At 30.7% G+C, this 57,671-nt stretch carries 55 protein-coding genes (1 of these 55 running past the window's edge); 39 read left to right on the top strand and 16 right to left on the bottom strand.

What is annotated here, in order from left to right:
- From AXE85_RS07995 to pta, 4 genes are all read left to right on the top strand, one after another.
- A protein-coding gene (locus AXE85_RS07995) for a PolC-type DNA polymerase III (RefSeq protein ID WP_062174570.1) crosses the window boundary here: on the top strand, nt 1–1,790 show its final stretch. Its footprint begins 2,554 nt before the window's first position; the window shows 1,790 of its 4,344 coding nt (coding positions 2,555–4,344); the start codon falls outside the window, past its left edge; the stop codon is at nt 1,788–1,790.
- Nucleotides 1,791–1,969: 179 nt separating this feature from the next.
- Nucleotides 1,970–3,238, top strand: coding sequence for a UDP-N-acetylglucosamine 1-carboxyvinyltransferase (gene murA, locus AXE85_RS07990; RefSeq protein WP_062174568.1), 1,269 nt, complete (start codon nt 1,970–1,972; stop codon nt 3,236–3,238).
- Nucleotides 3,239–3,247: 9 nt separating this feature from the next.
- Nucleotides 3,248–3,415, top strand: coding sequence for a DNA-directed RNA polymerase subunit beta (locus AXE85_RS08340; protein ID WP_021752888.1), 168 nt, complete (start codon nt 3,248–3,250; stop codon nt 3,413–3,415).
- 13 nt (nt 3,416–3,428) lie between these two features.
- Entirely contained in the window at nt 3,429–4,409 is a 981-nt protein-coding gene (pta, locus tag AXE85_RS07985; RefSeq protein WP_062174566.1) for a phosphate acetyltransferase, read from the top strand.
- Between the two features lie 35 nt (nt 4,410–4,444).
- On the opposite strand, the gene AXE85_RS07980 is transcribed toward pta, so the two are convergent.
- The 3 genes from AXE85_RS07980 to AXE85_RS07970 are packed head-to-tail and all read right to left on the bottom strand — an operon-like array spanning nt 4,445 to nt 6,896.
- Entirely contained in the window at nt 4,445–5,080 is a 636-nt protein-coding gene (locus AXE85_RS07980) for a TetR/AcrR family transcriptional regulator (RefSeq protein WP_062174564.1), read from the bottom strand.
- Between the two features lie 18 nt (nt 5,081–5,098).
- Nucleotides 5,099–6,175: an ABC transporter permease gene (locus AXE85_RS07975; RefSeq protein ID WP_062174562.1), complete on the bottom strand. Its 1,077-nt coding sequence runs from the start codon at nt 6,173–6,175 to the stop codon at nt 5,099–5,101.
- A complete protein-coding gene (locus tag AXE85_RS07970) occupies nt 6,153–6,896 on the bottom strand; it encodes an ABC transporter ATP-binding protein (protein WP_062174560.1) in 744 nt (247 codons plus the stop codon). Before AXE85_RS07970 ends, AXE85_RS07975 begins: the two co-directional genes overlap by 23 nt.
- Nucleotides 6,897–7,129: 233 nt before the next feature.
- On the opposite strand from AXE85_RS07970, the gene AXE85_RS07965 reads away from it, so the two are divergent.
- From AXE85_RS07965 to AXE85_RS07930, 8 genes are all read left to right on the top strand, one after another.
- Nucleotides 7,130–7,789 (top strand): O-methyltransferase, encoded by a 660-nt coding sequence (locus tag AXE85_RS07965; RefSeq protein ID WP_062174558.1) that lies wholly within the window; start codon nt 7,130–7,132, stop codon nt 7,787–7,789.
- A gap of 20 nt (nt 7,790–7,809) precedes the next feature.
- Nucleotides 7,810–8,736, top strand: a complete 927-nt coding sequence (locus tag AXE85_RS07960) for a peptidase U32 family protein (protein WP_062174556.1) — start codon at nt 7,810–7,812, stop codon at nt 8,734–8,736.
- A gap of 225 nt (nt 8,737–8,961) precedes the next feature.
- Entirely contained in the window at nt 8,962–10,233 is a 1,272-nt protein-coding gene (locus tag AXE85_RS07955) for a peptidase U32 family protein (RefSeq protein WP_062174554.1), read from the top strand.
- Nucleotides 10,233–10,859, top strand: a complete 627-nt coding sequence (gene udk / locus AXE85_RS07950; protein ID WP_062174552.1) for a uridine kinase — start codon at nt 10,233–10,235, stop codon at nt 10,857–10,859. Before AXE85_RS07955 ends, udk begins: the two co-directional genes overlap by 1 nt.
- Before the next feature lie 49 nt (nt 10,860–10,908).
- On the top strand, nt 10,909–11,397 hold the full coding sequence (gene greA / locus AXE85_RS07945; RefSeq protein ID WP_021752879.1) for a transcription elongation factor GreA: 489 nt from the start codon (nt 10,909–10,911) through the stop codon (nt 11,395–11,397).
- A gap of 8 nt (nt 11,398–11,405) precedes the next feature.
- A complete protein-coding gene (gene mtnN, locus AXE85_RS07940; protein WP_062174550.1) occupies nt 11,406–12,089 on the top strand; it encodes a 5'-methylthioadenosine/S-adenosylhomocysteine nucleosidase in 684 nt (227 codons plus the stop codon).
- A 194-nt stretch (nt 12,090–12,283) separates the two neighbouring features.
- The gene (locus AXE85_RS07935) at nt 12,284–13,252 is read left to right on the top strand and encodes a lysylphosphatidylglycerol synthase domain-containing protein (RefSeq protein ID WP_021752877.1); all 969 of its coding nucleotides are present in this window, start codon (nt 12,284–12,286) and stop codon (nt 13,250–13,252) included.
- A complete protein-coding gene (locus AXE85_RS07930) occupies nt 13,249–13,845 on the top strand; it encodes a glycerol-3-phosphate acyltransferase (protein ID WP_062174548.1) in 597 nt (198 codons plus the stop codon). The genes AXE85_RS07935 and AXE85_RS07930 overlap by 4 nt, the downstream gene beginning before the upstream one ends.
- 80 nt (nt 13,846–13,925) lie before the next feature.
- On the opposite strand, the gene AXE85_RS07925 is transcribed toward AXE85_RS07930, so the two are convergent.
- Nucleotides 13,926–17,000 carry a YhgE/Pip domain-containing protein gene (locus AXE85_RS07925; RefSeq protein ID WP_062174546.1) on the bottom strand — a complete coding sequence of 1,025 codons (3,075 nt, stop codon included), beginning with the start codon at nt 16,998–17,000 and terminating at the stop codon, nt 13,926–13,928.
- Nucleotides 17,001–17,453: 453 nt separating this feature from the next.
- On the opposite strand from AXE85_RS07925, the gene AXE85_RS07920 reads away from it, so the two are divergent.
- From AXE85_RS07920 to AXE85_RS07905, 4 genes are all read left to right on the top strand, one after another.
- Entirely contained in the window at nt 17,454–18,110 is a 657-nt protein-coding gene (locus AXE85_RS07920) for an HAD family hydrolase (protein ID WP_062174544.1), read from the top strand.
- 113 nt (nt 18,111–18,223) lie between these two features.
- On the top strand, nt 18,224–19,219 hold the full coding sequence (locus AXE85_RS07915; RefSeq protein ID WP_062174542.1) for a D-2-hydroxyacid dehydrogenase: 996 nt from the start codon (nt 18,224–18,226) through the stop codon (nt 19,217–19,219).
- 243 nt (nt 19,220–19,462) lie between these two features.
- Entirely contained in the window at nt 19,463–19,897 is a 435-nt protein-coding gene (locus AXE85_RS07910; RefSeq protein ID WP_062174540.1) for a LytTR family DNA-binding domain-containing protein, read from the top strand.
- An 11-nt stretch (nt 19,898–19,908) separates the two neighbouring features.
- Entirely contained in the window at nt 19,909–20,352 is a 444-nt protein-coding gene (locus AXE85_RS07905) for a DUF3021 domain-containing protein (RefSeq protein ID WP_062174539.1), read from the top strand.
- A gap of 409 nt (nt 20,353–20,761) precedes the next feature.
- Here AXE85_RS07905 and mscL read toward each other — a convergent pair whose 3' ends face one another.
- The 4 genes from mscL to pepF form a co-directional block, all read right to left on the bottom strand.
- On the bottom strand, nt 20,762–21,139 hold the full coding sequence (gene mscL, locus AXE85_RS07900; protein ID WP_062174537.1) for a large conductance mechanosensitive channel protein MscL: 378 nt from the start codon (nt 21,137–21,139) through the stop codon (nt 20,762–20,764).
- 181 nt (nt 21,140–21,320) lie between these two features.
- On the bottom strand, nt 21,321–21,836 hold the full coding sequence (locus tag AXE85_RS07895; protein ID WP_062174534.1) for a DUF948 domain-containing protein: 516 nt from the start codon (nt 21,834–21,836) through the stop codon (nt 21,321–21,323).
- Between the two features lie 82 nt (nt 21,837–21,918).
- Nucleotides 21,919–23,217 (bottom strand): UDP-N-acetylmuramate--L-alanine ligase, encoded by a 1,299-nt coding sequence (gene murC / locus AXE85_RS07890; protein WP_062174532.1) that lies wholly within the window; start codon nt 23,215–23,217, stop codon nt 21,919–21,921.
- Nucleotides 23,218–23,503: 286 nt separating this feature from the next.
- Nucleotides 23,504–25,312: an oligoendopeptidase F gene (gene pepF, locus AXE85_RS07885; RefSeq protein WP_062174529.1), complete on the bottom strand. Its 1,809-nt coding sequence runs from the start codon at nt 25,310–25,312 to the stop codon at nt 23,504–23,506.
- 257 nt (nt 25,313–25,569) lie between these two features.
- On the opposite strand from pepF, the gene AXE85_RS08725 reads away from it, so the two are divergent.
- On the top strand, nt 25,570–26,394 hold the full coding sequence (locus tag AXE85_RS08725) for an ISL3 family transposase (RefSeq protein ID WP_062172723.1): 825 nt from the start codon (nt 25,570–25,572) through the stop codon (nt 26,392–26,394).
- On the top strand, nt 26,363–26,971 hold the full coding sequence (locus AXE85_RS08720) for a transposase (RefSeq protein WP_231723783.1): 609 nt from the start codon (nt 26,363–26,365) through the stop codon (nt 26,969–26,971). Before AXE85_RS08725 ends, AXE85_RS08720 begins: the two co-directional genes overlap by 32 nt.
- Before the next feature lie 10 nt (nt 26,972–26,981).
- Here AXE85_RS08720 and AXE85_RS07870 read toward each other — a convergent pair whose 3' ends face one another.
- A complete protein-coding gene (locus AXE85_RS07870; RefSeq protein WP_231723782.1) occupies nt 26,982–27,308 on the bottom strand; it encodes a YutD family protein in 327 nt (108 codons plus the stop codon).
- A gap of 3 nt (nt 27,309–27,311) precedes the next feature.
- Entirely contained in the window at nt 27,312–28,511 is a 1,200-nt protein-coding gene (locus tag AXE85_RS07865; protein ID WP_062174527.1) for a serine hydrolase family protein, read from the bottom strand.
- A gap of 539 nt (nt 28,512–29,050) precedes the next feature.
- On the opposite strand from AXE85_RS07865, the gene rpsF reads away from it, so the two are divergent.
- From rpsF to AXE85_RS07800, 13 genes are all read left to right on the top strand, one after another.
- Nucleotides 29,051–29,338 carry a 30S ribosomal protein S6 gene (gene rpsF / locus AXE85_RS07860; RefSeq protein ID WP_062174525.1) on the top strand — a complete coding sequence of 96 codons (288 nt, stop codon included), beginning with the start codon at nt 29,051–29,053 and terminating at the stop codon, nt 29,336–29,338.
- A 13-nt stretch (nt 29,339–29,351) separates the two neighbouring features.
- Nucleotides 29,352–29,903 (top strand): single-stranded DNA-binding protein, encoded by a 552-nt coding sequence (locus AXE85_RS07855; RefSeq protein WP_062174523.1) that lies wholly within the window; start codon nt 29,352–29,354, stop codon nt 29,901–29,903.
- A gap of 24 nt (nt 29,904–29,927) precedes the next feature.
- Nucleotides 29,928–30,176 (top strand): 30S ribosomal protein S18, encoded by a 249-nt coding sequence (gene rpsR / locus AXE85_RS07850; protein WP_021752292.1) that lies wholly within the window; start codon nt 29,928–29,930, stop codon nt 30,174–30,176.
- 99 nt (nt 30,177–30,275) lie between these two features.
- A complete protein-coding gene (locus AXE85_RS07845; protein WP_062174521.1) occupies nt 30,276–31,496 on the top strand; it encodes an HD domain-containing protein in 1,221 nt (406 codons plus the stop codon).
- Nucleotides 31,497–31,729: 233 nt separating this feature from the next.
- The gene (locus tag AXE85_RS07840) at nt 31,730–33,271 is read left to right on the top strand and encodes a DEAD/DEAH box helicase (protein ID WP_062174519.1); all 1,542 of its coding nucleotides are present in this window, start codon (nt 31,730–31,732) and stop codon (nt 33,269–33,271) included.
- A gap of 11 nt (nt 33,272–33,282) precedes the next feature.
- Nucleotides 33,283–33,885 carry a ComF family protein gene (locus AXE85_RS07835; protein WP_062174517.1) on the top strand — a complete coding sequence of 201 codons (603 nt, stop codon included), beginning with the start codon at nt 33,283–33,285 and terminating at the stop codon, nt 33,883–33,885.
- Between the two features lie 151 nt (nt 33,886–34,036).
- Nucleotides 34,037–34,582, top strand: a complete 546-nt coding sequence (hpf, locus tag AXE85_RS07830; protein ID WP_062174515.1) for a ribosome hibernation-promoting factor, HPF/YfiA family — start codon at nt 34,037–34,039, stop codon at nt 34,580–34,582.
- Between the two features lie 175 nt (nt 34,583–34,757).
- Nucleotides 34,758–35,333, top strand: a complete 576-nt coding sequence (locus AXE85_RS07825; protein WP_062174512.1) for a DJ-1 family glyoxalase III — start codon at nt 34,758–34,760, stop codon at nt 35,331–35,333.
- A gap of 409 nt (nt 35,334–35,742) precedes the next feature.
- On the top strand, nt 35,743–39,048 hold the full coding sequence (locus AXE85_RS07820; RefSeq protein ID WP_062174511.1) for a Cna B-type domain-containing protein: 3,306 nt from the start codon (nt 35,743–35,745) through the stop codon (nt 39,046–39,048).
- A gap of 310 nt (nt 39,049–39,358) precedes the next feature.
- On the top strand, nt 39,359–40,912 hold the full coding sequence (locus AXE85_RS07815) for an SSURE domain-containing protein (RefSeq protein ID WP_197415952.1): 1,554 nt from the start codon (nt 39,359–39,361) through the stop codon (nt 40,910–40,912).
- Between the two features lie 105 nt (nt 40,913–41,017).
- The gene (locus AXE85_RS07810) at nt 41,018–41,710 is read left to right on the top strand and encodes a response regulator transcription factor (protein WP_062174509.1); all 693 of its coding nucleotides are present in this window, start codon (nt 41,018–41,020) and stop codon (nt 41,708–41,710) included.
- A gap of 47 nt (nt 41,711–41,757) precedes the next feature.
- Entirely contained in the window at nt 41,758–42,807 is a 1,050-nt protein-coding gene (locus AXE85_RS07805) for a sensor histidine kinase (protein WP_062174508.1), read from the top strand.
- Between the two features lie 135 nt (nt 42,808–42,942).
- Entirely contained in the window at nt 42,943–44,217 is a 1,275-nt protein-coding gene (locus AXE85_RS07800; RefSeq protein WP_062174506.1) for an MFS transporter, read from the top strand.
- A 55-nt stretch (nt 44,218–44,272) separates the two neighbouring features.
- Here AXE85_RS07800 and AXE85_RS07795 read toward each other — a convergent pair whose 3' ends face one another.
- Nucleotides 44,273–45,343 (bottom strand): SH3 domain-containing protein, encoded by a 1,071-nt coding sequence (locus AXE85_RS07795; protein ID WP_062174504.1) that lies wholly within the window; start codon nt 45,341–45,343, stop codon nt 44,273–44,275.
- A 12-nt stretch (nt 45,344–45,355) separates the two neighbouring features.
- Nucleotides 45,356–46,135: a M15 family metallopeptidase gene (locus AXE85_RS07790; protein WP_062174502.1), complete on the bottom strand. Its 780-nt coding sequence runs from the start codon at nt 46,133–46,135 to the stop codon at nt 45,356–45,358.
- Nucleotides 46,136–46,437: 302 nt separating this feature from the next.
- Here AXE85_RS07790 and AXE85_RS07785 point away from each other — a divergent pair, with 302 nt between their 5' ends.
- The 8 genes from AXE85_RS07785 to AXE85_RS07750 all read left to right on the top strand — a co-directional run bounded on the left by AXE85_RS07785 (nt 46,438) and on the right by AXE85_RS07750 (nt 54,391).
- Entirely contained in the window at nt 46,438–47,430 is a 993-nt protein-coding gene (locus AXE85_RS07785; RefSeq protein ID WP_062174500.1) for a DUF2232 domain-containing protein, read from the top strand.
- A 4-nt stretch (nt 47,431–47,434) separates the two neighbouring features.
- Nucleotides 47,435–49,384 (top strand): DHH family phosphoesterase, encoded by a 1,950-nt coding sequence (locus AXE85_RS07780; RefSeq protein ID WP_062174498.1) that lies wholly within the window; start codon nt 47,435–47,437, stop codon nt 49,382–49,384.
- Nucleotides 49,385–49,400: 16 nt separating this feature from the next.
- Nucleotides 49,401–49,847: a 50S ribosomal protein L9 gene (rplI, locus tag AXE85_RS07775; protein ID WP_062174496.1), complete on the top strand. Its 447-nt coding sequence runs from the start codon at nt 49,401–49,403 to the stop codon at nt 49,845–49,847.
- Between the two features lie 15 nt (nt 49,848–49,862).
- Nucleotides 49,863–51,224, top strand: coding sequence for a replicative DNA helicase (gene dnaB / locus AXE85_RS07770; RefSeq protein ID WP_062174494.1), 1,362 nt, complete (start codon nt 49,863–49,865; stop codon nt 51,222–51,224).
- 71 nt (nt 51,225–51,295) lie between these two features.
- Complete coding sequence (sppA, locus tag AXE85_RS07765; RefSeq protein WP_062174492.1) at nt 51,296–52,270, top strand: signal peptide peptidase SppA; 975 nt, start codon at nt 51,296–51,298, stop codon at nt 52,268–52,270.
- 8 nt (nt 52,271–52,278) lie between these two features.
- On the top strand, nt 52,279–52,908 hold the full coding sequence (locus AXE85_RS07760; protein WP_062174490.1) for an RDD family protein: 630 nt from the start codon (nt 52,279–52,281) through the stop codon (nt 52,906–52,908).
- A 189-nt stretch (nt 52,909–53,097) separates the two neighbouring features.
- Nucleotides 53,098–53,664, top strand: a complete 567-nt coding sequence (locus tag AXE85_RS07755) for a 5-formyltetrahydrofolate cyclo-ligase (protein ID WP_062174488.1) — start codon at nt 53,098–53,100, stop codon at nt 53,662–53,664.
- Nucleotides 53,642–54,391, top strand: a complete 750-nt coding sequence (locus AXE85_RS07750; protein WP_062174486.1) for a class I SAM-dependent methyltransferase — start codon at nt 53,642–53,644, stop codon at nt 54,389–54,391. Before AXE85_RS07755 ends, AXE85_RS07750 begins: the two co-directional genes overlap by 23 nt.
- 115 nt (nt 54,392–54,506) lie before the next feature.
- On the opposite strand, the gene AXE85_RS07745 is transcribed toward AXE85_RS07750, so the two are convergent.
- The 4 genes from AXE85_RS07745 to AXE85_RS07735 all read right to left on the bottom strand — a co-directional run bounded on the left by AXE85_RS07745 (nt 54,507) and on the right by AXE85_RS07735 (nt 57,564).
- Nucleotides 54,507–54,779, bottom strand: a complete 273-nt coding sequence (locus AXE85_RS07745; RefSeq protein ID WP_062174484.1) for a UPF0223 family protein — start codon at nt 54,777–54,779, stop codon at nt 54,507–54,509.
- A gap of 11 nt (nt 54,780–54,790) precedes the next feature.
- The gene (locus AXE85_RS07740) at nt 54,791–55,465 is read right to left on the bottom strand and encodes a response regulator transcription factor (RefSeq protein WP_062174483.1); all 675 of its coding nucleotides are present in this window, start codon (nt 55,463–55,465) and stop codon (nt 54,791–54,793) included.
- Nucleotides 55,466–55,552: 87 nt separating this feature from the next.
- Nucleotides 55,553–55,900, bottom strand: a complete 348-nt coding sequence (locus AXE85_RS08330) for a VanZ family protein (protein WP_231723824.1) — start codon at nt 55,898–55,900, stop codon at nt 55,553–55,555.
- 680 nt (nt 55,901–56,580) lie between these two features.
- Nucleotides 56,581–57,564, bottom strand: coding sequence for a DDE-type integrase/transposase/recombinase (locus AXE85_RS07735; RefSeq protein WP_062174635.1), 984 nt, complete (start codon nt 57,562–57,564; stop codon nt 56,581–56,583).
- Between the last annotated feature and the right edge of the window lie 107 nt (nt 57,565–57,671).

Raw genomic sequence — 57,671 nt, 5'->3', positions numbered from 1 at the left:
TAGAAAAACGCCTTGAAAAAGAACTTGCATCAATTATTGGGAATGGTTTTTCGGTAGTTTATTTGATTTCGCATAAACTGGTAAAAAAATCACTTGATGATGGCTATTTGGTAGGTTCAAGGGGCTCTGTAGGGTCATCACTTGTTGCTACGATGATGGAAATTACCGAGGTAAATCCACTATCACCGCATTATGTTTGTCCTAAATGTAAACATAGTGAGTTTTTCGTTAATGCTGAATATGCTTCTGGTTTTGATATGCCGAATAAAAATTGTCCGCATTGTAATGAGAAAATGAAAAAAGACGGTCAGGATATTCCGTTTGAAACTTTTTTAGGTTTTAATGGCGATAAAGTTCCCGATATTGATTTAAACTTTTCAGGAGAGTATCAAGCGACAGCACATAATTTCACAAAAGAAATTTTTGGAGAAGATTATGTTTATCGTGCGGGAACTATTTCAACCGTAGCTGAAAAAACGGCATATTCATTTACACGTGATTATTACGAAAAGCATGAGATTGATAAACGCAGTATTGATATAGAACGTATTGCCGCAGGGTGCGAAGGGGCAAAAAGAACAACCGGACAACATCCGGGAGGAATTTTGGTTGTGCCTAATGATATGGATATTTTTGATTTTACACCATATCAATATCCGGCAGATGATGAAACAAGTACGTGGAGAACGACACACTTCGATTTCCACTCAATTCACGATAATATTTTAAAATTTGATATACTGGGGCATGATGATCCGACTATGATAAGAAAACTTCAAGATTTATCAGGAATAGATCCAAAAACTATTGATGTATCAGATCCGGAAGTTATGGGGATTTTCTCAACAGTTGAAGCACTTGGTGTAACACGTGAACAGGTTGATTCTGCGAGTGGAACATTTGGAATACCGGAATTTGGAACAAACTTTGTTATTCAAATGCTTGATGATACAAAACCGACTACATATTCAGAACTTGTCCAAATTTCCGGATTGTCGCATGGGACGGATGTTTGGCTTGGTAATGCTCAAGAATTAATACGGAACGGTACATGTAAACTGAAAGATGTTATCGGATGTCGTGATGATATTATGGTTTATTTAATTCATGCGGGTCTTGAAGAAGGATTATCATTTAAAATAATGGAAAGCGTTCGTAAAGGTAAAGGTCTTACAGAAGAGTTTGAACAAGCTATGAGAGAAAACGATGTACCGAATTGGTATATAGATTCATGTAAAAAAATAAAGTATATGTTTCCTAAAGCGCATGCTTGTGCGTATGTACTTATGGCACTTCGTATAGCTTGGTTTAAAGTTCATCAACCGTTGATTTACTACTGTGCGTACTACTCGGTAAGAGCAAGCGATTTTGATATTATTACGGTTGTCAGAGGGGAACAGTCACTTAAAGAAAAAATAAAAGAAATTAAAGAAAAGGATAAGAATGAAGTAACGACAAAAGATAAAGACGCACTGGTGAGTTACGAAATAGCAAATGAAATGTTACAACGTGGTTTTACGTTCTCAAAAGTTGATTTGGAAAAATCATTAAGCCATGATTACATTATTGAGGATAATAAGCTGATACCGCCTTTTTCTATTGTGCCGGGATTAGGAGATAATGTGGCAAATAAAATAGTTCAAGCACGTGAAGAAAAACCGTTTTTGTCGATAGAAGATTTATCAAAACGTGGAAGTGTATCAACTACAATAATAGAATATTTAAGAGAAATGGGAACGCTAAAAGGTTTACCGGAAAGAGCGCAATTATCATTTTTTGATGAATTGTAGAAAATGTTTAATCACAAAAGATAAAAAATAACAAATTTAATTTTAGAACATCTTATTTATAACAATGTTTAAAATAGAAGATTTTCATCATTAGAAAAAAAATTCAAACTTTATTTATTTTAAGATTTGTGGTAGTATAGTAACTGTATAAATGTGAATACAGATTTGGAGGAATACACTTGAAAAAAATAGTTGTTAAAGGTGGGGCGCCTTTAATAGGAGAAGTACAGATTTCAGGTGCAAAGAATGCGGCACTTCCGATACTTGCGGCAGGACTGCTTGCAACTGAAGGTACGAGTAAATTTTACAATGTTCCTAAATTATCAGATATAAAGACAATAAGCAAACTATTTGAATCATTAGGAGTAAAAGTAGATTATAAACCGGAAGAAAATACATTAGAAATAGATGCGAAAAGACCATTGTTAACAGAAGCATCGTTTGAATTTGTAAGTAAAATGCGTGCATCATTTCTTGTACTGGGACCGATGTTGGCACGTGAGAAAAAAGCGAAGGTAGCAATGCCCGGAGGGTGTTCGATCGGTAGTAGACCTATAGATCAACATTTAAAAGGATTTGAGATATTGGGTGCAAAAATTATTCAAGACGCAGGTTTTGTTGAGGCAAGAGCGGAAAAAGAATTAGAAGGTGCAACGATATTTTTCGATTTTCCCAGCGTTGGGGCGACCCAAAATGTCATTATGGCAAGCTGTTTAGCAAAAGGTAAAACCACGATTGTTAATGCGGCACAAGAGCCTGAAATAGAAGATATGATTAACTTTTTAACAAAAATGGGTGCTAAAATTTCAGGTAAAGGCACTTCTGTCCTTGAAATTGAAGGTGTTGATAAATTGACAGGTGCTGAGCATACTATTATGTCAGATCGTGTGGAAGCGGCAACGTACATGATTGCGGCAGCTGTGACTAAAGGCGATGTTTTTGTAAAAGGTGCATTATATAAAGATAACATAGCACTTGTTAGTAAAATGCGTGAAATGGGCATATCAATCGAAGTATTGCAAGACGGAATGCGTGTGAGTAACCATCTTGATATATTAAAACCGATAGATGTAAAAACACTACCACATCCGGGATTTTTAACGGATATGCAGTCAATAGTAAGTGTATTGACATTATTGGGTGAGGGTGTCAGTACCATTACGGAAACGGTATTTGAAAATCGTTTTATGCATGTCGAAGAATTACGAAGAATGAATGCAAAAATTAGAATTGAAGGACGTAGTGCTTTAATAGAAGGACCGGCACGCTTAGAAGGAACAACAGTTAGAGCGACGGATCTTCGTGCAGGAGCAGCACTTATTATTGCAGGACTGATTGCCAAGGGGACAACGAAAATTATTGATATTTACCATATAGATAGAGGGTATGTTGATATTGAGAAAAAAATGCGTAAACTTGGTGCTCATGTTGAAAGAATTGAAGAGTAGGAACTGCCTATGAAAATAGACAATACTATTCTACGTTACTTACGCAATATAGCCTTGATATTGCTTGTGTTCTATATCGGAACAATTATAGGTTATGTTGTTTTTGGAAAAGGCAGCTTAATGGATGCCGTTAGTTTAAAGTCAATAAAACATATTAAAGATATTATATACAATTAGGAGGAGTAAGAAGATGACAAGTAATTTATTTGTGGAGCTTCAAGAAAAATTAGAAGGGAAAAAAGTTAGAATCGTATTGCCGGAAGCATATGATGAACGTATTTTAGAAGCGGCTGTTAAGCTGAGTTCAACAAGTTATGTACAACCGGTACTAATCGGTAAGCGTGAAGAAGTGGAGAAATTAGCACAGCCGTTATTCTTAAACGTATCAGGTATTGAGTTTATTGACCATGAAAACTACGAAAAATATGACGAAATGTTAGCTAAATTCGTAGAACGTCGTGCCGGCAAAGTAACAGAAGAAAAAGCACGTGAATTGTTAAAAGATGTGAACTATTTCGGTACAATGTTGGTTTATATGGGGGAAGTGGCAGGACTGGTATCGGGAGCAATCCATTCAACCGGAGATACCGTACGTCCGGCATTACAAATTATAAAAACTAAACCGGGTGTAAGCAGAACAAGCGGAGCATTTATCATGTCACGAAATGCGTCACGTTTTATCTTTGCCGATTGTGCGATTAATACAAGTTTAGATGCACAAGCATTAGCAGAAATTGCAGTAGAAAGTGCAAAAACAGCTAAAAGTTTTAATATCAATCCTAAAGTAGCGATGTTGAGTTTTTCAACTATGGGATCAGCTGTTACAGATGAAACCAAAAAAGTGGCGGAGGCTACTAAATTGGTAAGAGAAAAAGCACCAACATTACCGGTTGGAGGGGAACTGCAATTTGATGCTGCCTTTGTCCCACCTGTTGCAAAATTGAAAGCACCAAATTCGGAAATTCAGGGAGATGCAACAGTATTTATCTTCCCAAGTTTAGAAGCGGGTAATATCGGGTACAAAATTGCTCAACGTCTAGGAGGTTTTGAAGCGGTAGGACCGATTTTACAAGGCCTTAATGCACCGGTAAATGATCTGTCACGCGGTTGCTCAAGCGATGATGTATTAAAATTATCACTAATTACAGCGATTCAAGCAATCTCAGAATAATAAATTAAACAACTAAGAAATTGCTAACCAATTTCTTAGTTGTTTTCTATTAACGACTGATATATTTGTTTTTCTATTAATAATAAATCTTCTTCTTCATTTTCACTTTCAATATAAAAAATAAAACATTGTGAAAAATAAGCGAAAAGCGGGCCTACAATTATACGTAATACTTGAGTAATATTTAAATTGTTATTAAAACGTTTATCACTCTTTAAAAGTATGAGGTGCAACGTTTTTAATTTAGAATTAATAGGATCGTTTTTAATCATGTTTTTTAGATTACTGTTAAACTCTTTATTAATAATAAATTCTTGGAAAAAGATACGTACTAATTTTTGATTTTTTTTCATAAATTCAAAACGATTAAATACTAGGAGATGAATCATATCTTTAAGATTTTTTTCCTGATTTATGCCGGCGACAAAAGAAGCGAGGATAGGTGGAAATCCGATAGATATAATACTATTTAATAAATCATCTTTTGTTTTAAAATATTTGAATAAAGTAGCTTGACTCATACCTGCTGTTTCGGCTATCTTAGCGGTAGAAGTACCGTGAAATCCTTTTTTCGAAAAAAGATCGATTGCAGCAAGGATGATTTTCTTTTTTCCGGCAGGCATATTTGCTTCTGATAAGTATTCTGTATAAGACATTAAAATATTTGACATTAGAGCTCCTAACTGATTTTAAACTTTTCTATAACGACGTAAGCCTATTATATTTAAAATTGTTAATACTATTAGAAAAATAATAAGTATTACAATATTTTGGCCTATTTTTCCAAGGCTATAACCGTGTAAAATGATATTACTTAGTGCCTCACCTGCATAAGTAAGTGGTAGAAATTTTCCTAAGTTAACCGCCCAAACACCCATGTTTTTTAGTGGAATGATACCGGATAAAAAGAGTTGCGGTATTATTACCAAAGGAATAAACTGCATCATTTGAAATTCAGATTTAGCAAGAGCTGAAAGTAATAAGCCAAATGATAAGGCAATTAAGGCTAAGACTACATTAACTATTATAACATAAAACAGCTTTCCTACAAGTTCGATTTTTAATAAATTTACTGCAGAAACGACAATGACTGTTGTTTGAATAATAGCTAAAATTCCGTATGAGAGCATATAGCCGAAAACTATTTCAAAATGACGAACCGGAGTTGCTAATAATCTTTCTAAAGTACCGCTTGTTCTTTCTTTTAGTAATCCCATTCCGGAAATTAGAAAAACAAAGAAAAAGACGATAAAACCAACTATAATCGGTATCATTTTAGTAAAAAAATTAGTATCCTTATTTCCATATTTGAAGTTTTCATTAATAGTTGATTTATATTGAAGGATATTTATTTGTGGTGGAAGTTTTTTTATAATTTCTGTTGTATTAACTTTTACCAGTGAACTGATTAATACTTGTCTGGTGAAAGATGTTTTGATTGCATCGGTATTTTCATAAGTTACGGTATAACCGGTATTATTGTTATAAGTAATAGTAGCATCAACAGTGTTATTATTTAATAAATCATTACCTTCTTCATTGGAATGGACATTAGTAATAGTTACATTATCAACAGTTTTTAATGTTTCCGTAACAGAGGTAGGAACATTGAAAGTAGCCAGATTAACGGATACTTTATCACTGCTGGAAAACATCAGATTCATCAACCAGAGAACAAAGATAGGAGCTACAAACATCATAGCCAATGTTCTTTTATCACGAAATAATTCTTTTAAAATACGGTTAGTTATTGCTAGAATACGCATAATTATCCCCCTTTTCAATATTTAAAAATACTTCTTCAATATTAGTAGAGTTAAATTGTTTTTTAAGTTTCTCCGGAGTATCGCAAGCTGCTATTTTACCGTCATGTATGAGTGCAACCTTGTCGCATAGCTCAGCTTCATCCATAACATGTGTTGTTACAAGAATACCGGTACCATTATTTTTACGTTCAATAAGTTCATTCCAAATAGATTTTTTTAACAATGGATCAATACCCACGGTCGGTTCATCTAAAACTAAAAGTTTCGGAGAACCGAGAAGTGCGATAGCTAATGATAGACGTCGCTTCATACCGCCGGAATATGTTGAGACATTTTTCTTTAAGTGTGCCGTTAAATCAACGACAGCGGATACTTTTTTAATCTCTTTAGAAAGTTCCTTTTTGGTCAGCCCTTTTAAATTACCGAAAAACTTTAAGTTTTCATAACCGGTTAATAATTCATATAAGGCATTTGATTGTGCCATATAGCCAATACATCCTAAAATTAACCTATTCGGCATTTTACTGTTAAGTATTAAAGCAGTTCCGGCGTCTGCTTTTTCCATGCCTAACATTGTTTTAATAAGAGTAGATTTTCCGGAACCCGACGGGCCCAATAAACTTATAATCTCATTATTAAACAAGGTAAATCGTACATTATTTAAAACAACCGTATTATCAAACTTCTTTTGTAAATCTTTTATGTGAATTAATTTTTCCATAATAGCTTCCTCCTTAATCAAGTGAGTATTCACTCACTCTTACAATTCCATTATAGTGAGTAAACGCTCACTTGTCAAGGGAAAATCTAAATAAATATTTTATAAAAAGTTGTTCTATATATTTGGGAGAATATATGGTGCTTACAATTATGGGCTGTTCAATAATCAAACAAATTGCATTTATTAATATATTTATGGTATTATAATATGATGTATAAATTATGGAGGAAGATATGGTTGCTATAGAATCAAAAGATGATTTATATATCATTAATTTATTAGAAGATTTTGATGAATTTTATCAAATGTTAGAACAATATGCAAAAGAAAATCATGTGCCGATTATTGATAAAATAGGCATTCGCTTTCTATTACAACTATTAAAAATTAAACAAGCGAAAAATGTTTTAGAGATAGGAACAGCGATAGGATATACAGCTCTAAAATTAGCGGAAACTATCGGTTGCAAGGTAACAACATTGGAACGTGATGACAAAATGTATGAAATTGCTACAAATAATGTCATGGAACGTGGGCTTAGCGAAAAAATAACTTTAATACATGGTGATGCACTGAAGTTACATAGTAAGGTAATAGCTAATGCACCATACGACATTGTATTTATTGACGGAGCTAAAAGCCAAAACCGTAAATTTTTTGAATTGTACGAGCCATATTTTACGGATGATGTTGTAGTAATAACGGATAATGTTCTATTCAAAGGTATGGTAGCAAATTCCGATATTATTGAACATAGTAAAAATTTAAAACAACTATTAAAAAAAATTAATAATTATAATGAATGGTTATTAAAACATGAACAATACGATAGTGTAATACTACCTATTGGGGACGGTATTACAATAACTACGAAAAAGAATAAAAAACTATAATTTTTAGAAAGGGCAGTACGATGACGGTAGAGTTAGTAGTGACACCTAAGAGTATCGAACATATTTATGAACTAATTAACGTTGGAGCAGACGGTTTTATCATAGGTGAGGAAAAATATGGTTTGCGTTTGGCAGGAGAGTTTAAGCGAGCCGAATTAAAAAAAGCGATTGAGATTATTCATCAAGCCGGGAAAAAAGCATATGTTAGCGTTAACGCTATCTTTCACAATAAACACTTAGATGATTTGGTAGATTATCTACGTTATTTAGCAACACTGGATATAGATGCTTTGATTTTTGGTGAACCGACGATAATAACAATATTACGAGATGAAAATCTTAATTTCAAGCTGCAATGGGATCCGCATACTTTAGCTACAAATTCATTTTCATGTAATTATTGGGGTAAACGTGGAGCATATCGTACCTGCTTATCTAAAGAATTAACTATTGATGAAATTTTGGAAATAACAAAAGATAGTGAGTACGAAATTGAAGTTCAAGTACAGGGAATGTTGTGTATGTTTCAATCTGTTAGAAAATTAGTTGATAATTATTTTATGTATAGTGAAAAAGAACAGTACATTGAAGAATATAGTAATTCTAAAAAGTTATTTTTATATAGTCAAGATAGAAATGAGCGTTATCCAATTTTTGAAGATTCAAACGGAACGCATATTATGAGTGCTAAGGACATTTGTGCTATTGAAGAGTTGGATAGATTGATTGAAGCGGGAGTTAGTGCTTTTAAAATTGAAGGCGTCTTAAAAGAAGAAGATTATATTACAGAAGTTACAACAATTTATCGAGATGCAATTGATTTATATTATGAAGATAAAGAAGCATATGAAGATGAAAAACAAGATTTTTATAACGACATTGAACGAATAAAACCAAAATATAGAGAAGTTGATTTAGGATTTTTCTATAAAAAAACAATGTATTAGGAGCATATTTAAAAATATTTTATAACGGTAAAGTACATTAAAAGCTCAAATTTTCAATAAAGTTTACGATGTTGAATATTTTAGCGGGAGAAATTTTAAATTCCAGCTGAAAAATTAATTTAATATAGTCATATTATAATGGTCGTATCGAAGTAAAATATTGTTATAAAGTGTTAGAGAAGATATAAAAGGAGGAAGGATCATACTTGAATGTGATCTAACTATATGGCAATAGGAAATATATCAGAAATACAAAATGGGAAACGGGTGATTGTGAAGAAGCCTGAATTACTTCTTCCAGCCGGAAATTTAGAAAAATTAAAAATAGCTATTCACTATGGTGCAGATGCCGTGTTTTTAGGCGGTCAGGAGTTTGGACTGCGTAGCAATGCGGATAATTTTACGATAGATGAAATCCGTGAGGGGTGTGAGTTTGCAGCAAAATATGGAGCAGATATCTATGTAACGGCAAATATTATTATGCACAATGAGAACTTTGCAGGTTTAGATGAATACTTGATTGCCTTGCAAAATGCCGGTGTGCGTGGTATTATTGTAGCAGATCCGTATATTATAGAAAGATGTAAAACGGTAGCACCGGAAGTTGAAATACATATTAGTACCCAACAATCAATCTCAAATTATAAAGAAGTACAATATTGGGAAAGCGAGGGTGTGCATCGTGTAGTATTGGCACGTGAAACAGGATATGAAGAAATTAAAGAAATTCGTGAAAAAACAAATGTAGAAATCGAAATGTTTGTCCATGGTGCGATGTGCATTGCATACTCGGGGCGTTGTACATTAAGTAATTATATGACGGCTAGGGACAGCAATCGTGGTGGTTGTTGTCAATCGTGTCGTTGGAATTATGATTTATATGAAGAAAGCGACACAGATGATATAAAATTATTTGATACCGGAGCAAATCCTTACGCTATGAGTCCCAAGGATTTAACATTAATTGAGGTAGTGCCTAAAATTATTGAGCTCGGTATTGATTCGCTAAAAGTAGAAGGTAGAATGAAATCTATTCATTACGTCGCAACGGTAGCAAGTGTTTACAGAAAATTAATCGATGATTATTGTTCAGATCCGGATAATTTTGTAATGAGTTCAGAATATAAAAAAGAACTGTACAAATGTGCCAATCGTGATACTGCTATGTCGTTTTTCTATGAAATACCGCAATATACAGAACAAATGTTTGGAAATGAGGGCAGCAAAAAAACTAACTATGATTTTGTAGGACAAGTATTACATTATGATGATGCTACGGGTATAGCAACTATTCAACAACGTAACTTTTTTAAAACAGGGCAAGAAGTTGAATTTTTCGGCCCTGAGATTAATACCTTTAGACAAGTAATCGGAGAAATTTACGATGAGGACGGAGAGTTGCTTGATGCAGCACGTCATCCTTTGCAAATTATCAGAACTAAATTGGATAGTAGAGTATTTAAAAGTAACATGATGAGAAAGGAAATGGGACGCTAATGAGTACAAAACGACCTAAAATTATCGGTATTGTCGGTGGAAGCGGGAGCGGTAAAACTACCGTAACAAAAAGAATAATAGAAGAATTAACGATAGATAAAGTGGCGTTAATCGAGCAAGATTATTACTATAAAGATCAAAGTCATATGACAATGGATGAACGTGTTAAAACAAATTATGATCATCCGAATGCTTTTGATAATGAACTGTTATACAACCAGTTGTTAGAATTAATCAACGGTGAAGCTGTAGAACTGCCGGTGTACGATTATGTTAACCATACACGTAGTACAGATAAAAAATATCAAGAGCCGAGAGATGTTATTATTATTGAAGGGATGTTCGGTTTATATTCAGAAAAATTACGAGAATTAATGGATATAAAAATTTTTGTTGATACACCGAGTGATTTACGTATTTTACGACGTCTTTTGCGCGATATTAACGAGCGTGGGAGAACCGTTGAATCAGTAATTAATCAATATTTATTATCAGTACGTCCTATGCACGAAAAATATATTAAACCTACCAAACAATATGCAGATATTATTATTCCGGATGGAGGATATAACGATATTGCGATTGATATTTTAATTACAAAAATTAAATCACTACTAGCAAAATAATAAAAAAAAAGATATAATAAGTAAGAAGACTTAACAAAGGAGCATAAGTATGGCATTAGAAGAAAAATTAGAATATCAAATGACCCAAGAGGGGTATGATAGACTTGTTGAAGAATTAGAACATTATAAAAAAGTAAAACGTCCGGAAGTAATCGAAAAAATTAAAGTGGCTCGTAGTTTCGGTGACCTTTCTGAAAACTCGGAATATGATGCTGCAAAAGATGAACAAGGGTTTATTGAACAAAAAATTCTTGAAATGGAGCAAATGATTCGTTATGCAGTCATTGTCGAATTAGATGAGAAAACGAGTGCTATTCGTTTAGGAAATACGGTAACATATCAAGAACTGCCGAACGGGTTAACGGAAACATATAAAATTGTCGGTAGTGCCGAAGCGAATCCTTTTGAATTTAAAATTTCAAACGAAAGTCCGGTTGCACAAGCATTATTAGGTAAAGAAGTAGGCGACATAGCTAAAGTTTCATTACCTACTGGGCCGGAAGATTCAATGGATATAAAAATCCTTGCCGTTGAATAGGTAGACGTATGATAGCTTTAATCGGAGCGATGCCGGAAGAAGTGGCAATTATTAGAAAAAAAATTAAAAATCTTAAAGAAAATAAGATAGCTCATGTCAATTTTTATGAAGGACAATATGAAAATAAGGATATTGTACTTATGCTAAGTTTACCCGGAAAAGTTAATGCAGCAATAGCAACAACGCTTTTACTTGATAATTATGATATTGATTATGTTATTAATATCGGAACGTGCGGTGCATTGCAAGGTGATATGGAAATAGGCGACATGATAGTAGCGACAGAGGTAAGGCATTTTGATGTTGATGCAACGGAATTCGGTTATGAAATAGGTCAAGTACCGCAAATGCCGGCAAAATACGAAAGTGATAAATATTTACAACAGTTAGCCGGTGAGATTGTGTTGCCAAATCATAAAGTTCATTTCGGTTTGGTGGGGACATCAGACTCATTTATTTCTAATAAAAAAATAAAGAAAAATATTTTAAAAAATTTTCCTACTATGCAGGTAGTAGAAATGGAAGCTGCGGCAATAGCACAAACTTGCTATCAATTTAACACTAAATTTATAGTTTGCCGTAGTGTGAGTGATAAGGCGGAAGAAGGCAATAGAGTAACTTTTGACGAATTCTTAAAAATTGCGGCACTTAATTCGTCAATATTAACAACAGAACTTATAAAGAAGTTGTAGCAATTAATTAAGTAATAAAATATTTATTATCATTCCGATAATGAATATTTTTATTTTATCTTATTTTTATAATTAATAAAGAAATTAAGTTTATTATTTGATTTTTCTTTAATCTTTTAATAATTTGAATTGAAAAAAAGGCGATAAAATGGTATATTATAAATTAGGAAAAATATTTATTTAAGGAAAATAATATGCACAATATAAAAAGTAAGAAATCCTTTAATTATTTAAAAGGTATTATTCAGATAATTTTGGGATTAGCAATATTTTATTTAATTTTTTCCTACTTTAAAAAAGAAATCACAAGTTTAAATTTTCGACAAATAAGGGAGTTAACTTTACAATTAGGTTATGGAAAGTTCTTTTTTATTTTGTTGTGTGGTTTGTTTGGGATAACTATTTTATGTCTTTATGATTATTTTGTTTTAAAAGCGATAAATATAACAAAACATATGTCATCATTTCGAATCTTTAAAATAAGTTTTATGACAAATACACTAAATATGGTATTAGGTTTTGGCGGATTTATCGGTGCAGGATTAAGGTATTATATGTATAAACCTTATACAAAAAGTGGGAAGACTTTAGTGACAGCAATAGGAATGATTTTAATTTCGATGTTATCAGGAATTAGTTTATTATCTATTTTTGTTATTTGTGATGTTTTTCCGGGAGAGGCACTTTATAAAGAAAAAACGATATTTTACTATTGTTTGATATTAATGTCCTTTTTCTTACCGTTGTACCTATTTTTCAGTTTAAAAAAACCGAAAATAAAAGGTGATAGATATTTAAGTGTAAAACTTACTATTATTTCTTTTTTTGAGTGGGTTTTTGCGGCGATTATTATATTAATTATCCTCTATTTCTATACAGGAAAGTCAGTATATAATAAGGAGCTTCAAATAGTCGGAGTCATTATTATAGCATCTATAATAGGACTTTTAACGATGATACCGGGGGGGTTAGGTACTTTTGATACATTAGTTTTAATCGGTTTAAAAAACCTCGGCATTAATCCTGAAGTAATCGGTGCAACGATAATAATATATAGACTTTCTTATTATGTAGTTCCGTTTTCAATAGGTTGTTTGATGCTTGCGTCAGAAGGATTAAGAACGATAAAAGAAAAGTTCAGAAAGAGAGGAGAAAAATTATGATTATAAATATTGTTTATTTTGTTCTAGCTTATTTTTTAGGGAATATAATGGGCGGAAAATTATTAGAAATTATTTATAGAGAAGAGTTTACCAATAAAGGTTCCGGGAATGTCGGAGCAAGGAATGCCGGAAGAGTTTTAGGACCTAAATCATTTGTCTTTGTGCTCGCCGTTGATTTTTTCAAAGGTTTTTTAGTAGTTATTTTATTAAAAATATTTAATATAAATGCCACTATTATTTATATCTGTATTATCTTAGTGATTCTCGGACATATTAAACCTGTTGTTTTTAAATTTAAGGGAGGTAAAGGTGTTGCAACGTTTTTTGGGTGTATAGCTGCATTATCACCGCATATGTTTTTAGTGGTAATACTTTGCGCTTTAGTCATAGCAATTATTGTAAAGAGTTTAACTTTAGGGTTTTATGCCAGTCTTACATTAGGAACTTGCATAAATTATTTAGAAAATCCATCATTTATAATTTTAGGATTATATATATTATTAGTAATTATTCTTTGTATTACGGCGTTAGATGATATAGAAGAAGCATTTGAAAAATATTTTAGTGCTAAGAAGAATAAATCGGTTCGTTAGTGAGCCGATTTATTTTTTCTCATGCCCCGTATTTGGCACAGAGCCAAAACCCGAAAGAATTTTCTTTCGGGTTTTTATTATTAGTCAGCAGTCTGCATAGTACGATTTTTCTTAGTATAGAAAATATAATTTAGAACTAGGAACACTATTCCTAAAATCGTCAATACTAACATTGAATTATTATAAATGTTATTAGTTAATCCGCCAAGAACGGCATGTTTAACTGACATATCCGCATAGTAAATCGGAGTGAACGGAATTAAACCGTTATACAATGCCGGTAACATTTGGCGAGGAAATAGCGGGGTAGTTAGGACAAACTGCAACGCTACTAGTGAAATATTGATTATATTACCTATTTTACCAAATGTAAATGTAAAGAAATGAGCTATAATCATAAATATGATTGCTGATAATAATAATCCTGAGAAATACATTCCAAAATATTCAACCTTAAAATCAAAGAATAATTTCATAGAAATTACTTCTATTACAACTTCTAATAGGGAGAATATAACCATAACCGACAGTTTACTGATAAACCAAGTTAATGTGGGAATACCGTTTTCTTTCTGGTATATCGGATATAATATATTGAATATTACAGCACCTATAAGTAATCCGAATACTAAGAAAAATGGTGCTAGGGCGTTACCGTAGCTGGTTTCGTTGGCTATATCGCTGGTGTTGGTTTTAATTGGATTTGCCAACATGTCTGAATTTTTATCTCCGGTATGAGCTGTGTTTAACTGAGTAGCTCCATTTACTAAACCGGTGGCTAATTTATCCGAGCCTTCTTTAGCTTTTTGCATTCCATTAATAAGTTCAGGAGTTTTGGCTTTCATATCACCAATACCTTTGTATAATTTTTGTCCGCCGTTATTAAGTTTTTGAATACCGTTCAAAAGTTCAGGAGTTTTGGCTTTCATACCATCAATACCTTTGTATAATTTTTGTCCGCCGTCATCAAGTTTTTGAATACCGTTCAACAGTTCAGGAGTTCTGGCTTTCATATCACTAATACCTTTGTATAATTTTTGTCCGCCGTCATCAAGTTTTTGGATACCGATAGAAAGTTCAGGAATTTTAGATTTTAATTTTCTAAGCCCTCTATTCAAATCGGTAGAACCTTTTTGTAGGGCGAAGGTATTATCTGCTAATCTTTTTATCCCTTGAGCCATTTCACCGGTTGTTAAGCTGGTAGCTGTTTCGTCAACTCCATTTTTATATCTTTCGAAACCGCTCGTAAGTTGTGGGCTTTTAGAAATAAGTTCTTTAATTCCATTTGCCAACTTACCACTTGTCAGGCTGGTAACTGTTTCATCAACTCCGGTTTTATATTTGCTAAAACCGTTAGTTAATCTAGGAGTTTTTTGATTCATAACAGAAAGACCCTCTTTTACTTTAGAACTTCCTACAGCTAATGGATTAACACCTGCTTTAATATTGGAATAACCGTCAACCAAAGATAGCAACTGAGTTTTTATATTACCGACATCAACTTTATCTATTTCCTTACCAAGTTTTCCTAGTCTTTCTAGTGATTTATGAAGATCTTGGTAACTTTTCATAATTTGAGCAAGTTCAACTTTAATATCATTGTTATTATTTATCACTGTATTATTCACTGTTGAAATTTGCGAATTACTTACATCACTTTTAGCGGCATTTAAAATAGCTGTTTTTTGTTCTTCGGTTAAAGAAGTCGAATTTAACTGCTGTTTTAAAGATGAAAATGATACATCGGTAGATTTAACAGTTGTAGTTGTTGTATTATTTTTTAAATTTGTTTTATCAATAAGTTTTTCAAGTTTAGTAATTTCATTTCCAAGTTTTTCAAATTTTGATGATATAGAGCTGTTTAGTTGTCTTGAACTTATTTTTAAATATTGTAACTTCTCGGTTAGAGAAGAAAGTTTAGCTTTATTATCAGCAATCTCCTTATCCGATGGAAGTTTTCTGTTAAGTAAATCAAGACCGTTAGCAATTTGGTAAGCCCCATTGGATAATTTAGGAACACCGTCAGCTAATGTATTAATTCCGTTTGCCAGTTCAATTCCGCCGGTAAGAAGTTTTGTTAAATCTTCCTGCTTAGCATCTAGTCCACCGCCGATTTGTCTAACACCTTCGGTATAACGAGAAATACCATAAGCCAGAGAATTTCCGCCATTAATTAAGGAATTTAGGTTGTCTTTTTTAGAAAATAATTTTTCATTTAAAGTAAGAATACCGTTAGTATATTGAAGCAAACCGGAATGAAGTTTATTATCTCCGTTAAATAATAAATCAATTCCGTTAGCAAGCTCATCTTTTTTACCGTTAAGGATACTAAGTCCGCCTGCAAGTTGCCTTGACCCGTTATGAAGTTGGTCAATCCCGTTACCTAAACGTTTACTACCATCATTAAGTTTTGATAAGCCGCCTGTAAGTTGTCCTGACCCGTTATGAAGTTGGTCAATCCCGTTACCTAAACGTTTGCCGCCGTCATTAAGTTTCGATAGTCCGCCCGCAAGTTGTCCTGACCCGTTATGAAGTTGGTCAACCCCGTTACCTAAACGTTTACCGCCATCATTAAGTTTTGATAAACCGTCAGCAAGTTGTCCTGAACCGTTTGCTGCTTTACTAAGTGAAATTCCAATGTCGGAAAGTTTGTTATAAAGTGTAGAACTATACGTTTTTACAACTTGGTCTTTTACTGTATTGGTAAGGTTACTTGCAACAGTTTCCATGATTTTTTCTCCATTTTTACTTTTTGTAAAATTGGTTTTAAAATCAATATTCATCTTTTCCGGATTTTCATTTGATAAGGTAGTCGCATTTTTAGAGAAGTTTACCGGTATCGTAACTATCATATAGTAGTCACCTTCTCGAAGTTCTTTTTCAGCAGTATCCTTATCAACGAACTGCCAGTTTATTTTCTTATTTTCTTTTAGTTTGTCTACCATAGATTGTCCAATTTCAAGTCGTTTACCATTAAAATCAATGGGTTTGTCCGTATTGACAACGGCAACTTTTAGATTGCTCGTATTATCATAAGGAGTCCATACAGATTTTAAAAATGTTCCTGCATATAAAATTGGAACTAGTGCCACTAACGATAGAGAAACAAGAAGTTTTTTACTTTTAAGTAAATGTTTAAATTCTTTTTCTATCATAGAACCTCCTAAGAGCATATTAATTTTAATTGAGAAAACTAATTGAAATAAAAATTCTTAAATTATATTAGTTAATCTCGTAATGAATATTTTAAACCTATTTACACTAAAAGTCAAAATATTTTTTAGTTATAGTGAAAAAATTAATTTTAATATAATATATAAAAAAACATAATAAAGATAGAAAGAGTAACTAATATTATTGTTATTATTTCCGAAAAAACTGTTATATCAATAAAAGTTATATAAAAAAGGATTTAATTATAATTCAATAAACATAAATATCTTAATTAAAAAAATTATATTATTTAGGATGATTTTCAGTCTATATTAATGAAAAATCTAGTTTATCATTAGCATTTGATATTATATTTTAATATTTATTAAATAATTTGAAAGAGCATCTTGTTTGACGTATAATTTAAGTAAAATAAAGTAAAGTAGGAAAAAAGTATGATAGAAGCAGTGTTATTTGATATGGCCGGGTTAATGGTGGATACGGAAAAACTTTCAACAGAGGCGTTGATCCGTTGTGCTAAAGAACAGAATTATGAAATGAGTGTTGATGAAACACTTCAGGTTTTAGGGTTTACAGAAGCTAGTATCTATGAATTTTGGACAAATTATTTTAAAGATACAAAAGTTGATGGAAAAAAGTTGACAGAAGATCATTACAAATATATAGAGAATATTTTATTTACAACAGGCCCGGATAAAAAACTGTTTGTGGAAGAATTATTAATTTATTTAAAAGAAAATAATTATAAGGTAGGTGTCGCTTCGTCTTCGGGACTACATTATATTAAAAATAATCTGAAAAAAACAGATTTAGAAAAATATATAGATGTAATAGCAAGCGGTGCGGAAGTGGAAAATGGGAAACCGGCACCGGATGTATTTTTATTGGCTGCAAAACGCTTAGGAGTAAAACCGGAAAATTGTCTAGTGTTAGAAGATTCAAAAGCCGGAATAAAAGCTGCAAAAAGTGCCGGAGCAACGGTTTATATGGTACCTGATATGTTTATACCCGATAAGGAAGTAATTGAAATAACGGATAACATAGTAGAAAATCTCGGAGAAGTAATAGAAATTTTTAAAAAAATAAATTAAACGTAAATTTATTTCGGGGAATAAAAAATATTATAGAAAACAATTTAAACAAATTGAAAAATTGTAATCGTTTGTGATACAATAAAATTAACGAAAACAGGAGGAGAATAATTATGAAATTAGTTCTATTTAATGTAAGGGAAGATGAGAAGAGTGCTGTGGATAGCTGGATAAAAGCACATCCTGAAGTAGAAGTTGCGACTTATCAAGAGGAATTAAATGCTGCTAATAAACATCTTTTAGATGGGGCAGATGGAGCTGTTTTTGCGGCAAATAAACCTTTTGATAAAGAAATTTATCCCTATGCCAAAGCGCAAGGTGTAAAAGTTTTTTCAACACGTTCAGCAGGGTTTGATGTTTTTGATAGACCTTTGTTAAAAGAATTGGGAATTAAGTTGACGAATGTTCCATCATATTCACCGAATGCAATAGCAGAACATGTTTTAACAACAGCATTAAGAATTAGTAGAAATACAATTAAGATTCAACGTAATGTAGAAAAACATAACTTTACATGGAATCCGGGTATCTTATCTCGTGAGCTAAGAACACTTACTGTTGGAGTAATCGGTACAGGACGAATCGGAACTCAAGCTGCACGTTTATTTAAAGCGGTAGGTTCAGAAGTAATCGGTTATGATGTTTATCCGAATGATGTAGCTCGCGGAATATTAACGTATGTTGATAATGTTGATGAGTTAATCGAAAAATCAGATATTATTACTATTCATATGCCGGCGGTGGAACAATACAAACATATGGTAAGTGATGAATTTTTAGCTAAGATGAAAGACGGCGCAATCTTATTAAATGCGGCACGCGGAATGTTGGTAGATACAAAAGCATTATTAAAAGCATTAGATAGTGGAAAACTTTTAGGCGCAGGATTAGATGTCTATGAGAACGAAAGTAAATACGTTCCGAAAAATTTTGAAGATAAAGATTTTGATGATGAACTTCTACAAACATTGATAGATAGAGATGACGTTATTTATACACCGCATACAGCATTTTATACAGAAACGGCTATTCAAAATTTAGTAGACGGTGGATTAAATTCGGCTATTGATGTTATTAAAACGGGTACATCAGTAAATATTATTGAATAATAGTGGAGAGATATAAAATACACTGCAATTTATTGATAAAAAATTAAAAAATACTAAGTAGTTAAAAAGGGCGATGTAGTAAATGTGTTAATTTCCAATTTAATTTTGGAGATTATAGTTTAAAACATTGTCCTTTTTTCTATTTAATTTACACCATATAGACAAAAGAAATTACCGTATATACAAAGATGGTAGATAAACGTTATCTGTTTTGATATAGTATAAATGAAAGGAGTAATTGGTATGAAACTGGAATTAAATATAAATAAAGATATAAAAGAAACTTTAGTGCATATATATACTCGTACGGTTGATGAGGAAGTACAAAATTTAATAAATTATATAGAACATAATACAACGTATCTTGTAGGGTATAATGAAACGGAAACACGAATATTGAAGTTTGATGAAATAGTGCGTATTTTTATAGAAAATAGAAAATTATATGTAAAAACTATTGATAATATATTTACCATAAAAATGAAATTATATGAAGTGGAGAAAATTTTAGGAAAAGATTTTGTTAAAATTTCTCAGAGTGAAATAGCCAATATACATTATATAAAAAATTTAGATTTAGGAATTAAAGGAACGATAGCAATTAAATACACGAACAAAGATGTAAGTTATGTATCAAGAAGAATGATAAAAACATTTAAAATAAGGTTAGGAATATAGGAGGAAAAAAGATGAAATTAATTAAAACAATATTCATATATGCATTACTGGGTGTCGGGATAGGAAATATTATAACACTGGGGTTCAGCATAGCGTATGGTAGTTATTTACCGGGAGTACCGAAATTTATAGATAGTTTTGGTAGCGTTAATAGTGCGGTTGTAGTGCAAACCGTTATCTATATGATATTGGGTATATTACAAGGCATCGCCGGTATTATTTTTAAAAATGCAGAATATACGGGGTTAGCAAAGATATTTATTGTGCATTATATACTTATAATCGCACCGCTTGTATTAGCCGGATATTATTTATGTTGGTTTAACAGTATAAAAACATTGCTAGGTATGTTGGTATTTTCCAGTATTATATATATTATAATCGCTGTTGTTTCATATTTTACTATAAAATCTGATATAAAAAAAATTAATGCAAAACTTGGGAAATATAATTAAAATAAAATCAAGTAGATATAACGGAATTTTTTAGGTAGATTCATTATTTCTGCTTGATTTTTTAATATACATTATTTTAAAAATATATTTCAGCAATGGTTAGCAGTGGTATGGACGCCTACAACTAACTTAGGTTAATTCGTAGAAATAAGGTATGCAAGGCTACTCTAATCTTTACGAACAAAGTGAGTAAAAGATTAGCTAGTAGCTACTGCCATGGGTCAGCAGTTGACACTAACGTATCATCTACGCCTATGGCTTTGATGATACTAGTGTCTTTGAATACGTCACTTCTAAGATTTATTCGTGCTAAAGGCACTCATAAACCTAAGAATTAAAGAGAGTTCTTAAGGTTGCCACACCACTATAAAATCAGCAACAAAAAATATTTTGTATATAAATATATAGATTATTTTTCTGATTTTAATAAATCTCGAATTTCTTTAAGAAGCTCTTCTTTAGCATCAACTTCAGGTGCTGCTTCTTCAGCTTCTTCCTGTTTAACCATTTTATCTTTGGCAGTGTTAATTGCTTTAACAAATATAAAAATAGCAATCGCTGTAATTAAGAAATCAATAACGATTTGGATAAAGTTACCATAGTGAATACCGTTCCATATCAGATTAGTGAAATCCGGTTTTGATGGGAAAATAAGTAAAATTAGCGGCATCATAATATCCGCAACTAATGAACTGACAATTTTACCGAAAGCTGCCCCCATAATTACCCCGATAGCAAGGTCCAATACATTGCCTTTAAAAGCAAATTTTTTAAATTCATTTAACATAAAAACTGTTCCTCCTTTTAAAAATTTAATACTAAAGTATAATAAATGAAAAATTGAAAAAAATCAAGTATAAACCTAAAAAAATCGAAAATATAAAGGGAATATTAACAAAAATAAACTAAGATTTTAGCTTTAAAATCCTAGTTTATAGCGGTTTATATAAGTATATACAAATTAAAATTTATTCAGTTTCTTTTTTTTGTTCTTTTTTTAAAAATTTATCTAATAGCTTAGATGCTTTGGCTCGGTTTGAATCTACTTTTTCGGATAAATCTTCAAACTTTTCGTCTGTACTTTTCTTAAAGCCGGTAACATTATTTTTCATATTACCGACAGAGTTATTCAAACCATTTATTGAACTTGCAAGTCCTTCTGCCGAATTAAATAGCGGATCCAATTTTTCAGATTTAACCTGTAAATCTTCAGCTAAAATATTAGTGTTTTGTAAAAGAATATTTGCTTCAACCATAATAGGTTCTAAGTTGCCTTCTACTTTTTTAACGGTTTCATTTAAGTCTTTAGCAAGAGTTAATGCATCTTCTGCAATATCGGTGACATCTTCTGCACACGCCGTAGCTATATTAAGTGATTTTCTAACTGTTCCCAGTGTTATTGCCGCACTAATACAAATAATAAGTACACCCACGCCGGCCAAAAAGATTCCGGCATAAGCTAAAATAAGCCAATTAATAGTCATATTAATATTTCCTCCTTGGTTACATACATAACTATATTTTAAAGTATTGTAGTTTTAATTACAACCTATTTAGTTATATTCTCTAAATTTTTTCAAGAAATTTATGACAAAGTTTGTTAATATTTCCGGCGCCCATAAATAAAAGTACAGCATTATCAAAGTTTAATTTCGGGAAATCTTCCTCGCCATTAATAATGTCAGAACCGGTTGTTACTTTTTGTAAATCTTCTATTCCGACGATTTTAGCTTTTTCTCTAACTGAAGCAAAAATCGGGCATAGAAATGCTTTATCAGCAGTAAGTAAACTTTCAGCAAATTCATTTAAAAATTTAGCGGTTCTTGTATAAGTATGAGGTTGAAAAATCGCAATTATTTTTTTATCAGGATATTTTCGTCTTGCACTATTGATAGTCGCTTTTATTTCGCTTGGGTGATGAGCGTAGTCATCAACAACAACTAAACTTCCTACTTTATGCTCGCTGAAACGACGCTCTGCAGCTTTGTAGTGATTTAATGCCTCTTGAATTTCCTCCGGTGCAATACCGATGATATCAGCCAGTGAAATCGCAGCAGCTGCATTGGAAATATCATGAAGTCCGAAAACTGCCATTTTAAATGTAGCAAGTTTTTCACCATATTTATAAATATCAAAAGTGCTAAATTCAGAAGTTGTAGTTAAATTTTTAATTTGATAATCATTACCATCATTAAAACCGTAAGAAATTAATTTTGCTTTTGAACTTGTCAGCTTGGAAGCAAGTTTATCATCTCCGCAGAAAATAACAGCTTTTTTAACTTGATTAACAAAACTTTGGAAAGCAGAAAAGACATCATCTTCATCTTTAAAGTAGTCGGGATGATCAAAGTCGATATTCGTTACAATAGCATAATCAGGATAATAAGCTAAAAAGTGGCGATAGTATTCACATGCTTCAGCTACCAAAAAGTCGGAATTTTTTTGCCCCGAACCTGTTCCGTCACCGATAAGGTAAGATGTGATGAAATTGTGTTTGAAGATATTACTGACCATAGTAGTAGTTGTAGTTTTACCATGTGCTCCGGTAATAGCTATTGAAGGAGTTTCACCTAATAATTTTCCTAGAAATTCTGAGTAAGTGTATGTTTTAAGCCCTAACTCTTTAGCACGAACATACTCTTCATGATCATCATTAAAGGCATTTCCCAATATAACCTCATAACCTTCTTTAATATTTTCCGGACTATACTCAAACATTGGAATATTTCTTTTTTCTAATTTTTCTTGGGTGAAGAAATAGGTAGCAAGATCAGACCCCTGAACAGTATGCCCCATATCATAAACGATTTGAGCAAGAGAACTCATACCCGATCCCTTAATACCTATAAAGTGATATTTACTCATTGCGATTCTCCTATATATGTTGTTAATTAAATTTCAAAATTTTTTATCAGTATTACAATTTTATCTTAAAATAAAAAATTTTTCAACCGTTAGCACTCTTAAATTAAACAAGGTAAAAAATTTTAATTTTTGATTGAAATGTAAAGTAGAAGCCGATTTTAACAGTTATCTTAATTTAGATTATAGGTGTCGACTTCTACTGACTATGTTTATAAATATTTGAGTTTTTATTAGATATTTTCTATATTATCAGGAATAAAAGAAAATATTATGTACGACTTATCGTTTAATTTTTTAATTCTTCTGTTAAATTATACAGTTCATCTATTAGGTAACCGATATAGTCAATAGCTTCTTTTAACGGTGCTTCTGTACTAACATCACAACCTGCCAGTCTGGCAAGCTCAAGTGCTGACATACTTCCCCCTTTAGAAAGAGTATTTAACCACACTTTTGCATGATTATTATCTTTTTCAATTTTATTAGCAATAGCTGTTCCTATGGTAAGGCCGGCAGAATAAGTATATGAATATAGACCCATGTAATAATGAGGTTGACGCATCCAAGTTAATTCCGCACCTTCATTTATCTCAAGGCTATCTCCAAAAAATTCTTCCATAACTTCACGTTTTACATCGGATAACACATCGGCATTTAACATTTCGTTATTATCTACTTTTTTGTAAATTCTGTCTTGATATACAGCCTCAAGATAATGTGTTACCATATTGTGAAAATAAGTTCGGCTAATCATATTGCTGATAACCCAACGTTTAAAGTGAGCGTCTGTGCTGTTTTTAAGTAAATAATTCGAAACAATAACTTCGTTACATGTTGAAGGTGCCTCAACAAAATATAACGAACAATCGAAGTTTAACATTGTTTGATGTTTTCCGGCATTCATAAAGTGATAGGCATGCCCTAATTCATGAGCAAGAACAAATACTTCGTTCATTTTTCCTGTCCAAGATAATAAGATAAATCCGGCAACATTAGGAACGGTAGCACAGAATCCACCGGTACTTTTCCCGATATTCTGAGGGAAATCTGTCCAACGTTTATCATAACTTTCATCAATCATCTTAACATAGTCATCGCCTAAAACACCAAGTGCTTTTTTTAGATAAGAACGAGATTCGTCAATGGTCATGTCTACTTCGAAATCAGGGTCTAAATTAATTTTGCAATCAGAAAATTTCATATCTTTGATGTTATGTTCACGTGCTAATAATTTAATATAGCGACGAATATGTGGGGCAAGATCTGTCATTAGAACACGAATTTGTCGATCGTATAATTCTCTATTAACGTCTTGATTAGCTAATAAATAATCGATAACACTATCATAACCGCGCATGGTAGCGATCATTTTTTCTTTTTTTATTTGTGAAATATATTCATTGGCAGAAGTATTTTTATATTTTCGCAATGTAGAATAAAAACTTTCCGCACCTTTTCTGCGAATATCTTTATTATTATCCATTTCATATAGGTTTTCATATAAGACGAAGCTGTTTTCAAAAGTTTTGCCGTCTACTTCAAAACTGTCAAACTTCATATCTTCATGTTTTGTTACTTCATACAAATGGTAAAAATTAGGTAGATTTTCAAAATTTGAAATTACTTGTTCGGCATCTTTTGAAAGTGTATATTTTTTACTACGAATAATTTTTTCAAAAAAGTATCTTAAATCGGGGCGGTACTTATTAACAAAAGTATTAATAAATTCTTTATCTAAATCTACAAGAGTGGTTTGGAAAAAACTCATATTACTTGCCCAGTAACTTGAAACTTCTTGGAAAAGTGTTGCATTATTAATGACGTTATCATTAAAGCGATCCACGGTCATAGGAAGTTCAGCGTAGTGTGAAAGTTTGTATAATTCTTCTTGAAGCTTTTCGAATTCTTTAAGAGCTTTGTCAAGAAGTTCAAAAGAAAGCTCTTTATTCTCATAATTATTTTTAAATGTATTAATATCTTGTTTTACAATCTTTAAAGTTTTTTTAAAATCTTCTTCTGTTTTATATAGTAAACTTATATCCCAAGTGTAGCGTTCATCAACTTCACTACGGGGAATTAATTTCAATTCTGTCATAGCTAGTCTCCTTAAAAATTTTAATTAATATAATTATATCTCAAGTTGAATGAAAGATAAATAGTAAAGAATGTGAAAAACTCCTAAGAGTTTTGAAGAATACTTCAAACTTCTTAGGAGCTTTTAAGAATTTCGGTTGTATAATAAATACGGGGCATGGGGAAAATCCATACCTCGTATTGTTTTTTAATATACAAAAAGACAAATATCCAATATAATTAAAGTGCAAAAAAATAAACTATGAAAGGATATCTGTCATGAATAATTTTAACACAAAAACAAAAGAAATAAAAGAGGGAGAATTCATTAAAAACCTACTACAAATAAAAGATAAAAATATAACTATTGAGAAAACACATAACGAAACTATAAAAAATAATCAAAAGTACTTTGTATTCAAAGGTACCTTAACATATAAACCCAAGAAGTGTGAATGCTGTGGTTGTCTTAATAAAGGTTATACTGTAGTTAAAAACGGCTTTAATGAACTTACTAGAATTAATCTATTAAAAATATCAGGTATCCCTGCTTATTTGGAACTAAGAAAGCAACGTTTCAAGTGTAAAACTTGTAATAAAAAATTTGTAGCTACTACTTCTTTTGTAGATAAATACTGTAGTATTTCTAAAAATGTTAAGTTTTCTATAATGAGTGATTTAGCTGATACTTTATCTTTTAAACAAATAGCCAAAATGAATAATGTATCGGTTAATACTGTTATAAGAACTCTTTATAAATGTAAATCCCATGTAGACATTCTTAACTATAATACCTTACCTGAGTATTTATGCTTTGATGAGTTAAAGTTTACTAAAGATAGTAAAAATGGTATGAGTTTTATTTTTTTAGATGCTTTAACTCATGAGATTATTGATATAGTTGATGGTAGAACTGAGTATATTTTAAATAATTATTTTTCCAGATTTTCTAAAGAGGCTAGAAGTAATGTTAAGGCTATTTGTATTGATATTTATACTCCTTATATGAAGTTGATTAGAAATAAGTTTCCTAATGCTGAAATTGTTATAGATAGGTTTCATATTATTCAAAATGTTAATAGAGAACTTTATTCAAAATGTTAATAGAGAACTTAATAGAACTAGAGTTAAGCTAATGAATATTTACAAAAAACAAAAAGGTATTAATTATACTCTTTTAAAAAATAATTGGAAGTTAATATTAGAAGATGAAAGTAATGTTACTCATGGTAGGTTTTTCTTTAATAGGAGTTTTAGGAGTTTAGTTACTAGACGTGATATTTTAGATTATTTATTAGGATTAGATTGTATATTTAAGGCTAGCTATGAGAGAGTTCAGGATATTAGATATGCAATAAGGTATAGAAATGAGTTGGAGTTTAAAGAATTAATTGAAAAATCTACTATCGATTTATCTGATGGTGTTAGTAAGGCTATTAATACTATGAGAAAACATAAAGGGTATATGCTTAATAGTGTTAGGTATTCTATTTCTAATGGTTCTTTGGAGGGTATTAATAATAAGATAAAGGTTTTAAAGAGAGTTTCTTATGGTTATAATAGCTTTTATAACTTTAGATTACGCATTTTAGTTGTTTCTAGGTTATTTGTTTCTGAGTATAAAAATAATATTTCTTTTAAGGGCGTTTTGAAAAATGCCAAGCAACACTGCATTGCTTAGCATTTTATCCTTATTTTTTCTCATGCCCCGTATTTGACACAGAGCCAGAATTTCTTTTTTTAACAACGAAAAATGGAGAACCAAAATTACAATATTCTAAAATAAAGTCTTCCAAATTATTGATATTTTTGGAGTTTGTACTATCTTTCGTTAAAACAAAACCTGTTAGGCGTAACTTTTCGTGAGAAATATCTCCGACGATAAAAGGTTTATTTTTAAGAACGTCTACTAAACGTTCTTCGAAACTTTCCTTTTGAAAGGCATCTTTGAAATTATAAATTAATTCGTAAATAATTCCATCAACTTCAAAGATTAAGTTATTTTGTTCAATCTCCATATTTTAATCCTTTCTAACAATAGGTTTTATAATATACAATGCCATAAAGACAAGTGAATAAACAGTTAGAATACCTGCGGCAAAGTATTTTGTTCTATTGATAATAATTGTTGTTTTTTCCAAATTACTCTTTTTACTGAAATTAACATCATTAATAAAATTAGATTTTACTTTAGTGAATTTTCCTGAGTCATTATTAGAAGAAAAATCAGAATAAACAGTTCCGTCATTAGCTGAAACAGTTTCGTATTTTTGGAATAATAGGATACGTTTATTCATAAGTAAATAAGTAACGTCTTTTATAGAATGTTTTTCATAGAATAAGTCATAAATATCATTTTCAAAAGTAATATTTTCATTATTAATTTTATAAGAACCGGCTTTAAGAGCTAATTTATAGCTATAATTAGTAAAAAGATAATCATAAGTTTTTTGAAGACCGGCGAAAAATTTGTCTTTGCTATCGGTCTGGTTTAAAGTGGTAATCAGTAATTTGGTATTACCGCTATAAGCGAACGTAACGCTGTTTTTACCGGAATAATCAAGACCTAAGACTCTGAATTTATCAGATTCGGCAAAATTAACACTATTATCCGCACTCTCGCCTGAAGCAAAAGTGTACTTAGGATTTTTTGTAATTTCTGTTAAACCGGGATAATTTTTTAGAATTAAACCGGTAAGATAAGAAATATTTTTCACTGTACTCTTATTATCATCACTTACTGTTAAAGAAGATAGTGTAGTGTCGGTTAATGACATATCGGAAATAAGAGTTTGTGCATCGTTAAGGTTAAAATTATATTCTTTAAAAATAGAGTTTAAAAGAGCATTTGATTCTACATTTTCCAGTAAAAATAAAGCATCTTTAATACTAATTTTATTGCTAAGTTTGTATTTGGATAAAATACTATCACTCTCCGTGATATTTATCGTACTGTTAAGATTGATTTTATTATTTTTTAAACCATCGGTTAATAAAAATAGTGCAAGGTAATTTGCTAATTTACTAACTGAAGTCTTTTCATTTTCTCCACGCTTTGCGATAATTTTTCCGGTGTTAAGCTCCGATATAACTATGTGGCTATTAGTATCACCGAAATTTGAAATAGCGTTATTATCTAAAAATGTTGTTTCCGATTTAACATAACTAGGAACTAATAATGTCAAAAGCATAACAACAATGCTAATTTTTTTTAATTTCATACAGATTTTCCTTTATTTACAAGTAATCAAATATTTTTTGCATACTAGATATATGATATTAAAGTAAATTTAACTAAAGTTAAAATCTTCGTTTTATTATATATTTATATACAAAATATTTTTTGCCGCAGTGGTGAGGCAGTCTTAAGAACTTTCTTTAATTCTTAGGCTTATGAGTACTTTTAGCACAAATAAATCTTAGAATTAAAGTATGTAACAAGAGCTTGAATTTTAAGAAACGTAGTGACAATGAAATTCATGTTCCGTTATATACTTCACTAATAGTATAGTACAAAATGAAAGAAAAAGCTAATATGAAGTAAGTATAAACAGTCATAATAAAATATAAAGGATATAATTTTAAGCGGTATTTTTGTAGAAAATTATGTCGCAAATTAGTGTGAAAATAATTTTTGAAAATATAGGACTATTAGTTGATTTTTATTTTTATATTTGATACAATAACTGCTAGAGTAATTTTATTACTCCTTACTCTCGCTAAAATAGGGAGTCGCAAAGACCAAAAGGAGGTAACACACATGAGAAAATATGAGGTAATGTTTGCTGTTCAACCACGTATTGATGAAGAAGCTAAAAAATCTGTGGTTGATCGTTTTGTAAATATTCTTTCAGAAGGTGCAGAAGCCGTTGAAGTAAAAGACTTAGGTAAAAAACGTCTAGCATATGAAATTGAAGACTTCAGCGATGCATACTACTATGTAGTAGAATTAACTTCAGAAACAGATGCGTCTACAAAAGAATTTGATCGTTTAGCAAAAATTAGCGATGATATTATTCGTCACATGGTTGTAAGATTAGAAAAATAAGAGAGGGTAGACTATGATTAATAACGTAGTGTTAGTTGGAAGATTAACGAGAGATCCAGAATTAAGATATTCTAGTTCAAATATACCTATGGTTTATTTTACGGTAGCTGTTAACAGAACATTTACCGATCAAAATGGGCAACGTAATGCGGACTTTGTCAGCTGTGTAGCGTTTAGAAAACAAGCTGAAAATATGGCAAGATTTCTTGCGAAAGGTAGCTTAATAGGTGTAGAAGGACGTATTCAAACACGTAATTATCAAGGTAAAGACGGTAATACTGTTTATGTTACGGAAGTAGTAGCTAATACTGTTCAATTTCTAGAGCCTAAGTCTAGTACAAATAGACAAAATAACGGATTTGACTCAATGAGTTTTAATCAACAACAATCTCAACCAAATCCATTTAACAGTGGATATTCTAATTCAAACCAAGGACAAGCTAATACAGCTATGCAGGATTTTATTAATGACAGTTCATCATTCTCTGATTTTGGAGAAAATTTCCCAAGTAATTTAGATGATGACTTCATGCAGGATGTAGTAAATCCGTTTAAAGAAGATTAAAAAAAACATAGGAGGATATGCAAAATGGCAGTAAATAACAATCGTCGTAATAATATGCGTCGTCGTAAAAAAGTATGTTATTTTACAAAAAATAATATTGAATTTATCGATTATAAAGATGTAGAATTACTAAAAAAATTCATCTCAGAACGTGGGAAAATCTTACCACGTCGTGTAACAGGTACTTCAGCTAAGTATCAAAGAATGTTAACTACAGCAATTAAAAGAGCTAGACACATGGCACTTTTACCATACGTTGTAGACGAAAAATAAGAATAAGAAAATCTGACAGACTTAGGTCTGTCTTTTTTTTATCAGCTTTGTTATAATAACTGTGTAAGAAACAATGTAGTAATGAAAGGAGTTGTTTAAATGCAGTTAAATAAATTAGAAGAAACAAAAGTGCTAAGAGATCCGGTGCATAGTTATATACACATTAAATACAAAGTAATTTGGGATTGTTTGGATAGCAAGGAGTTTCAACGTTTACGTCGTATTCGCCAACTCGGTGGTGATTTTCAGGTATATCCAAGTGCAGAACATTCACGCTTTTCTCACTCTTTAGGTGTATACGAAATAGTTCGTCGTATGGTAACGGAGATTAAGTCATTAAGTGTGGAGCTAACCGAATATGAAAAAGTGTGTGTTATGTTAGCGGGGCTATTACATGATGTTGGGCATGGACCTTTTTCGCACGCTTTTGAACATGTGACAAAATATAATCATGAAGAATATACGGCGAAAATAATTTTAGAAAATACACAATTAAACAGTATATTGTGTAAAGTTCATAAAAAATTACCGCATGATATAGTATCAATTATTCAACATACTCATCCTAATGATATATTAAATCAAATTGTTTCAGGACAATTAGATGCAGATCGCATGGATTATCTTTTGAGAGATTCATACTTTTCAGCAACGAGTTACGGGCAGTTTGACCTTGAACGTGTGTTAAGAACGTTACGTGTTAGGAAAAATATTGACGGAAAAAAATATTTAGTGACTAAATATACGGGTATTCACAGTGTAGAAGATTATATTATGGCAAGGTATCAGATGTATTGGCAAGTATATTTTCATCCGGTAGCCCGCAGTTATGAAACGGTATTTATTCAGTTGTTTAAACGTTTAAAAGATTTATTCAAAGTAAATCCCGAATATTTTGCCGACCTTACCGTACTCGTACCATTTTTGACCGATAGAAAAACAAGTGTAGAAGATTATTTTAAACTGGATGAAAATGCGTTGTTTTACTGTTGTTCGTTAATACAAAATAAAGATGATATTATTGCGAGTGATTTGGCGTATCGTCTGCTAAATCGCAAACTTTTTGAATATGTTGACTATAGTGATGATAATTTAGCTCAAATAAAAAATATGTTAAAAGAAAAAGGCTTAGATGAAAATTATTATATTCGTATAGAAAACATAGCAACAAGTGTTTACACTCCATATACCGGAAGAAAGATTTTGATAGAAGATAGAAATGGGAATATTATTGCTTTAGAGCAAGCCAGTACGATTGTTGATTCTATAACAAAAGGTCAAACTAAAACAGAAGGAACGATATTTTTCCCGAAAGAATAAAATTTATGAAATATAACATATACTAAAAGCAATCTTCGTAACGAACAAATAATTGAATAATAATAAAAAAGATGAATTAACGAAAGAGAGTTCATCTTTTTTGTAGTTTTATATAAAAAATTAGTTTTTTGTTAAAGAGAAAATTAACCTAGATGATAAATTACAAAAATAATGACAAAATAAGTTTAACTTAAAGAAAAATAGCTGTATAATGAACACAGGAGGAAAGTAAGATGTTTTTTGATACATATTGTGAATTTATTGAGGCATTATATTATGTAAAATATTCAACGTTAGATGAAGAAGAAAAAATAAAAATATATAATAACATTTACCAAGAATACAGGGAATATAATCATTATAATAAAGATTTTGAACAAATATATAGTGATATTATAAACAATATTATTTGTGAAATTTCACAAGAAGAATATTTATATCTCAGCCGATATAACGGTCTTTTATTATCTATTAATCAACTTATATCTCTAAAAATAAAAATTCATTATTTAGATTATAGTTCATATATAAAAAGAGTTTTTTGTGTTGAACAAAAGGATAAAAAATATCACTGCTTACAGTGTGATAATAAGGTGCAAAGTAATTTTTTTACTTTTATTTATAACAAAAAAGAGGTTGTTTACTGCAAACGTTGTGTGAAATTTGGTAGAGCTGATAACAGAGTGCCGAAGTTTTATATAAATATCCCCTTAGAAAATATTAAAATAAAAAAACCTGACGTTGAACTTAGTTTTGAACAGAAGAAAGCATCATGTAGTCTGGTAGAAAATTTAAAACAAAACAAAAATACATTAGTATGGGCAGTATGTGGAGCGGGAAAAACCGAAATAGTCTATGAAACGGTATATAGAACCATTAATGAAAATAAAACTCTATGTTTTGCCGTTCCGAGAAAAGACGTGGAAAAAGAATTGGCAATTAGATTTAGACGAGATTTTAAAGAATTGGCAATTAATGTTTTACATGGTGATGAAAAAATATTAACCGGGTCAAAAATATACATAATGACAACTCATCAACTAATGAAATATTATAATTATTTCGATGTAGTTATTATTGACGAAGTTGATGCTTTTCCGTATTATGGTGATTCTTTATTAGAAGAAGGAGTACTTACCGGTTTAAAAGAAAATTCTTCCCTTATATTTTTATCTGCAACACCATCAAAAAAAATTAAAAGATTTGTAGATGAAATTATAAAAATACCGATAAGGTATCATAAACATTTATTACCGATACCCAAAGTCAAGATAGAAAAAAATAATGTATTTATTTTAGAAGAATTATCAAAAAATTTAAAGGATTTTATTTTAGAATCATTAAAAAATAAACGGAAAATTCTAATATTTGTGCCAGCTATTGCAATGTGTGAAAACTTAGTAAATTATATAAAGCTATTGTTAGAAGATGACAGTATTTTTATTAACAGTGTTCATAGTGAAGATAAAAAACGTTCTGAAAAAATAGCGGATTTTTATAGTAATAAGACTAATATTCTTGTAACGACTACGGTGCTTGAGCGTGGTGTTACCTTTGACTACTTAGACATAGCGGTTTTTGACGCAAGCCATAGTCATTTTACAAAAGAGGCGTTAATCCAAATATCAGGAAGAGTAGGCAGAAAAGAATATGATAATTCTGGGAAGATTATTTTTTTAACAGATAAAGTAACAAAAAATATAAACTCTGCGATTAAAGAAATAAAGTATATGAACGCACTAGCTAAACAGAAAAAGTTGAATATTAAAAAATAGGGAGAGTTATTATGAAATGTAGTTTTTGCGATAAGGAGATAAAAGAGAAACTCAGCTTTAAAAATATTTTTTCCAAAAAAGAAACTATAAAATTATGTGATAGATGTAGAGAAAATATCAGTATTAATAAAATCAGAATTGAAAATTATACTTTATATTATTTTTGTAATTATAAATTTATTAAAGAAATAATTTATAATATAAAATACTTTGGAGATATTTCTCAAGGAATAAAATTTAAAAAATTATTTAAAGAGTTTTTGAGATTATATAAATTTGATATTATTACAATCGTACCGTCAAATATAACGAGAGAAACTATTCGAGGTTACAATCATATTGAGTTAATTTGTGAACTTTGCGATGTAGAGTATAAAAAATTATTGACTTGCTCATATCGAGAAAAACAGGCGAAATTACATAAAAAAAGAATGGAAAATAATTTTAAACTCCTTGGAGATACGGTAGGGGAAAATAATAAAAAAATTTTAATAGTAGATGATGTTTTTACAAGTGGTAATACATTGAAAAATTGTGCGAAACAATTAGAAAATAAATTTAAAAATTGTGAAATTAGTTTTTTAACATTAGCATTTACCGAAGACAAAAAATAGATTTAAAACCTTAAAAATACTTTAATTTTATAATGCTAATTCTTAGTAAAAAGATATTGATAATGCTTTTATAAAATGGTATAATGAAAATATAAATAAAGGGGAAAACCTATAAAGCAGTTAGGTTGCTTTATGAAAGGAGTGCTTTAAAATGTTAAGATATCAAGTACGTGGAGAGAATTTGGAGATTACTCAACCGATTAGAGAGTATGTTGAAAACAAAGTTTCTAAATTAGAAAAATACTTTGCTGAAAGTTTAGAAGCAAACGTTTATGCTAATGCTAAAGTATATAAAAATAGTAAGAAAAAAATTGAAATTACCGTACCGCTTAAAGGTGTAACTTTACGTGCGGAAGAAGTTAATGAAGACTTGTATGCTGCCGTTGATTTGGCAGTTGACAAACTTGAACGTCAAATGAGAAAACATAAAACAAAAATTAATCGAAAAGGTCGTGAAAAAGGCTTTATCAATGAAAACTTATTGACAAGCGAATTAGTAGAAACGGAAGAATCAACATTAGATTTCGGCAAAGTAAAACAATTAACAGTAGAATTAATGACAAGAGAAGAAGCTGTAATTCAAATGGAACTTTTAGGACATGATTTCTTCGCATTCTTAGATGCAAAAACTAACGAAATTTCTATAGTTTACAAACGTCGTGATACAGGGTACGGTGTATTGGAAATTTCTAAGTAAATAATTAAATAAGAGTTTAAACACTGAGCAACTATCTTCCGCAGGTAGTTGCTTTTTTGAATATAAGATATAATAAATGTTATAATTTTTATTATTTTAAATGTTATTTCTTTTTATTTTTAAAACGATAAGTTAAAATAAAACTATAAAACATAATTAAAGGAGGAGAATTAGAATGACAAAAAAAGTAGCTTTATTCGTGGAAAATGGTAGTGAAGAATTAGAATTTATTGCACCGTTAGATATTATGCGACGTGCCGGATTAAATGTAGATCTTATATCTGCAAATAACGAAAATTATATAACCGGTTGTCACAATGTGAAAGTATTAGTCGATAAAAAACTTAAAGAAATAGAAAATATTTTAGACTATGATGCTATAGTTATCCCCGGTGGACTGCCCGGAAGCACCTTGCTTAGAGACAATAGAAAAATTATTGAATTTTATCAAACAATATATCAGAAAAATAAATTAGTAGCTGCCATTTGTGCAGCTCCAATAGTGTTAAGTAAAGCGGGGATACTGAAAGATAAAGAAGTAACATCATATCCGGGATTTAAAAAAGAAATAGAATGTAGATTATACAACAGTGCTAAAGCCGTTGTTGTGGACCGAAATGTTATTACGGCACAAGGGCCGGCAGTAGCTACGCTTTTCGGGTATGAAATAGTTAAATATTTATTAAATGAAAGAAGTTCAAATGACATAGCGAGTGAAATGTTAATGCCGATTTTAAAAAATAATCTATAGGAATAATTAAAACAGTTTAAAAGTAAAAAGAGCTAAGATTTGAGAAGTATAATTCTTAAAATCTTGGCTTTTTAAAATATTTTGCGATAATGTATATAATTTTAATTTATATTTTTTGATAAGTTAGTTATAAATACCGGTTTTTTGAATATTATTTTAAGCTACAATAAAAGACTATTAAATACTGTTAGTATAGGGAAAAGAGTAAGATAATTAAATAAAAATGGACAAAAAACTAGGATTTAATTTACAATAAAACTGCGGTATGTTATAATATATCGTGGAGTAGGTTATTAGTTTGCATTACTGATATGAGTGTGTTTATCTTGTCAGGTATGTTATAGTGTATGTAATATTTAAGGTGTAAATTAAATCCTACTTAAAAATACAAAGAAAGGAAGAAGTATTCATGAAAAAGAAAATTTTTATATGGATAACGACTGTACTTTTAATATGTAGTACAATATTGACTACAGTTATAAGTTCAAACACAAATATTGCTAGGGCAGAAGGTGGAAAACAGGGAGAGAATTTAACTACAAGTACAAAAGTACAAAAAAATGAAGTTAAAAAAGAAACTCAAGGCAAGAGCACCGAAGCTACAGAGAAAAAAGTTAGCGATAAAGCTGATAATACAGCAAAAACAAATGAAAAAGCTGACAATACTGTGGATTTAGGTGTTAATGCTAAAGGAACTACAAATATTGTATCAGAGAAAAGAGGTGAAACCGAAAATATTCCTGATAATATAATAAAATCTATAGCAAGAAATGCCGCAATGCATAATGATATAATTACAGAAATGTATATCACTGATAACGATGGGAAACCGATACCTAAAGATGGAGTTAAGATGTGGGAAACTTTTAAAGTAAACGCTAAGTTTGCTCTTAAAGATAATAAAGTTCATAAGGGTGATACTAGTACAATAAAATTACCTGACGAATTAGCTTTTAGTACCACAATAGATTTTGATGTAAATGATTCTGAAGGTAAACTAGTAGCTAAAGCTGTAATAGATTCTGCTACTAAAACAATTACTTTAACATATACGGATTATCCTGAAAAACACTCAGGTGTAAAAGGAGAGCTATTCTTCTACGCAAGGGTTGATGAAACTAAAGTTAAACAAGAAAAAGATATTAATCTTAAATTCACTATAAGTAATGATGTAACAATTTCTGCAGGGACATTACATTATAAAGGACCTAATAAAAAAGTTGATACTACAGTAGATAAAACCGGTGTACAAGACGCAAAAGATAAAAGTCTTTTCCACTATACCGTTGCTGTTAACAGAAGTGCTACAGATTTAAAAAATGTAGTTCTTAAAGATAGACTGGGTGACGATATTTACAAAGTTAATATACTAAAAGATACTATTAAAGTGTATGAAGTAGAATGGTTTTGGGATACAGATAAGGCATATTGGAATTATAAAAATCAAAAAGATGTTACTGCCACTTACAAGAGTAAGATAACTATGGATGCTGACCAAAAAGGATTTTCTCTTGAATTAGGGAACATCGGTAAAAAAGGTTACATGGTAACTTATGATATAAAAGCTGACTATACTCCTGCAGATGGAGAAGTATTTACAAATAAAGCAATATTAAAGCATAGTGGAACAGAAAACTATGAAATGAAATTTGATTTGAAATATTTGGCAGCCGGAGGTAAAGCGGAAGGATATGTGTACTCTATTAATCTACTTAAAAAAGATAAAAATGGAGGAAAAGCACTAAAAGGTGCTGAATTCCAAGTAACACGTGATACAACCGGACAAGTAATAGGGAAGTTTACGACAGATGATAACGGAAAAATATCAATTACAAAACTGTTAAAAGATAACTATACTATTAAAGAAACAAAAGCACCTGACGGTTATAAATTAGATCCGACAGAAATAAAAATCGGCCCAAATGATTTTGGTAGTGATAAATCAATAACTAAAGAAGTCCTTAACGAAAAAGATACAATAAAAATCTGTGGAACAAAAACATGGGACGATAACAACAACCAAGATGGCAAACGCCCAACAAAAATCAAAGTAAAATTACTGGCTGACGGAAAAGAAGTAGCTACAAAAGAAGTAACGGAAAAAGACGGTTGGAAATATAGCTTTGACAACTTGGACAAATACAACAAAGACGGAAAAGAAATTAAATACACAATAGATGAAGAAGTAGTAGAATTCTACGAAAAAGCAATAGATGGCTTTAATTTAACAAATAAACACGTTCCTGAAAAAACAAAAGTTGAAGGACTAAAAACATGGAACGACAACAATAACCAAGATGGAAAACGTCCAACAAAAATCAAAGTAAAACTACTAGCTGACGGAAAAGAAGTAGCTACAAAAGAAGTAACAGAAAAAGACAACTGGAAATACAGCTTTGACAATTTGGATAAATACAAAGACGGAAAAGAAATTAAGTATACAATAGACGAAGAAGTAGTGGAATTCTACGAAAAAGCAATAGACGGCTTTAATCTAACAAACAAACACGTTCCTGAAAAAACAAAAGTTGAAGGACTAAAAACATGGAACGACAACAATAACCAAGATGGAAAACGTCCAACAAAAATCAAAGTAAAACTACTAGCTGACGGAAAAGAAGTAGCTACAAAAGAAGTAACAGAAAAAGACAACTGGAAATACAGCTTTGACAATTTGGATAAATACAAAGACGGAAAAGAAATTAAGTATACAATAGACGAAGAAGTAGTGGAATTCTACGAAAAAGCAATAGACGGCTTTAATCTAACAAACAAACACGTTCCTGAAAAAACAAAAGTTGAAGGACTAAAAACATGGAACGACAACAACAACCAAGACGGAAAACGTCCAACAAAAATCAAAGTAAAACTATTAGCTGACGGAAAAGAAGTAGCTTCAAAAGAAGTAACGGAAAAAGACAACTGGAAATACAGCTTTGATAATTTGGATAAATACAAAGACGGAAAAGAAGTTAAATACACAATAGATGAAGAAGTAGTGGAATTCTACGAAAAAGCAATAGACGGCTTTAATCTAACAAATAAACACGTTCCTGAAAAAACAAAAGTTGAAGGACTAAAAACATGGGACGATAATAACAACCAAGATGGAAAACGTCCAACAAAAATTAAAGTAAAATTATTGGCTGATGGAAAAGAAGTAGCTTCAAAAGAAGTAACGGAAAAAGACGGCTGGAAATACAGCTTTGATAATTTGGATAAATACAAAGACGGAAAAGAAGTTAAATACACAATAGATGAAGAAGTAGTAGAATTCTACGAAACAATAATACACAATTTTAATCTAATAAACAAACATGTACCTGAAAAAGTAAGTGTAGCAGGACTAAAAACATGGATTGACAACAATAACCAAAGTGGCAAACGTCCAACAAAAATCAAAGTAAAATTATTGGCTGATGGAAAAGAAGTAGCTTCAAAAGAAGTAACGGAAAAAGACGGTTGGAAATACAGCTTTGACAATTTGGATAAATACAAAGACGGAAAAGAAGTTAAGTATACAATAGATGAAGAAGACGTAGCAGGATATACAAAAGAAATAAACGGTTATAATTTAACAAACAAATTATTACCACCGCCACCAACACCGCCACTACCAAAAACAGGACTAACAGATAGCGGATTAGAAAACTTAGGAATAGGATTGTTGGCAGCTGCGTTATTAATAGTAGGTAGAAAAAAATATCTGCGATAATTAATAGCTTTGTATTAAAGTTAATAGAATAAATTATACAATAAAATTTAGTATGTAAATTTCTAAATGTATAAAATAGTATGGAGGATAAGAAAATTATCCTCCATATTTATGTTGTAACGGTTGAAAGGTATAAAGAATTGAGCTTATTTTATATTTTTACTCAACTTTAAAGAAGTTATTTTCTAATAAAAACCGAATATAACAAATAAATAAGGATTATTTAAGAAATATTTTAACTTTTTCTAAGAAGTATTTAATTTTAATTTTGTATACTTTAATCATAAAGAAAAAATAAGGAGAATATTTTATGCAAAATAATCGTATGAGTTTAAATAATGAAAAATGTAATAAATGGTCAATTAGACGTCTTAGTGGAGTAGGAGTTGCTTCAGTAATTGTAGCAAGTAGTATGATAGGAGGTGCTGCCCAAGTAAATGCCGCTGAATTAAAAACCAACAAACTTACGGAAGTAAAAGAAAGTAGAGATATTTTACAACCTAAAAATATAGATGAAATTAATAAGAAATTAGAGATGACAGGTAAAAGTATAAAAAAATCGGATATGATGACCGAAAATTCTAAGGTGGAAAAGAAAGTCGCTGATAATAAAGCTGAACCAAAATCTCAAGATAAAAATATGAAACATAAACATGAAATGACAAAACCGGAAGATGTAAAAAAATCAGTATCGGAAAATATTAAAGATAAAATAGATGTACCGGCAAGTTATTTAGAAAATGCAAAATATCCCGGACCGTTTACAGCAGGGGTAAACCAAGTAATACCATATGAAGCCTTTGGAGGAGATGGAATGTTAACAAGACTGTTACTAAAATCATCTGACAAAGCACCGTGGTCTGATAACGGAACAGCGAAGCACCCCGGACTGTTACCATTGGATAAATTAACAAATGGTCATTACTTCTACAATGTAGAACTGGACGGAAAAGCAAAAGGTAAATCGGATAAAGCATTGCTTGAGCAACTAAAAGCAAACGGAACACAAAGTTACTCGGCAACGGTAAAAGTATACGGTTCAAAAAACGGCAAACCTGATTTAAGTAACGTTATAGTAACCAAAAAGGTAACGATTAACTTAAAAGGAATGATGAAACACGAAATGACAAAACCGGAAGATGTAAAAAAATCAGTATCGGAAAATATTAAAGATAAAATAGATGTACCGGCAAGTTATTTAGAAAATGCAAAATATCCCGGACCGTTTACAGCAGGGGTAAACCAAGTAATACCATATGAAGCCTTTGGAGGAGATGGAATGTTAACAAGACTGTTACTAAAATCATCTGACAAAGCACCGTGGTCTGATAACGGAACAGCGAAGCACCCCGGACTGTTACCATTGGATAAATTAACAAATGGTCATTACTTCTACAATGTAGAACTGGACGGAAAAGCAAAAGGTAAATCGGATAAAGCATTGCTTGAGCAACTAAAAGCAAACGGAACACAAAGTTACTCGGCAACGGTAAAAGTATACGGTTCAAAAAACGGTAAACCTGATTTAAGTAACGTTATAGCAACTAAAAAGGTAACGATTAATCTTAAAGGAAAACATAACCACAAAGATCATAATCATAACGGGCATAATCCAACAGATCCTATGAATAAAGGACATATGGGTATGGGTGGACATCATGGGCATCATATGCATTCATCAAATACCAACCAAAACGGTTCGCAGTTAACCAATAGTACAACTAATCAAGGAACTTTATCAAACGGTAAAACAAGATTGCCTAATACAGGTCAATCTGAAACGAATTTGACATTGGCAGGAATTATTGGACTTATCTTTGCGAGTATTCTTGGGTTCTTTGCGATAAAAAGAAAAAACAGATAATAAAAGTAGGGGCATAAGTATATATTAAGAGGCTTTGCTTGAATATAAGAATAAGATAGTGCTATACTCTTACTGTATAGCACTATTTTTTAAGAGAGGATAAATATGAAAAATAAAATTTTGTTGGTAGATGATGAAATAGAAATAACGGAAATAAATAAAAGGTATTTAGAACAAGCGGGATATGATGTAGTAACGGCTCATGACGGGATAGAAGCACTTACAATATTTAAGAAAATGAAGATAGATTTAATAATTACGGATATTATGATGCCGAATATGGACGGATATGACTTTATAAGTGAGATTCAATACATAAATTCTGAACAAGCATTTCTATTTATTACGGCAAAAACAGCAGAGCCTGACAAAATTTATGCGCTTAGTATGGGAGCTGATGATTTTATAACTAAGCCGTTCAGCCCGAGAGAGCTTGTGCTTAGAGTGAGAAATATTTTGCGTCGAATAAAAAAAGTTGGGGTAGCATCAGAATCAATTACTTTAGGTGATCTTCAAATAAATCATGCCAGCAGATTGGTAATTGTTGGAGAAAAAGAGTTGGATTTAACCGTAAAATCTTTTGAATTATTATGGCTTTTAGCAAGCAATCCGGAACGTGTTTTTTCTAAAACGGAGTTATATGAAAGAATATGGCAAGAAGATTATGTAGATGATACTAATACTTTAAATGTACATATCCATGCACTTCGTCAAGATTTATCTAAATACAGTACAGAAAAAACTCCAACCATTAAAACGGTTTGGGGATTAGGATATAAAATTGAAAAAGCTGTATAGAGCGATTGTAACTTTAAGTATAATAATTTTAAAGAAAGGAGATAATAATGAAACTAAAAAATTATATTTTAATTGGATATTTGATTTCAACGTTAATAACCATTATAGCGGTTATTTGGGCGGTAAATAAAATGTTAATTGATACAAAAGGTACATATTTTATTATTTTAACAACTATTGTAGCGAGTGTTATAGGAGCCGTAGTCAGTTTGTTTTTATTATCTCGTGTATTCAGCTCTTTAGCGAGTCTAAAAAAACAAGTTAACTACGTCTCTGAAAAAAAATTTGATTTTGTTACAGATGTGAAAAATCCAATAGAATTTGCTGAATTGGCTAAGGCATTCAATGAAATGTCAAAAAATCTGGAGGAAACTTTTGAATCTTTAGCTGAGAGTGAAAAAGAAAAAAGTATTATGATTGCTCAACTATCGCATGATATAAAGACCCCTATAACGTCAATTCAGGCAACAGTCGAGGGTATGTTGGACGGCGTAATTGATAAAAAAGAGTATCCACATTATTTTAAAACTATAGGACGACAAACCGAGCGACTTAATAAACTTGTAGAAGAGTTAAATTATTTAACACTTAATACTTTTGATAAAGAGAATGATTTTACCGGTAAAGATATTATTTTCTTGGATAAGTTATTAATTGATTGTATGTCAGAATTTAGACTGTTGATAGAAAAAGAAAAAAGGGATATTTACATTAAAGTTATTCCGGAATCAGCTAAGATAGTTAGCAGTTATGACAAATTATTACGTATTATAGTAAATCTTATAAATAATGCTTTTAAATATTCAAAAAAAGGAACGAAAGTCGAAGTTATTGCAGAAGTAAAAAATAATAAATTGCAAATTTCAGTTATAGATGAAGGACAAGGTATTTCACCGGAAGAATTGGATAGTATCTTCAAACGATTTTACAGGGTAGAAACCTCTCGTAATTTAGAAACCGGCGGCTATGGATTAGGGCTTTCTATCGCAAAGCAACTTGCTCATCAGCTTAATGGTGATATATTGGTAAAAAGTGAGTATGGAAGGGGAAGTACATTTTCTTTAATCTTAAATGATATAGAAAAAGATAACTCGTAAGAAATGTATAATAAAATATTTTTACTGATAATTTTAAAAGGGGATTTTACCCTTTTTTTCTTTGTAGCATTCCTATCAGCTGATATATTTTAAATTTTATGTTATAATTCAAAAGGTTAATAATTTTGTTGGGAGATGATTAAAACAAAAATTTTACTTTCTTTAATTATGATTGTTTTTATTTTGGCAGTTGTATTTTATTTATCAAGGAAATTCGAGCTAAATAAAAATCAAATGATAATTTTTTGGATTTTGGTTCTTTTTTGGTCTGCAATCAGCATAATAAGGGCATATCGAAAACTGTATGCGATAACCCCTGTTGAGCATGGCGGACTTTCGTTAAGTCCGGTACTTGCGGCTCAAATAGCGGCGGGCTATGGGCTTACGAGTTTAATAGTAAGATTACCGATGTTTTTGGCGAGTGATATTTTCAGAAGAAGAAAAATATTTGTTCAAATTTCATTGTTTTTACTTATTATTACTTCATTTTTAGTAGCATTTAACGGAAATTATATTACGTTGTATCTATCCTCATTATCTCTTGGGCTTAGTGCAACGATGTTGGCGTTATTTAATGTTATTTTTTCGGAAACTTTTTCCGGAGATAAGGTGGCTGTTTCGGTGTCCATTCTTTCAGCAGCACCATTGTTGGCAGAGTTTGTGGCAGCACCAATTCAATATGTTATGACTATGAATACATATAAACATTTCAACTATATGTGGATAGTGTCCGGAAGTATTGCTGTTGCAACATTTATTTTAACATTTATGATGAAAGATTATGCATCTAAAGACAGTAATTTTTCTTTTAATAAGGTTAGAACAGTTTTGAAACATAAAAGTTTTATTTATGTTTGTTTATTAGCGTTGTTGTTATCATTTATAAAATTTTCTACTAGCGGTGCTAATATGGTAGCTTATGGAAAAACTGAATTAAATATGTCTCCGCTTATGCTTGCTTATATAGATGCAGTATTTGCAGTTCCGCAATTAATAGCGGGTATTTTAGTAGGAGTTTACTTTACAAGAAAAATTGGTATTCAAAAAACATTGTTGGTTTGTTTTAGCAGTGCTTTAATATTTTACATTATAGCACTTTATGTGAGCAATCCCTACATTATCTTTGTAAGCTATATCTTTAACGGGTTAGCGTATGGAGGGTCGTATAATGTTTTAATTTCCCTTGCCATGCAGTATTTTGATAGAGAATATAGAAATATCAGTATGGGTATTTATCAAGCATTTTTTGCACTTGGTATTTATTATGGTGACTATGTTTATGTTTGGATAGCTAAACATATTAAAAATGGACTTTTAGGATTTAGTCAAGGGAAATCAATATTCTTAATTGTTATTTGTATAACACTTCTAAGTATGCTTATGGTTAAGCTAAGGGTAAGAGACAACTAAGTTATAAAAAAACACAAAAGACTTTATTTACTGAAAATCTTTTGTGTTTTTGTTATTATTCGAGAAGATCAGCTCTTATCCAGCCATTTTTCCCGTTGTAGGTTACATATGCCCATTTTTCACCGTTTGAATTTTTTTCAATATAGTGTTGAGATATACGTTGACCAACTTTTATAGTTGCTAAAATTGAACTTGAGTCATTAGCAGAACTTCTAAGATTTACTCCTTCAGTCGGTTTGACATAAACTGTTCGTTCTTCAGAAGGGGTTGAATTATTTGAAGAATTTGACGATTTATCTTTGACAATAATGGTTTCTTTTTCCTTCGTTTTTTCGTTTAAACCGTTAACGGTGAATTGACGTTTAAATTCTCCGGTAGTTTTTAAATTTAATTTTTTTGCGGTATTTTTGTTAAGGGTAATAGTTACTTCCACTTTATCGCCATTTTTAAGCCCGTCTTTTTTATCAAAACTAACATCGGGGTTAGCAAGGAAGTTTGATATTTCTGATGTTGTATTATTTATATCGGGAACTTTTTTTATATCAACTTCAGGTTTTCCGTCGCCTTCAGTACCATAAGTTACAAAGTTGACTTCATATTTAGATAAATCAATAACAGCTTCTTTTTTTATAAATTTAGTATAACCAAAGTATAATCCGACAACAAGAACTGCGAAAGTAACTATACTCGTTAAAATAATTGGAACAATACTTTTTTTCTTCTTGTTACTATAACCGTCGGATGGGGTAAATTGTTGATTGTTATATTGGTCATTGTTATGAGTTTTATTTATAGGCGGTATGAAGTTTGGGTGATCGTTATGGTTTGTGTTACCGGAATGATTTTTCGTATTGTAGGTAACGGGATTCTCGTATCCGCTACTATTTTGTTCAACATAGTTTTCTTGTGTTCCAAAATCGTTATAATAGTTATTGCTATAAGGGAAAAAATTTCCTTGTTGATCGTAATAACCGCTTTGTGTATGAAAATTCCCCTGATTGTCATAATAACCGTTCAGTTCAATATAATTACCGTTTTCATCATAATAACCATTTTGATTAAATTGGTGTTCATTATTTTCATTATAATTTTGAGGGTTAAAACTATTGTTTTTTTCGTTATTCATATAATTCTCCTTTTACTCTAAATAATCTCCACCCAAGGCGTTTAAATATTCTTCGAGTGAAATATTTTTTTCATAAATTGTTTTGGCAATATTTTCTCCGACATAACGGATATGCCAACTTTCAGCCATGTAGCCGGTTTTATTAACAAATTCGGGTTTATATCTTATAATAAAGCCGTAGTAGTGAGCGTTATCAGCAAGCCAACGTGCAGCTTGTACGCTACTGTCACTGGTGCCGCTGGAACCTAGCAGTTGACCGTCATTATCGATTAAATCGAAAGCTAAACCTGTTTGATGTTCGCTATAACCCGGACGTGCGGAAAAAGTATCGGCTTCTTTTTTACCATGCTCATTAATGTAGTTGTTATAAAGTTCGGTTTGAGTTTGATAACTTCTAAAGCCGGAAACTTGATTTGAAACATTAAGGTTACGTTTTTGTGCATCTTTAATAAGTTTATTAACATTTTGCCTAGCCGTAGCATCTTCTCCCGGATTATAATTTTTAGGAAGTGGATGCTTCTTATTTGCCAGTAATATTCCGTTGATGACAGTTGGTTTATTAATATTATCCGGAGTTTTTCCACGAAGACTGTCTAAAGCTTCTACTGGATTATTGGTATCCGACTCTTTATTTTTTTCATCTTGAGAAGAATTTTCTTTCTTAGTTACAGTTTGAGAGTTTTCATTCGTGGTGTTTGAATTATTGTTAACTGATAAATAATAATAACCTCCAAGTGCGAAAATAAGGACAACTAAGACTGTGGTAGTTATTGTAATAATATATTTTTTCATAATATTCCTCCTTTTTAAATTATTTTCTTCTCTACACACATAATAATAGTTTGAATAATAATCTTTGTCAATTATTTTAATAAAAAATTATAAAAATTAATAAAAAAATTTAAAGGGAGAGCTGTGAAATAAAAATAATATTTTTCTTTAAAAAATAGTTCTAATTTGGTATAATAATAAGGATAATGTTGATTTAAAATATTGAAAATTATTAATTTTTGAATAAAAACAAATTTGAGATTAACTTATTTTTTATTCTGTATAAAAAATTAGTTTTAATTAAAGAATAAAGGAGTGTTAAATTGAAAGATAACATTTCACAAATGATAAAAGAAGAATTGGAAAAATTACTTGCAAATAAATTTTTCTTTAAAGAACCAAGTAATAAAAAAGTAATAGCTTATAGTATAAGTTTTATTCTATTAGCATTATTAGGGGCGTTGCTTAGGGTAGAAATAATAGCCGCATTTTTATCGGTATTCCCTTTAACTTATGTATTAGGAGCTAAAGGCGAAAAATTATATTTACCGCTTTCAACAATAGGAATTGTTATAGTTTTGGTTCTTTCACCGTCAGGGTTTGCTCTTTGGTTTACATTACATATTTTTATAGCTTATATTATTTATAAATTAATTTGCGATAGACATTCTAAAGTTATTTTGCTTTTAACTATGACAGCATTTTTGTTTTTGGGGCTGGCAATTTATGTAGCGTTACTTATTAAGCAAGGTGCATTAAATATTAATTTTGAACAAATATCTAAAATAGTAAATGATAATGTTAATACCATGATAATGGCAAATAAAGAGATTGATAAAAATTTACTTCTTGCAAATTTTGAATCATTTAAGAAAACTTTCCCGGTAACGATATTTGTAGCGTTATTTGTTTATAGTTTAGGACTTGGACAGTATACCTTAACTATGTTATCAAAAGAGTATGTAATTATACCGACGTTTCCTAAATTTAGCAGAATTATGTTAAGCACTAAAATAGGATATTTTTATGTTGTGTTAACCTTGATTAGTCTATTTTTAGAAATGCAAAATACAAATAATTATGACTTCTGGACGATTGTTACACAAAATGTTGTCGGGGTATTAGCGTTGGCATTTACGCTTAACGGGCTGTTTACCGTCTTTTTCTTTGTGGAGCAGAATAGAGGTGTAAAGGCGGTTAAACCGTTGTTGGTGATAATGATGATTTTTCTAAGTCCGATATTTGAACTTATCGGTTTTGTTGACAGTTTATTTAAGTTAAGAGAAAAATTTATGACATTGCGGAAAGGAAGATAAGTATATGAGTGAAAAAAGAAAATACGAAGTACTTATTTTAATAATATTTATCTTAGGTGCGGTATTTATTTCGATATTCAGTATAGAAAGTTTAATCGTCTATCTTATAGTAGGTCTATTGTTGCTTATTCCTTTTTATTACCACGGACAAAAACAAGAAGAACAGACAACAAGGTATATCAATAAGTTGACTAACAGGATTAAAGATTCGACTGAGAAAGGAATAAATAAATTCCCTATTGGAATTATTGTTATTGATGAAGAAAAAAATATAGAGTGGGCGAATAATTTTATTTATAAAAATATAAAAGTTGATGAAATCCATGGTGTGAATATTTTAGAACTTATGCCGGAATTAGCCAATCTTTTTGAGGTGGAAACACCTGTGGACAACCAGTTTGAAATTTTTGGGAAACATTATAAAGTTAATTACCAAAAAGATAGCGGCTATATTTATTTCTTTGATATAACCGAGGCAAAAGTTGTAATGCAACGTTTTAGGGATACACGTCCTATTATTTTAAATTTAAGTCTTGATAATTATGAAGATGTTTATGATTCTTTAGATGATGAAGTAGCTAGCAGGTTAGATGCAAATATTGTCATAACTCTTACAGAGTGGGCGAAGAAAAACAGTATTTATCTCAAAAGAATAGACGAGGACAGATTTATTGGACTTCTTAATGTTAAAGATTTAAAAAAAATAGAAAAAGATAAGTTTCAAATTTTAGATTCAATTAGAAACTTAAAAGAAGATTTTGATGCACCGGTCACACTAAGTATCGGTGTTGGAGTAGGAACAGATTTTTTACCGGAGCTTGGGGAATTGGCGAAAAGTTCATTAGATTTGGCTTTAGGGCGTGGCGGAGATCAAGTAGCTATAAAGGATGTTGACGGAACAATTAGATTTTATGGCGGAAAAACAAACCCTCAAGAAAAAAGAACGAGAATTAAGGCACGTGTGGTATCCAATGCTTTGGCAGATATTGTTAATGATAGTGATAAAATTATTGTTATGGGACATAAGCGTCCTGATTTTGATGCTATAGGTGGTTGTATCGGTATTTATACTTTTTCGAAAATAGTCGGTAAAGAGTGTTATATCGTTTTAAATGAGAGCGATATGGATGAAACAATTAAGAAAATTATGGCTGAAATTCACTCGACGGATGAGAATCTTGCGAGAGTATTTGTAACAAGTGATGAGGCATGGGAACTTATGACACCGCAAACTACTCTTCTTATAGTTGATACGTCAGATGCCTCTCGTGTTATTGATGTCGGTATTTTACAAAAAGCAACTAAAAAAGTAATAATAGATCATCATAGACGAGGAGAAGATATTATTACTAATCCGCTGCTAACCTATATAGAGCCATATGCGTCGTCAGCATCGGAATTAATAGCAGAATTAATAGAATATCAAACGAAGATAGAAAAAATAACACCGCTGGCTGCTACAATAATGCTTGGCGGAATAGTTGTTGATACTCAAAACTTTTCTATAAGAACAGGGTCAAGAACTTTTTCTGCCGCAGGGTATCTTCGCAGCAATGGAGCAGATCCTACTAAAGTAAAAACAATATTAAAAGAACCTATTGAAAACTTTATGAATAGGGTAGAAATTATTAATAATTCCATTCAAAAAACGTCAGAGATAGTTATAGCATTAGCACCAAATGATAAAAAATATACTAATGTAATGCTTGCTCAAAGTGCTGATTTACTTCTTAGCCTTAAGGGGATAGAGTGCAGTTTTGCTGTCGGATATTTAGATGAAAATAAAGTCGGGGTATCGGCACGTTCATTAGGAAATATGAATGTTCAGTTGGTAATGGAAGAGCTTGGTGGTGGAGGACATCTTGCCAATGCGGCAACTCAAATTGAGGAGACGACAATTGAAGAAGTTCTGGAGAGATTGAATAAAGCGATAGATGAAATTTTATTAGCATAAAAAGGAGATATGGGACATGAAAGTAATTTTTGTAGAAGACGTAAAAGGTAAAGGTAAAAAAGGAGAAGTAAAAGAAATAGCAGATGGTTATGCGAAATTTCTTTTAAATAATAAGAAGGTAGTTATCGCTAATAATGCGAATATGGCAACTCTAAAAGGTCAACAAAAACGTGTCGAAAAAGATAAACAAGAGGAATTGGTTCAAGCTAATTTATTAGCTAAACAATTGGAAGATATTGAGGTAAAAATTAGTGTAAAAGCGGGAGAAGGGGGACGTTTATTCGGTTCTGTTTCTTCTAAGCAGATTGTTGAAGAGTTAAAAAAACAACATAACCTTAAAGTAGATAAGAAAAAAATTGACCTACCTCAAGGAATTCAGTCATTAGGGTACACTAATGTAAAAATAAAAATTCACAATGAAGTGCAAGGTGTGATTAAAGTACATGTGGTAGAACAAGCGTAAAAATGAGGTGGTAATATGAAGTATCATATTGATTCGGTCATTTTGGCAGAACAGTCGCTTTTAGGGGCTTTAATGAGAGATCCGGAAAAGTTGGTTGAGGTAAAGGCTGCTGTTGAAGTTGAAGATTTTTATGATGAAAGAAATAAAGACGTTTATAGTGCGATTTTGAGATTAGATGAAGCGGAAATTACACCCGATACTACTACGATATTTGAAGAAATAAACGACAGCGGGGCATTTCGAACATCAAATGCTTCATTATACATAGTGGAATTATATGATGTAACACCAAGTACACGTAATATTATGCACTATGCAACTTTGGTAAAACGCTATTCAATTTATCGTGAAATACGTGGAGCTCTTCTTAGCAGTACGGAGGAGATGAATGCGGGGAATGCTGATATTGATTCGTTGACAGCGACACTTTTCGATCAAGTTGAACGAGCTATGGAGCGTGCCAAACAATCACACTTTAAAAACATGAAAGATGTTACCGATGAAGTTTTTAAAGAAATATTGGCTAGAATGTCAGGTGAAGGGCAAAACGTTGCAATGCCAACCGGATTCAGTTCTTTGGATCAGTTGGTAGGACTGGGGAAAGGAGATTTGTTTATTTTAGCGGCAAGACCCTCAATGGGTAAAACAGCTTTTGCTTTGAATATCGCTTTAAATATTGCGGGTAAAAATCATAAGACTGAAGATGAGAAAAAAACGGTAGCACTTTTTTCTCTGGAGATGGGAGCGGATCAGCTGGTATCTCGTATGATTTGCAGTGAAGGAATGTTGGATTCTGAAAAAATTAAAAAAGGAACACTTGATAATGATGATTTATTTAAGTTAGAAACTGCGGTTCATTTTTTAAATCAGAAAAATATTTTCATTGAAGACAGTGCATTTATTAAGGTTAATGAAGTTAAAGCAAAATGTAAATTGTTAAAAAGTGAGCATGGATTGGATTTGGTCGTTATTGATTATCTTCAACTTCTACAAGGAAGCAAAAGAACGGATAATCGTCAGCAGGAAGTATCAGAAATATCACGAAGTTTAAAACAAATGGCAAGGGAATTGGACTGCCCTGTCATTGCACTTTCTCAACTTTCACGTGGTGTGGAATCACGTCAGGATAAACGCCCGATGATGAGTGATTTAAGGGAGTCGGGAAGTATTGAGCAAGATGCTGATATAGTATCATTTTTATATCGTGGAGATTATTACCGCAATGCTGATACAGATGAAAGTGAAATACAAGAACAAAACGATGTATCAACTGTTGAGGTAATTGTTGCAAAAAATAGAAATGGGCAAACCGGAACTGCCGAACTTGCTTTTATGAAACGATATAATAAATTTGTTTCAAAAAGTTATGGAGAATAAAAGGTAAGTAGGGAAAGAGCTTAAAATTTATATTGTTCTCACTTTAAAAATAAAAGTAAAGGGGAAAAGTAGTGAATAAAAAAAATAAAAGAATAATTTCGCTTGTTGTGGTAGTGGTATTAATATTTTTATCATTAGCAAAAGGAACGCTATCACAACAGAACGGTAATACAAAAAAAGAAGAAACAATCAGTGAGTATTTATGGTCATTTTTGGCAAATCAATCGACAACAAAATTAACATTAAAATCTGGAGATGATAACCAAATAATCCAAAAAATCTCTATTGAGGGAGAAATAACTTCGGAGATGACAAATGAATATTCAAAAAGTTCAGTTTTGAACCAGATAAAAACTGCAAAAAATAATTCAGATGTTAAAGCCATATTGTTATCTGTAAATACCCCAGGTGGTGGAGTATATGAAACTGCAGAATTATATAAAGCATTAAAAGAAAGTGGCAAAGATGTTTATGTTGTTATGAAAAAACAAGCAACCTCAGGTGGATATTATGTATCTATGGCAGCAAAAAAAATATTTGCCAATAATGAAACGACAACAGGTTCTATCGGAGTTATTATGAGTTATATCTCAGCTCAAAAGTACCTTAATGATAAAGGTATTAAACAAGAAACTATTCGCTCAGGAGAACAAAAAGCAATCGGCGGTGTTGCTGAAGATTTACCGGAATCAACAAGAAAAATTTTGCAAGAGCAAAATAAAGAATCATTTGATCGCTTTGTAAAAGTTATAGCCGAGGGAAGAAATATGAGTGAAGATGATGTTAGAAAATTAGCAGACGGCAGAACTTATAGCGGAACCCAAGCGGTAACGAATAAATTGGTTGATAAAATTGGTACGGAAGATGACATGATTAATTACATCAAAGAGGAGAAAAAGTTATCAAATCCAAGCGTTATTGAAATTCGCAGCGAACGTGCTTCAAGTAATTTTTTAACACGTTTTATTAGAGCAACTACACGTGCTTTTGTTTCAGAGTTAAATAGCGAAAGCTCAACAAGAATAGAAAAAAATTATCTAGGTTAGGTGATAACATGGAAAATAAACAACAAAACTTGGATAGAGAAAATTTCATAACTGAAAATGATAAAGAAGAGCTAAAAACGGAAAATATGACGGAAGAAACCAAAATAACAAAAGAAAATGTAGAAGATTTTATCTTGCCGACAACATTAGAAGATTATAGAGAAATATCAAAACATTTTTATGCAGGTTTTTGGATAAGATTAATCGCTTATATAATTGATATAGCTGTTACTTATGCAATAACAGGACTTTTCAATACATTAACTTTCAATAAGTTAAATATCACGATGAACATACCGTTACTTGGAGAAAGTTCGCTAACTTATATCTTTGTTATGCTTTTCTATTTTGTGATTATGACTTATTCAATAAATCAAACACTTGGAAAAATAATAATGGGATTAAAAGTAGCGGCAATTTCTCCAAAAAAATTAACATTAATTGATGTTTTATACAGAGAAATTGTTGGAAGATTACTAAATATGGCATTGTTCAGTTTACCTTATTTAGTAGTTGCTTTTAATAGTAAAAAAATGGGTTTGCATGATTATATTGCAGATACTGTTGTAATAAAAGAAGATTTTATGAAATTAAGAACTCATATGAATAAAAAAATAGAACAGTTGAATATTAGATAAAAATGATTGCCTTAAAATTAAAAAGGGTATATTTAATTTATATGAGGTAGTTTATTTGTAAAAATTCGCTTTGTAAGATCTTTTATATCTAGTAGACCTTGCAGGGTGACTTATTAAAATCTCATTTTTAGAAATCATGATTTTTTAAGTCCCCTTTTTTTAGGGCAAATAATAGTGAGGTGGTAGTTAGTGAAGGAAAAGACTAGAAAAAAATTTATTTCTGAACGTGATAATCTTGCCGAAAGTTATAGAAAATTGGCAAGTGAAAAAATATTTAAACAAATAGAGAAATTAAAAGAATTTAAAAACTTAAATAAAATATTTATCTATGTTTCTTTTGGAAGTGAAGTTGCAACTGAACAATTTATAAAGAAATATCTTAATGAAAAAAAAATATTTGTGCCAAAAATTTCAGGCGAAGAAATGCTGATTATCCCCTTACATAAATGGGAGGAACTTAGAAAAAAAGGGGCATTCGGTATATTAGAACCGACTAATACGGATAATTATGTGGGAGAAATGGATATTGCTATTGTTCCTAGTGTTGTATATGATAAAAAAGGTTATCGTATAGGGTATGGAAAAGGTTATTATGATAAATATCTATCGAAAACAGCACCTAAACTTATGATTGGTGTTTCTTATGAAAAAATATTACAGGAAAATCTTCCGATAGAATCTCATGATATTGCGGTTGATTTTGTTATTACTGAAAAAAAGGTTAGGGTAATAAATGAAAATTACTACAAGCGTTAGAACTAATGACAAATTAATAGAAAGAGCAAAAGAAATTGCGCATCAAAAAAAGTTTGATTACATTGAAAGAAAAAAACAAACTGTAAAGGATATTTTAACAAAATATAAGGAAGTAGTTGTCGTTTATAAGGATAAATTAGTATATTATAATGAAGAAAATGAATTCTTTTTCCATCCGGATACGGCTTTTCTTAGAATTAAAAATAACGACAATGAACCGTTAATTGAAATAATCAATGCAGAAAATCAGAGAGTACTTGATGCGACAATGGGATTAGCAAGTGATAGTATTGTAATCAGCTATTATGGTCATAAAGTAGTGGCTGTTGAAAAAAGTGAAATTATCCATTTAATTGTAAGTAAAGGTTTAAAAAATTATATTTCTGATAATAAAATGTTAATAAAAGCATTAAGGAATATTGAAACAATTTTGTCCGATAACCTTGAATATTTAAAGAATTGTACTGATAATAGTTTTGATGTGGTTTATTTTGACCCGATGTTTATAAATTCAATTATGGAATCCAATAATCTACAAGGGATAGAAAAAATAGCAAGTAGGGATAGTTTGAGTGAAGAGTTGCTAGTAGAAGCGAAAAGGGTAGCAAGTAAAAAAATTGTGGTAAAAGCACATTTTCGTGATGATATTTTTGAAAAATTCGGTTTTAAAAGAATTGTGAGAAAAAATTCGAAATTTCACTATGGAGTTATAGAATTAGATAAGTAAATTTCTAAAATACAAATAAAAATAGGAGCGACTTAAAAATCGTGAGTTCATTAGAAACAAACTTTGTTTAGTCGCACCCTCTATATATTTTAAAACAAAATTATATTGATAACACTTATGATTTTATCAATATAATTTTGTTTTCGTTTTTCATCGCTTTTGTAGTAAGATACCCGTCAAAACTGGTTATATTTTTGAAATCTTTATATAAATTATTTTCTTCAGATTTAGCTTTTACAATTTGCTTGAATGCCTTGTAATGTTTTTTATACTCATTAAGTTCGACACCTTTTGTGTAACAAAGTTCAACAATATCAAGAAATTGAATTATAATACCGACTTCTTTCGGGGTATATAATGAGTAATTTATCGGATAATTAAATTCCATAGATACCTCTATTATTCAAAAGTATAACCAACTCCACGAACAGTACGTAAGTTTTTGTCAAAACCAATCTTACGAAGTTCTTTTCTAAGTCCGGAGATATAAACCTCAATAGCGTTAATAGTGGTTTCAGAATCAACTCCCCAAACACGATCAAAAATTTCTTCCTTTTCTAAAACAATATTATTATTAATAACAAAGAAAGAAAGAAGTTCAAGATATTTGCCTTTAATTGTATTTAAAGTAATTTCTTCTGTTTTAACAAGTTCATTTTTTAAATCAAGTGTAAGATTTTTATACGTGATTTTATTTTCTGCTTGGAGATTACTTCCACGTTGCAGAAGGTTAGCCATGGTAGAATTTATTAAAGAAGCTTCACAGTAGCGAGGTAGATATTCTGTAATTCTATGTTTCATCACTCTGGATTTTTCATCTGTAGATTCTGTAACGGAAAGAATAATAGTAGGAATTCTTTCTTCTTTCGTTTCTCTTGAGTAATCTAATATATCAATACCACCTTTTCCGGGTAAAATACTATCAGCAATAATAAAATCGTAAGAATTATTGTCGATTAGAGTGATAGCATCAATTCCGTTATAACATACATCAGCATCAAATTTTTCTGAAATAGCAGTCTTTAATCGTGCTGCTAAAAATTTATCATCTTCTATAATAAGTGCTTTAAGCATTAGAACTCCTCCTTTTTTATTTTTATACTCCTAGATAACTATTTTATAACTTTTGGCTGAAAAATACAACTAAAAAATGAAATATTTTTAACTTTCTTTACGGAAACAAAAGCGAAAAATTAAAATAGCCAGACTAATACCGATAAAAACTCCTAAGCTATCGATAAAAACGTCTTTTATATTTCCATCTCTATCAGCAATAAAAATTTGATGAAATTCATCGCTTATAGCATAAAGAACTGAGAAAGAAAAGCCTGTAAAAGCTATTTTTGAAATATTTATTTTATTTAGATTTTTTGAAAATATGTTGGTAAAATAATTAAATGCTGAAAAACCTAAAATAAAATATTCGCTAAAATGTCCAAGTTTTCTAATAAAGAAGTTATCGGAAATTTTTGAAGATTCATAACCCGCTTGGTGCGAAAATAAAAATATAATAATACAGATTATAATTAAAAAACTTAGAGAAAGGTATTTTTTGTATAAAAATTTAATAAAAATTTCCCCTTTATAATATTATAGTTATCTTTATATCTTTAATAATAACATATTTATAGAAAAAATGATATTAAAATGAGGTGAAAATTTTAAAAAAATAAGAATTGTATAATTTGATATAAAATTTAATAAGAAAGCGTCTTAGTGTAAAATAAATTGTGAATAAATATCGAAAATTTATTTTTTTTGTATAATTAATTGAGAAAGAATTATAAAGAATTTTTTTGTTTAGTTTTATGTTAATATTTATAATGAAATATACCGCAGAAAAAATTAAAATAAATAATTATACAATAAAATATTAAATAGCATGCAGTAGATAATTTAGTAAAAGTAAGACAATTCTAAAATTAGGAGATATTTTCTGTACATTTGTAAATGATGTGAGACAAAAAAAGTAAAAAATAAATACCGGATATAATAGAATTACATAGAAGCTAGCTTCTATGTAAACCGTATGAAGCCCCCGACGTAAATTACATTATTTGATTAGATTTGCCAGCTTTAATTCCTTAGAGAACATTTCAGATTTCTAAAACTTATTTGTCAAGGATTTGAAAAAGGCGTAGCCCTTGTCCTTGACAAATAAGTTGTGAAATCTATTATCTAACAAGGAATTAAAGCCGGCATATTTTTATAGACTCTTTCCGTAACTCTTTTCTTTTTTCAACAGGAGAAAGCCAATTTAAAGTCTGCATAGGAAGACGGTTAGAGCGATATAGATACTTTTTCATCTGAGATATAAGATCATCATACGAAAAGAAAGATAAACGCCTGTAAAAACGTTCATTATCATTTCTATGACTACGTTCAACCTTACCGTTATGTCTAGGAGTTCTAGGTCTAATAAGTTGATGTTTAATGCCAAGATTATTACACAATACATCAAAAGGGTGTATTCGTTTAGTATCTTTAAAATGTGTAAATTCAAAACCATTATCAGTTTGAATTATCTTGGGTTTATACCCAAAATAATCAATAGCCATTTTAACAAATTGAACAGTAGAGTATGATGATTGTTCTTTAAAAGGGAAAATAAATCTTTCCCTAGTAGCTTCATCAATGATAGTATATTGATAAAATTTATCAGGAATTTCTCCTACATAACAACGTTTAGGAACATATTTCACATCAAGTTGCCATTTTTTACCAATTTCAGTAGGTGTATTATAGGGTTTAGGTTTATAAGGAATTACTTTTTTCTTAGTATCTTTATAAAAACCTAATTTTCTAAGCACTCTAAATAAAGAACAAGGATGTCTTTTATAACCTTTGTTGAATTTAAGTTTAGCATATAATTCAATCATAGAAATATTAGGATTACGTTTAATAAGATTTTTAATCCAAGACAATTCTTCAACTGTATGGGCGTTAGGGTGAATGGAATGAGGTCTATGAGACTTATCTATAAGAGACTCTTTAGTACCGTCATATTTTTTATTCCAACGCAAAAGAGAGGCTTTTGATATTTTATAGCGCCTACAAATAAAGCGGATAGAGTTACCATTTCTATAAGTTTTAACTGCAGCTATTCTTGTTTGTAAAGTATGAGGTATATATCGTTGTGTTTTTTCTATATTTTCTGTTATAATAGTTTTCATAAGAGTAAATTCCTTTTTTTGATTTGTAGGTAACTTCATTATACAGGATTTACTCTTCTTTTTTTTATTATATGTCTCACATCTATTGTAACACTACAAATTCTAAA

This window comes from Gemella sp. oral taxon 928 (assembly GCF_001553915.1).
GTDB classification, from domain to species: Bacteria; Bacillota; Bacilli; order Staphylococcales; family Gemellaceae; genus Gemella; species Gemella massiliensis.
Note: the sequence above shows the minus strand (reverse complement) of the source record. Positions and strands in the feature narration are given on the sequence as shown.

What these genes read in the sequence shown, in the direction of transcription:
- AXE85_RS08340 (WP_021752888.1), top strand. Translation starts at nt 3,248, where the DNA reads ATGAAAATAGACAATACTATTCTACGTTACTTACGCAATATAGCCTTG.
- pta (WP_062174566.1), top strand. Translation starts at nt 3,429, where the DNA reads ATGACAAGTAATTTATTTGTGGAGCTTCAAGAAAAATTAGAAGGGAAA.
- AXE85_RS07980 (WP_062174564.1), bottom strand. Translation starts at nt 5,080, where the DNA reads ATGTCAAATATTTTAATGTCTTATACAGAATACTTATCAGAAGCAAAT.
- AXE85_RS07975 (WP_062174562.1), bottom strand. Translation starts at nt 6,175, where the DNA reads ATGCGTATTCTAGCAATAACTAACCGTATTTTAAAAGAATTATTTCGT.
- AXE85_RS07970 (WP_062174560.1), bottom strand. Translation starts at nt 6,896, where the DNA reads ATGGAAAAATTAATTCACATAAAAGATTTACAAAAGAAGTTTGATAAT.
- AXE85_RS07965 (WP_062174558.1), top strand. Translation starts at nt 7,130, where the DNA reads ATGGTTGCTATAGAATCAAAAGATGATTTATATATCATTAATTTATTA.
- AXE85_RS07960 (WP_062174556.1), top strand. Translation starts at nt 7,810, where the DNA reads ATGACGGTAGAGTTAGTAGTGACACCTAAGAGTATCGAACATATTTAT.
- AXE85_RS07955 (WP_062174554.1), top strand. Translation starts at nt 8,962, where the DNA reads ATGGCAATAGGAAATATATCAGAAATACAAAATGGGAAACGGGTGATT.
- udk (WP_062174552.1), top strand. Translation starts at nt 10,233, where the DNA reads ATGAGTACAAAACGACCTAAAATTATCGGTATTGTCGGTGGAAGCGGG.
- greA (WP_021752879.1), top strand. Translation starts at nt 10,909, where the DNA reads ATGGCATTAGAAGAAAAATTAGAATATCAAATGACCCAAGAGGGGTAT.
- mtnN (WP_062174550.1), top strand. Translation starts at nt 11,406, where the DNA reads ATGATAGCTTTAATCGGAGCGATGCCGGAAGAAGTGGCAATTATTAGA.
- AXE85_RS07935 (WP_021752877.1), top strand. Translation starts at nt 12,284, where the DNA reads ATGCACAATATAAAAAGTAAGAAATCCTTTAATTATTTAAAAGGTATT.
- AXE85_RS07930 (WP_062174548.1), top strand. Translation starts at nt 13,249, where the DNA reads ATGATTATAAATATTGTTTATTTTGTTCTAGCTTATTTTTTAGGGAAT.
- AXE85_RS07925 (WP_062174546.1), bottom strand. Translation starts at nt 17,000, where the DNA reads ATGATAGAAAAAGAATTTAAACATTTACTTAAAAGTAAAAAACTTCTT.
- AXE85_RS07920 (WP_062174544.1), top strand. Translation starts at nt 17,454, where the DNA reads ATGATAGAAGCAGTGTTATTTGATATGGCCGGGTTAATGGTGGATACG.
- AXE85_RS07915 (WP_062174542.1), top strand. Translation starts at nt 18,224, where the DNA reads ATGAAATTAGTTCTATTTAATGTAAGGGAAGATGAGAAGAGTGCTGTG.
- AXE85_RS07910 (WP_062174540.1), top strand. Translation starts at nt 19,463, where the DNA reads ATGAAACTGGAATTAAATATAAATAAAGATATAAAAGAAACTTTAGTG.
- AXE85_RS07905 (WP_062174539.1), top strand. Translation starts at nt 19,909, where the DNA reads ATGAAATTAATTAAAACAATATTCATATATGCATTACTGGGTGTCGGG.
- mscL (WP_062174537.1), bottom strand. Translation starts at nt 21,139, where the DNA reads ATGTTAAATGAATTTAAAAAATTTGCTTTTAAAGGCAATGTATTGGAC.
- AXE85_RS07895 (WP_062174534.1), bottom strand. Translation starts at nt 21,836, where the DNA reads ATGACTATTAATTGGCTTATTTTAGCTTATGCCGGAATCTTTTTGGCC.
- murC (WP_062174532.1), bottom strand. Translation starts at nt 23,217, where the DNA reads ATGAGTAAATATCACTTTATAGGTATTAAGGGATCGGGTATGAGTTCT.
- pepF (WP_062174529.1), bottom strand. Translation starts at nt 25,312, where the DNA reads ATGACAGAATTGAAATTAATTCCCCGTAGTGAAGTTGATGAACGCTAC.
- AXE85_RS08725 (WP_062172723.1), top strand. Translation starts at nt 25,570, where the DNA reads ATGAATAATTTTAACACAAAAACAAAAGAAATAAAAGAGGGAGAATTC.
- AXE85_RS08720 (WP_231723783.1), top strand. Translation starts at nt 26,363, where the DNA reads ATGTTAATAGAGAACTTTATTCAAAATGTTAATAGAGAACTTAATAGA.
- AXE85_RS07870 (WP_231723782.1), bottom strand. Translation starts at nt 27,308, where the DNA reads ATGGAGATTGAACAAAATAACTTAATCTTTGAAGTTGATGGAATTATT.
- AXE85_RS07865 (WP_062174527.1), bottom strand. Translation starts at nt 28,511, where the DNA reads ATGAAATTAAAAAAAATTAGCATTGTTGTTATGCTTTTGACATTATTA.
- rpsF (WP_062174525.1), top strand. Translation starts at nt 29,051, where the DNA reads ATGAGAAAATATGAGGTAATGTTTGCTGTTCAACCACGTATTGATGAA.
- AXE85_RS07855 (WP_062174523.1), top strand. Translation starts at nt 29,352, where the DNA reads ATGATTAATAACGTAGTGTTAGTTGGAAGATTAACGAGAGATCCAGAA.
- rpsR (WP_021752292.1), top strand. Translation starts at nt 29,928, where the DNA reads ATGGCAGTAAATAACAATCGTCGTAATAATATGCGTCGTCGTAAAAAA.
- AXE85_RS07845 (WP_062174521.1), top strand. Translation starts at nt 30,276, where the DNA reads ATGCAGTTAAATAAATTAGAAGAAACAAAAGTGCTAAGAGATCCGGTG.
- AXE85_RS07840 (WP_062174519.1), top strand. Translation starts at nt 31,730, where the DNA reads ATGTTTTTTGATACATATTGTGAATTTATTGAGGCATTATATTATGTA.
- AXE85_RS07835 (WP_062174517.1), top strand. Translation starts at nt 33,283, where the DNA reads ATGAAATGTAGTTTTTGCGATAAGGAGATAAAAGAGAAACTCAGCTTT.
- hpf (WP_062174515.1), top strand. Translation starts at nt 34,037, where the DNA reads ATGTTAAGATATCAAGTACGTGGAGAGAATTTGGAGATTACTCAACCG.
- AXE85_RS07825 (WP_062174512.1), top strand. Translation starts at nt 34,758, where the DNA reads ATGACAAAAAAAGTAGCTTTATTCGTGGAAAATGGTAGTGAAGAATTA.
- AXE85_RS07820 (WP_062174511.1), top strand. Translation starts at nt 35,743, where the DNA reads ATGAAAAAGAAAATTTTTATATGGATAACGACTGTACTTTTAATATGT.
- AXE85_RS07815 (WP_197415952.1), top strand. Translation starts at nt 39,359, where the DNA reads ATGCAAAATAATCGTATGAGTTTAAATAATGAAAAATGTAATAAATGG.
- AXE85_RS07810 (WP_062174509.1), top strand. Translation starts at nt 41,018, where the DNA reads ATGAAAAATAAAATTTTGTTGGTAGATGATGAAATAGAAATAACGGAA.
- AXE85_RS07805 (WP_062174508.1), top strand. Translation starts at nt 41,758, where the DNA reads ATGAAACTAAAAAATTATATTTTAATTGGATATTTGATTTCAACGTTA.
- AXE85_RS07800 (WP_062174506.1), top strand. Translation starts at nt 42,943, where the DNA reads ATGATTAAAACAAAAATTTTACTTTCTTTAATTATGATTGTTTTTATT.
- AXE85_RS07795 (WP_062174504.1), bottom strand. Translation starts at nt 45,343, where the DNA reads ATGAATAACGAAAAAAACAATAGTTTTAACCCTCAAAATTATAATGAA.
- AXE85_RS07790 (WP_062174502.1), bottom strand. Translation starts at nt 46,135, where the DNA reads ATGAAAAAATATATTATTACAATAACTACCACAGTCTTAGTTGTCCTT.
- AXE85_RS07780 (WP_062174498.1), top strand. Translation starts at nt 47,435, where the DNA reads ATGAGTGAAAAAAGAAAATACGAAGTACTTATTTTAATAATATTTATC.
- rplI (WP_062174496.1), top strand. Translation starts at nt 49,401, where the DNA reads ATGAAAGTAATTTTTGTAGAAGACGTAAAAGGTAAAGGTAAAAAAGGA.
- dnaB (WP_062174494.1), top strand. Translation starts at nt 49,863, where the DNA reads ATGAAGTATCATATTGATTCGGTCATTTTGGCAGAACAGTCGCTTTTA.
- AXE85_RS07760 (WP_062174490.1), top strand. Translation starts at nt 52,279, where the DNA reads ATGGAAAATAAACAACAAAACTTGGATAGAGAAAATTTCATAACTGAA.
- AXE85_RS07750 (WP_062174486.1), top strand. Translation starts at nt 53,642, where the DNA reads ATGAAAATTACTACAAGCGTTAGAACTAATGACAAATTAATAGAAAGA.
- AXE85_RS07745 (WP_062174484.1), bottom strand. Translation starts at nt 54,779, where the DNA reads ATGGAATTTAATTATCCGATAAATTACTCATTATATACCCCGAAAGAA.
- AXE85_RS07740 (WP_062174483.1), bottom strand. Translation starts at nt 55,465, where the DNA reads ATGCTTAAAGCACTTATTATAGAAGATGATAAATTTTTAGCAGCACGA.
- AXE85_RS07735 (WP_062174635.1), bottom strand. Translation starts at nt 57,564, where the DNA reads ATGAAAACTATTATAACAGAAAATATAGAAAAAACACAACGATATATA.